Genomic DNA, 56,149 nt, shown 5'->3' with positions numbered 1-56,149 from the left:
GAGAACCGCTTCGACTTCGGCAACGGCAAGTGCCGATGTCGGCTCGTCCATGATCAGCACTTTCGGCTTGAAGGAGGCCGCTCGCGCAATGGCGATCGCCTGACGCTGTCCGCCGGATAGCTGGGCGACTTTGCCGGTCAGTCTCGGGATGCGGATTTCCAGCGAATCCAGCATCTTGCGAGCTTCGGACAGCATCGTCCTGGTATCGAGAAACGGGCCGCGGCTGAGTTCGCGGCCGAGGAAGAGATTGCCGACGACATCGATGTGGTCGCAGAGGCTGAGATCCTGGAACACCATTTCGATGTTTCTGCCGCGCGCATCCGCGGGGCCGGAGAAGCGGACCTCCTCGCCTTCCATGGTGATCGTGCCGGCATCGGGAATGTAGGTCCCCGAGATGATTTTCGTCAGTGTCGACTTGCCGGCAGCGTTATCGCCGACGAGGCCCAGGCATTCGCCGGGGAAGATGTCGAGATCGACGCCGCGCAGCGCCTGATGCGAGCCGAAGGACTTGCGGATACCGCGCAACGAGATGCGCGGATCGGATCGGGTGCCGCCGGATGTTCCGGTTCCGGAGGGTGCGAACCCTCCGGAACCGGCGGCAGCGAGATGATGCTGTCCGCTTTCGATCATTTGAAGACGGCCCGGTACGGCTCGACATTCTCCTTGGTCACGATGGTGATCGGCACCGAGATCGTCTTGGTGACGGCCTCGCCGGCCGAGGCCTTTAAGAGCGCGTCGACGGCGGCACCGCCCATCGCGGCCGGATCCTGCTGGACGACGGCGACGACGAAGCCGGCATCGATGCCGGCAATGGCTTCGGCAGTCAGATCCCAGCCGAATACCTTGATCTTATCCTGCTTTCCCTGGCTCTGGACAGCGGCGATCGCCCCCATCAGCGCCGGCTCGCCGGTGGCGTAGATCGCCGTCAGGTCGGGATTGGCGGTGATCAGGTTCTCGGCCGCCGCGAGGGCGTTGTCCTGGATATTCTGGCCGTCGACGACGCCGGCCATTTCGATGCCGTCGACGCCTTTCAAGGTCTTCTCGAAGCCGTCCTGGCGGATGTTCTGGATGAACGAGTTCAGTGCGCCGACGACGCCGAGCTTGGCCTTGCCGCCCATGTTCGCCTTGACGTAGTCGAGAAAGTACTTGCCCATGTCGGCGCCGGCTGCGGCGTTGTCGACGCCGATCTGCGCCTTCTGCGGACCATCAGGCAGGATGGCGTCGATGGCAACGACAGGAATGCCGGCGTCGGCCGCCTGCTTGACCGCCGGCATGATGCCGTTGACGTCGATCGCCACGACGGCAAGACCGGAGACCTTTTCCTGGACGTAGGTTTCGATCGCGCTGTTTTGCGCGGTCGTCTCATTGTTGGCGTTGAAGATCACCAGCTTGACGCCGGCGGCGTCGGCTGCCTTCTGGGCACCCTCATTCATCTGATTGAAGAAAAGCGCCTGCTGGTTGATCTGTACGAGTGCGACGGTCTTCTTTTCCTGGGCCTGGGCGCCGGACAGGCCGATGAAGGTCAATGCGGTGAAGCCGGCGGCTGCGATCATCGTTCGTCTAGTCAAATTCAGTGTCATGTTCTCATCCTCTTTTGGTTTTTTGACGTTGCTGTTTTTTATTTCGCGGGCGGCGCAACGGAGTTCCGCACCACGATTTCGACAGGCACCAGTTCCTCGGAAGCGGATGGTTTCCACTCGTGCCAATTGGTTTCCAGAAGCAGCTCCAGTGACCGTCGGCCGATCTGGCGGACCGGCTGGCGGATCGCTGTCAGCGGCGGTGCAAAAAGATGAAGTGGGCCGACATCGTCGAAGCCGATGATCGAGATGTCAGCCGGGATCGAGACGCCCCGGCTTCCGAAGACCTCGACCAGCCCGATGGCGATCTCGTCGGAGCTGGCGAAGATCGCCGTCGCCTTTCGGTCACCCGAGAGATATTCAAGCGCAGCTGCACGGCCGTATTCGATCGTATATTCGCCGGCATAGCGATCGGCCTGGGCCTCGCTGCCATGCCGCTCCCTGAGCGCCTTCAACAGACCGTCATAACGTCTGCGGGCGCTGATCATGCGCTCGTCACCGCCGATGAACAGGACATGGCGGTGACCCTGTGCGGCCAAGTGCTGACCAGCGAGATAACCGCCTTGCTCATTGTCGCAGAACAGCTTCGGCGCTTTCGAATCGGGAACGTCCTCATCGACGATGATGACCTTGCCGGTGCCGTTGATGAGGGCGGCAAGCGCGCCGTCGTCGGGGTGGTTGGTGACGAAGATCAGGCCGTCGACGTGATTGCGCTCGATCAGCTGCAGATATTCAATCTCGCGGCCCGGCCGGTTGAGCGTGGCATGCAGCGAGACGGCGAGCTTCTTTTCGTCGGCCGCCTGCTCGACGGCGGCGACGAGGGTCGCGAAGAAGGGGTTGGCGATATCGGGCACGACGAGGCCGATCGTGTCAGAGCGACCCCTGCTCAGGCGGCGCGCATGCGGGTTCGGCCGGTAGTTCAGCGTCTTGATCGCGTCCTCAATGCGCTTCTTGGTCTGAAACGGTAGGTCGAGGCTGCCGTTGACGAAACGGGACACGGTGGTGACCGAGACGCCGGCTGCGGCCGCAACATCCTTCAAGCTCGGTGTCGTTCCCTTGGCCATTGATTGGACCTATTGTAAAGCGGTTTAGTAAAGCGCTTTACAAGACAATATCGATTGGTCGTCATTGTCAACAGCGATGAATCTGCGGGATGTATTTTTCTATAGGCGATCGAAGCTCGATCGGACGGCTCGGGCGCTCGTCGGGACGCACTTTTGGCGCAGCCAGCCTCGGGTGGTGTGTCCGAGACTTGGCTCGACGCCGTCGCCCAGGTTCGATTTATGACAAATCCGAACCGGCAGGCTGCTTGGCTGCCTTATATGACGTGGTCCGTCGATGCATCGAAGAGATGGATCTGGGTCGGATCAATCGAAAGTCCGATCGTGTCTCCCGGTTTCACCCTGTCGCGCCGCGTCTCGACGATCGTCAGTTCCGGCTGGGTCTCCGCAACGATGAAGGTCGACGAGCCGGTCGATTCGACGAAGGCGATCGGCACATCGAAACTGCCATTCCCGGGCTCGACGACGCCGATATGTTCGGGCCGGATGCCGGCGACGAGTTTGCGCCCCGGCTCGACGGCGCGGGCGAGCGCAAGTGTCTGCTTCACGGCGCCGAAATCCAGGATCAGGCTCTTGCCGTCTTCGGCGCCGATCGCCGGAATGAAATTCATCGCCGGCGAACCGATGAAACCGGCGACGAACCGGTTCACAGGCCGGTCGTAGAGGTCCAGCGGCGCGCCCTGCTGTTCGATGATGCCGTCGCGCATCACCACCACATGATCGGCCATCGTCATCGCTTCGACCTGATCGTGCGTGACGTAGACGAAGGTTGCGTTCAGCCGGTCGTGCAGCGCCCGGATTTCCTTGCGCATGTGGACGCGCAGCGCCGCATCGAGATTGGACAGCGGCTCGTCGAACAGGAAGGCCTTCGGATGGCGGATGATGGCGCGGCTCATGGCGACGCGCTGGCGCTGGCCGCCGGAAAGTTCGCGGGGATAGCGCTTCAGCAGATGCGACAGACCTGTCGTCGCCGCCACGTCCTCGGCGGCCTTCTTGGCCTCGGCCTTGGCAATGCCGCGGATGCGCAGGCTATAGGTCAGGTTCTCTTCAACCGTCATATGCGGATAGAGCGCATAGGACTGGAACACCATGGCGACGTCTCGCTTGCGCGGAGGCACGCCGTTCATCAGCTCGCCGGCGATCCTCAAATCGCCGGTCGAGATGCTTTCGAGGCCGGCGAGCGAGCGCAGCAGCGTGGACTTGCCGCAGCCCGAAGGGCCGACGAGCGCGACGAAAGTTCCCTTGGCAATCGACAGGTCGATGTTCTTCAGGGCGTGGAAGGCGCCGTAATATTTATTGACGCCTCTGAGCTCGATCTGCGTGGTCATTTGAGGGCTCCAGAGGTGAGGCCGGATACGATGCGGCGCTGCAAGAGAACGAAGATGGCAAGGATCGGCGTCACATACATCGTGGCGTAGGCCATGATGTTGTTCCATTCGTTGGTATTCGGCCCCATGAAGGAATTGAGGCCGACGCTGGCCGGCTGAAGTTCGGCCGCCTGGATCATCGACTTCGAGTAGACGAATTCGCCGAAGGCCTGCATGAAGATCAGGATGGCGCTGACGAGAATGCCGTTGCGGGCGAGCGGCAGCACGATGTTGAAGAAGGCGCCGACGCGCGAATTGCCATCGACGAGGGCTGCCTCCTCCAGTTCCTGGGGAACGCTCATGAAGGTGGCGCGAACCAGGATGACGAAGAAGGGCATGCTCTTTGCGGCGACGGCAATAATGACGGCGAGCCGCGGATAGGACAGCATGCCGATCTGCGAGAAACCGACGAAGATCGGCGTGATCATCAGCGATGCTGGCAGGACCTGCAGCATCAGGATCAGAAACAGGCCGATATCCACCCAGACATTGCGGTACCTGGCGAGCACATAGGCGCAACCGACGCCAAGCAGCGCGATGAGCGCCATGGAGCCGAGAGCGATGACCAGCGAGTTCCAGAGATAGCGGCCCATGTCGCGGCTTTCCCAGACTGTGGCGTAGGTCCCCCATTGGGGTGCTGCCGGCCAGAAGCTGGGCGGCGTCGCAAACATCTCCGAGCCGCTTTTCAGCGCAGTGATGTACATCCAGTAAAGCGGGAAGAGATAGATTGCCGCCATGACGATCGATATCGCCAGCATCAGGCGGCCACGGTTTGTCGTCATCATCCGCGCACCTCGTGGCGTGTGGACCGGACATAAACGACGGACGCGAACATGACGAAGACGATCATGATGACGGAGATCGTCGCGCCCTTGGCGAAGTCGTATTGCCGGAAGGAGAGATCCCAGGCCCAGTATTGCGTGACGTTCGACGAATTGTTCGGCCCGCCGGAGGTGATCGCGGCGAAGAGATCGAACTGCTGCAGAGTGAAGATCAGACCGAGCGAGACGATGGCGCCGATGGTCGAGCGCATCATCGGCAGCGTGATCGTCCAGAAGCGCTGCCAGACATTGGCGCCGTCGAGTTCGGCCGCTTCGAAGAGATCGGCGGGAATGCCGGCAAGACCGACGGACAGAAGGATCATGTTGAACGAGGTGCCGAGCCAGATATTGGCGATGATCACCGCATAGAGCGAATAATGCGGGTCCGAGCGCCAGAAGATGTTGCCGGAGATGATGCCGCTTTCCCTGAGGATGAAATTCAGCACGCCGAAATCACCAGAGAGAATCCAGTTCCAGATGGCGCCGACGACGAGGCCGGGCATCACCCAGGAGACGAGGAACAGGCCGCGCATCCATGAGGCGCCGGGGAAGTTGACCCAGAAGAACAGCGCCAGGCCAAAGCCGATCAGGAACTGGCCGGCGATCGAGCCGGTGACGAAGATGACGGTGTTATAGAGGATCGGCAGCGTTTCCGGCTGCGCGAAGAGCTCGGTATAATTCTTGAAGCCGACGAAAGGACGCGAGAAGGTCCCGAGGCTGAACATGTCGACCTCCTGGAAGCTCATCACCACATTGTAGATCAGCGGCAGGCCCGCCATCAGGAACAGAAAGCCGAGCGGGAAAGCGACCAGCACGATATCGAAACCGCGGCCGTCCCTGACGCTCATCAGGATCCTCTTCATGCGTCCTCCGATGTTCCGAACGGGGCCGCCTGGCGCATGATGCGGAAGACGGCCCCTGCCGGGAGGAAAGAGTTGGATGGCATATGCCATCGGTGGATGATTTTGGTTTCCTCTTCTCCCCAGCGGAGAGAAGAGGGAGCAAGGAGCCAATCCGGCTCTTCGCTTTCGCTTCGGCTACGCCGAACCGCTCCTTAGCCCAGCACAGCCTTGATCTTGTCCGCTGCCTGGTCGAGTGCGTCCTTCGGGCTCATCTGGCCGGTCAACGCCGCCTGGATGGCGTCCTGGATCGCCTTGGAGATCTTCGGCCATTGCGGATGCGGACCGCGCGGCTTGGCATATTTCAGCTGTTCGAGGAACACCTTGAGGGCGGCATCCTTCAGCGGCTGACCGGTCTCGGGGATGGAGATGTCGGAACGGGCCGGAAGCTGGCCGAAATTCTTGAACATCTTGTCGTCCTGCGAGGCGAAATATTCGAGCGCCTTGAAGGCTTCGGCCGGATGTTTGCTGGTAGCAAAGATCGCCCAGTTGAAATCGCCCATGGCCGACGAACGTTCAGCCCCTTCCTTTGGAACCGGAAGCAGGGTGACGCCCCAGTCGAATTTCGCTTCCTGCGTCATGCGGTCGAGTTCCCAGGGACCCGAGATCGCCATTGCCGCATTGCCGGAGTTGAAGGTGCCGGTCGAATCCCACTGGCCGCGTGTCAGCGTATCGGGAGACGCGAGCTTCTCGTCCATGATCGTCTTCCAGATCCCGAGCGCCTTCACCGCGCCGTCGGCATTGATGTGCTGATAGCTGCCGCCGCCCATCTGGGCCCAGGGAAGGAACTGAAAGGTGCCTTCCTCGTTGGCCTTGGCCGAAAAAGCCAGACCGTAAACGTTCTTGGCGGGGTCGGTCAGCTTGCGCGCATCCTCGACCAGTTCGTCCCAGGTCTGCGGCGGCTTGTTCGGATCGAGGCCCTTGGCCTTGAACATATCCTTGTTGTAGTAGAGCGCGATCGTATTGGTCGCCTTCGGCACGCCAAAATACTTGCCGTCCCATTCCACTGACTTCAGCGGTCCGGGGAAATAATTATCCGGCTTGATGACGGTCGACTTGGCGATCATATCGGTCAGGTCGAGGAAGGCGCCGCGCGATGAGAACAGCGCATGCTCCGGATTGTCGACGGCGATGATATCGGGCGCCTGGCCGGTGGCGTAGGCGCGCATCGCCTCGGTGACGACGTCGTCGAACTGGATCAGCCGATACTCGATCTTGATGCCGTTGTTCTGGGCGTTGAACTCCTTGACGAGGTTCGGCGCCGGCTGGGTGTCCTTATCCAGCGACCAGAGTGTCAGCGTGACGTCCTCGGCCTTGGCCGAAAGGCCAAACAGCGAGACGCCTGCAAGCGCCAGAGCGCCGAGAATTGCATATTTACGGATAGCCATGGTTCTCCTCCTTTGTGGTTACCCCGTTTCCGGCAATTCCTCCTTGCCGGAAACGATATCATCAGACCGGGTCGACGACGAATTCGCCGCCCCGGGCATGCTTGAGGTGGTTCAGCGCATAGACCTGACCGGTCATTTCAAGCGCGTCGCGATAGACCGGGTCGTGCCAGCCTTCGATATCGATCGAGCCGGACCAGCCGGCAAGGCGCAGCTCCGAAATGATGTCGGTCCAGTTGCTGTCGCCGAAGCCCGGCGTGCGCATAAAGACGAACTTCTCCTTGCCGAAGATCCCGTGTTCCTTGATGACCTCCCAGCGGATGGTCGCGTCCTTGCCGTGGACGTGGAAGAACTTGTGCGCCCATTTGCGGATCTGCGGCAACGGATCGATCAGATAGACCATCTGATGGCACGGCTCCCATTCCAGTCCGATATTGTCGTCCGGCGTCTCGTTGAACATCAATTCCCAGGCGTCGGGGTTGTGGGCGATGTTCCAGTCGCCGCTTGCCCAGTTGCCGTCCATGGCGCAATTCTCGAAGGCGATCTTGATGCCCTTGTCGGCCGCCCGTTTGGCGAGCTCGCTCCAGATCTGCTTGTAGCGAGCCAGGCTGTCGGTCAGCGGTTTGCCGCGGATGCGGCCGGTGAAGCCGGCAACGCAAGTGGCGCCGAAATGATGGGCATTGTCGATGCAGTCTTTCCAGCCCTGCAGCGTCTCCAGGTCGATTGCGGTCTCTTCCAGCGGATTGCCGAACATGCCGAGCGTCGAGATGGTGATGTCGCGGTCGCCGATCGCGTCGAGGCAGCGCTTGCCGAGCTCGGAAAGGCCCTGACCCTTGGTCGTCTGCCAGAAGAAGGGTTCGAAGCTTTCGAAGCCCATGTCGGCGATTTCGCCGATGCGCTGGGCGGTATCGCCCTTGTTACCGCTGACCATGGTGCCGATGCGAATTGATTTTGCAGGGTTGCTCACGTCACTTGATCCTATGCTGAAATTTCGATGCGCTTGCCGGTCTTGGCGCTTTCGATCGCACCGAAGACCATGGCGAGGCTTCTGATATTGTCGGAGTTGACCGTTTCGGGCTGTTTGCCGGTGCGGATCGCCGCGATGAAGTCGGCGATGACGCTGGCGTGGCCGTGGGTTTCTTCGTCATGCTCCGGACCGGGAACGTTTACGGAAGTAGAACCACGCAACAGGCCGGGCTCCTCGCCCGCAACCGTCGCCTTGAAGCTCTCCTCGCCGTCCCAGGTGAGCATGCCCTTCGAGCCGACGAGACGCCACTGGCTTTCCCAGCTGGTGCGCTCACCCTCGGCGCACCAGGAGCCACGATAGGTAAAGACGATATCGTCTGAAAATTCGAAGATGGCATTGGCCGAGGCGCCGTGCCGGTACCACGACCCCTTCGGATTGCGCTCGACGCAATAGACGGCGAGCGGCTTCCTGTCGGCGACGTAACGGGCGGCATCGAAGGTGTGGATCGCCATGTCGAGAAGCAGGACATTATCCATCTCTTCGCGGAAGCCGCCGAAATGCGGTGCGAGGAAGAAGTCGCAATGGATGCCGGTGAGCTCGCCGATCACGCCGCTGTCGACGAAGCGGCGCAGGCGCCTGATGCCCGAGATGAAACGGCGGTTTTGGATGACCGCATGGATGCGGCCGGTTTCTGCGGCGAGATCGATCAGCGCAGCGCCCTCGGCAAGCGAGGCGGCCATCGGCTTTTCGCTGAGCACGTGGCAGCCGGCCTTGAGCGCCGCCGAAACGACATCGTACCGGGCGGACGGAATGACGATGTCGAAGACCAGATCGGCCTTGGTCGCAGCGATAACTTCGGACAGGTCCGAACCGATCACAGCGCCCTTAAGACCGAACTCGGCAGCGAGCTTTTCCGCCGTCTCCCGGTTGAGGTCGACGAGACCGACGATGGTGATGGATTCGGCCAGTTGAGGGTTGGAAGCGATGGCGCGCAACCAACCTTTGGACATAGCTCCGCACCCGCACAGAATGGCACTGAATTTCACGATTTCCTCCAGGGAATGGCGCCAACTCTCCTCGTGACACGCACTCCGTAAACGTTTACGAATGTTGGCGGAAACACTTTGCGATGTCAATAGACGCCAAATGCGAAATTTCGGACCGAGATCCGAATGGATCTAAATCAGAGAAGGAAAGCAGGATGTCATCTGGAAACCGCGCGCAGTTTTCGGCATCATGCTCCAGGGAAAATCAACAACGATGAAGGGCATTCGCCAGCTTGCCGAACACTTGGATATTTCGATCGGCACGGTCTCCCGGGCGCTGAATGGCAAGCCTGATGTCAACGAGGAAACGCGCCGCCGCGTGCTGGCAGCCGCGGAGGAACTCGGCTACGTCGCCAACCAGTCGGGGCGGAGCCTGAGACAGGGAGAGACGAAGGTCATCGGGTTGATGATCGAATCCAGCACGGAGGCGGTCGAGAATGCCGACAACTTCTTCCTCGGCGTCACCAGCGGCCTGCAAAGCGTCTTTGCCCGCCACAGCCTCGACCTCATCATGCTGCCCAGCCCGAGCGATGAGGATCCGCACGAATATCTGACGCGCATGGTGGCGCGGGGCATCGTCGATGCGATGATCATCTCGAATATGCAGCGTATCGACCGGCGCATCGATCTTCTGTCGCGGGCAAAGATCCCCTTCGTTTCGGTCGGCCGCAGCCTTTCGGCCAGCAATTCGCCCTGGATCGATCTCGATTTCGAAGGCGTGGCCGAACATGCGGTCCAGCGGCTGGTCGCACGCGGCCACCGTCGGATCGCGATCACCGCGCCGTCGAGCGAGGTCAACCTCGGCTACGTCTTTCTCGAGAGCTATCGCCGCGCGCTCGAACGCCACGATATAGCGTTCGACCGGTCGCTCGTCATCCGCGTCAAGTCGAGCGAACAAGGCGGCTATCAGGCGGCCCACGAGCTGCTGCTTCTTGAAGAGCGGCCGACGGCGGTGATCCTGATCTACGAGCTGATGGCGATCGGCCTTTACCGCCGCCTGACGGAGGCAGGCGTCATGCCCGGCCGCGACATTGCCGTGATCGGCTTCCGTGACGCGCCTCGAGCGCGGTTCCTGCAGCCCTCGCTCAGCTGCTTCCGCATGTCACTCCACGATCTCGGCATCGCGCTGGGCCAGATGCTTCTCGCCAACATGCCGGCCTATCGCAAGTTCTATCCCGATGCCGGCCGCAACGTCGTCTGGCCGCTCGAATTGGTGCCGGGAGAAAGCGATGCGTTTCAGGCGGTGGCCATGGTCTGAGCGCCGCTGGATGACTCCTCCAGGAAAGCGGGGGCTCCCTCCCCGCCGATCTTGTAAAAGTGAGTTAAATGTAGCATACTTTCTGATGAATGTAGTATGGACGAGTCGATGAAAATGTCCTTCATGACCAGCGCTTCCTTCAACCAGAATCCGAGTAAGGCAAAGAAGGAGGCGAATGAACGGCCGCTCGTGATCACCGATCGCGGCAAGGCGGCTTATGTGCTTGTCAGTTATGCGGAATTTCAGGCGAACTGGAAGGCGCCGAAGACACTCTTTGCGGCCTTGCGCGATCCGACAGCCGATGAAAGGGAGTTCGAGCCCGAGCGGCTCGGCTTTGACGACAGGACCGTCGAGTTCTGATGGTGTTCCTGCTTGACACGAATGTCGTCTCTGTTGCGCGAAGAGCCGAGCGGCAGTCGCGGGAATTCCAAGACTTCATGAAGGAGTTTTCCGTTGCCGAAGCCTATCTCTCAGCGGTTACGATCATGGAAATCCAGTTCGGCATCCAGCGCGAGCGCGGAAGGGACCCCGGCTTCGCCGAGGATCTGCGCCGCTGGATGGATGAGAGCGTGCTGACGGAATTCGCCGAGCGCATCCTGCCATTCGATGCAGCGACGGCAAGCCGGGCCGGACTGCTTCCAACCGCGGACAAGCGTCCATCCGCCGATGCAATGATCGCCGCCACTGCGTTGGAACACGGGCTGAACCTCGTGACCCGCAATGTCGCGCATTTCATCCCGCTAGGCATCGAATGCATCGACCCCTGGCGTTTTGCTGGCACACGGAGCTGAGCGGCTGGCAGCAGCGCCTCATGCGCCCGATACGAAGAACCGGTTCTCCGGCCGCGGCAAGCCGAGATGCTCGCGCAGCGTTGCGCCTTCATATTCGCTGCGGAACAGGCCGCGGCGCTGAAGCTCCGGAACCAGTCGTTCAGTGACGTCAAGGAGACCCTGCGGCAGATAGGGGAAGACGATATTGAAGCCGTCCGAGCCTTCCTCCTCCAGCCAGCATTCCATTTCGTCGGCAATGCTTGCCGGTGTACCGACGAAGGCAAGGCCGGCATAGCCACCATAGCGTTGCGCCAGCTGCCGCACGGTCAGGTTTTCTTCCGCCGCAAGCTTCAGGACCTGGGCGCGGCCGGTCTTGCTGGCATTGGTGTCGGGAATATCGGCCGGTAGCGGCGCGTCGGGATCGAAGCCGGAAGCGTCATGGCCGAGCGCGATCGAAAGCGAGGCGATTGCGCTGTCGTAATGCACCAGGCCGTCGAGGGTGGCACGTTTGGCGCGGGCCTCCTCGATGCTGTCGCCGACGATGACGAAGGCGGCGGGCAGGATCTTCAGATGGTCGCGGTTGCGGCCGATGGCTTCCATGCGACCCTTGATATCGGCAAAAAGCACCTTGCCGGCGGCAAGATCGCGCGGCGAACAGAAGACCATTTCGGCGGTCTCCGCGGCAAGCTGGCGGCCGGGATCCGACTGGCCGGCCTGGACGATGACAGGCCATCCCTGCGGCGGGCGGGCGATATTGAGCGGCCCGCGGACGCTGAGTTCCTCGCCCTTATGGTTCAGCGCATGCATTTTTTCCGGATCGAAGAACAGGCCGCTCTCCCGGTCGCGAATGAAGGCGTCGTCGGCGAAGCTGTCCCAGAGCCCGGTGACGACATCATAAAACTCCCGAGCGCGATGATAACGCTCGCCATGCTCCATATGTTCGTCGAGGCCAAAATTGAGAGCGGCGTCGGGGTTCGACGTCGTGACGATGTTCCAGCCGGCGCGGCCACCGCTGATATGGTCGAGCGAGGCGAAACGTCGGGCTATGTGATAGGGCTCGTCGAATGTGGTGGAAGCGGTAGCGACGAGACCGATACGCTCCGTCACTGCCGCCAGCGCTGAGAGCAGCGTGAAGGGCTCGAAAGAGGTCACGGTGTGGCTGCGCCTGAGTGCCTCGACCGGCATGTTGAGCACGGCAAGATGATCGGCCATGAAGAAGGCGTCGAATTTCGCCCGTTCCAGCGCCTGTGCAAAGAACTTTAGATGCGCGAAATTGAAGTTTGCGTCAGGATAGGAACCGGGATAACGCCACGCGCCGGTATGCAAGCTGACGGGACGCATGAAGGCGCCGAGGCGCAACTGCCGTGAACGGGTCATGATTTTCCTCATGGATCGGGCAAGGCGGCCGCCTGCCCCGCATTGGGCGTTCTTTCCGGAGCCGCTGCGGCGACGCATCGGATATCGGTTACGTAGGAGGTCGACGAATTCAAATCGAGGCCGGCTGCAGTAATTTCCGCCAGGAATTTCATTCCTTCTCCGGCCGCGTTTTCACGGAAACGCCGAACCGAGACACTAATCCCGGCGGCCGGAGGCCGATAAGCAAACACTTTCCATTTTACATGACATCTATAGAATTTGTGCTCTTATCTCGATGCTCGATTTCTTTCACCGATAGGATCGGTAGAATTGGAGACATCGATGAATACCGTCCTGAGGCAAGCAGACCAGATCCGGCCGGTGGCCGCCCGTATCGGCAGCGACGAGGAAGTGATCGCAACCGCCCGCAGGCTGGCGGCGCAATTTGCCGCACGCGCCGCCGAGCGCGATAGCGACCGGCTCCTGCCGTTCGCCGAACTCGATCTTCTCGCCCAATCCGGCCTTCTGGCGATCACCGTGCCCGCGCAATATGGCGGGCTCGACGTCTCGAACGCCGTGCTTGCCGAGATCACCGCGATCCTGTCGGAGGCGGACAGTTCGATCGGCCAGATCCCGCAGAACCATTTCTATATTCTCGAGGCGCTCAGAACCGACGGCGGCGAGGAGCAGCAGCGTTATTTCTTCGGCCGGGTGCTGGCCGGCGACCGTTTCGGCAATGCACTTTCCGAGCGCGGCACGAAGACGGTCGGCCACTATAACACGCGCATCACCCGCGACGGTCCGGGTTACCGGATCAACGGCCGCAAATTCTATTCGACCGGCGTCCTCTTTGCCGACTGGATCGCCGTCTTTGCGCTCGATGCGGAGGAGCGGCTGACCATGGCCTTCGTGCCGAAAGGCACCGAAGGCATCGAGATCGTCGACGACTGGGACGGTTTTGGCCAGCGCACCACCGGCAGCGGCACGACGATCCTCGACAATGTCTATGTCAGCGCCGATTCCGTCGTCTTCCATCACAAGGGCTTCGAGCGGCCGACGACGATCGGCTCGGTCGGCCAGATCATCCATGCCGGTATCGATCTCGGTATTGCGCGGGCGGCCTTTGCCGAAACGCTGGAGTTCGTCAGGACGAAATCGCGCCCCTGGATGGATAGCGGCCTCGACCGTGCCTCCGACGATCCGCTGACGATCGCCAAGGTCGGCCAGATCGCCATCCGGCTGGAAGCCGCAACGGCGCTCGTCGAGCGTGCCGGCCACAAGGTCGATGCCGCGCAGATCGAGACGACGGAGAAAAACGTTGTCGAGGCGACGCTTGCGGTTGCCGCCGCCAAGGTGCTGACGACCGAGGTGGCGATCGAGGCGGCGAATACGCTCTTCGAACTTGCCGGAACCTCGTCGGTACAGGCAGGCCTCAATCTCGACCGCCACTGGCGCAATGCCCGCACTCATACGCTGCACGATCCGGTGCGCTGGAAATATCACGTTGTCGGCAACTACCATCTGAACGGCGTGACGCCGCCGAAAAACGGCGCGCTCTGAAATTTCCGTCGCTTGCAAACGAAAGCCCCACCGCCAGCGTTGGCGGTGGGGCTTTTGCGTTCGAGGGAAGACGGCCGCCTCAGCTATAGAGGCTGACCTCCGGTATCTTGTCGTTCAGCACGAATTCACCAACTTCCTTGGCCTTGTAGAAGACCGGGTCGTGCAGCGTGTGGGTGCGGACATTGCGCCAGAACCGGTCGAAGCGATATTTGTTCGCTGTCGAGCGCGCGCCCGTCAGTTCGAAGACGCGTGAGGTGATGTCGAGCGAGACATGGGTGGCATGGACCTTGGCGGCATAGGCTTCCGCCGCCGCCTCGCCGCGCTCGCGTGCCGTCACATCTCGGCCGTGGGCTAGACCCGCCTGCACGGCGGTTGCCGCGCTGTCGGCAAGGGCTGCCGAGGCCTTCAGCGCGGCGGTGAATTCGCCGACACGTTCGAGGATATAGGGATCGTCCGCTGCCCGCTCGACGCCTGATGTGATCCACGGCCGGGTCGTGGTTCTGACGTAGTCGACGGCCGCCTGCAACGCGCCTTCGGCGGTGCCGAGATAAAAGTTGACGAAGACCAGCTGGATGAACGGCGTATTGAAGGTCGAGAGCACGGGCGGCGCCACATCGGCTGCAGCGGGCGCACCGACGAAATCCTCCTCGTAGACGGGGAAATCGTGGAATTCGACACTGCCGCTGTCGGAGAGGCGCTGGCCGATATTGTCCCAGTCGTCGCTGGCGACGTAGCCTGGGCGATTGGTCGGCACGGCGAAACCGGCGATCTTGTCATCGAGCGTGGCGTTGGCGTTGATATAGTCGGAGACCCGCGCTGCCGTGGAGAAGGACTTGCGGCCGTTCAGCACATAGCCGTTGCCGCGGCGGGTCAGCACCAGCCCGGGGTCGCGCGGGTTGACGGCCGCGCCCCAATAGAGGTTCTTCGCCACCGTCTCGCCGCCGAGCGCTTGGGCGCGCGCCGCATCGAGCGCCCAGTAGATGTACTGGCTATTGACATAATGGTAGCCGAGCAACTGGCCGATCGAGCTCTCGCCACGGGCGAGAATGCGTACCAGCCTCAGCCCGTCGACCCAATCGAGGCCGCCGCCGCCGATCTCTGACGGATGCAGCGCGTTGAGCAGGCCGGCATTCTTCAGCTTGACGATCTCGGCAAGTGGCGGACGGCCGTCGCGGTCGAGTTCGGCCGCGCGCTGGGAAAGGTCGGCCGAGATAGCCTCGGCACGGGCAAAGAGGTCTTCTCGCGTCGGGTTGCGGGGGGCCGCGAAGACGACATTGGACTGGCTCATGGGCGGAACTCCAATTCTCCAAGGGGATGTTCCGGCGGGAGCCGCACGCTCCCCGCCGGAAAGGATCAAGCCAAAAGCCTCAGAACAGTTTGTCCGGGATCCAGCTGGCGGTCGCCGCATCGCTGATGCTGAAGGCGGGGACCTTTTCGGCCAGCTCTTCGATCGTCTTGACGCCGGCGGCGCGCAGGCTCTCCTGCGTCAGAAGCGTCGGCTTCACGGTAATCTGATGGGGTACCGTCTGGCCGGCGATTTCGAGAGCGGCGGCGCGGATCGAGACGGCGCCGACCACGGCCGGATTGGTGGCGACGGTCGCGACCCAGGGACTGCCTTCCTCGGTAATTTCCTGGATATCGGCCGTGGAGACATCGGCAGAATAGATCTTGAGCTTGTTTGCAATGCCGAGATCGTTGGCAGCGAGTTTTACGCCGCGGGCGAATTCGTCATAGGGGGCGAAGACCACCGATATATCGGGATTGGCTGTGAGTACGGCCTTGGCCTGGTCGGCGGTCGAGGTTGCCGTCGTGTCGCTGACATTGCCGAAGCGGGCCTTTTCGACCACGCCTTTGTTGTCCGACTTGAACTTGTCCCAGACTTCGTTGCGGCGGTCGAGCGGCGCAAAGCCCGCGACATAGACATAACCGGCGTTGAAGCTGTTGCCGTTATCCTTCACCACCTGCGCGAGCGCCAGCGAGGCAAGCTCGTGGTCGCTCTGCTCCACCTGTGGGATTTTGGGGTTGTTGAGGTTGACGTCGAAAGCCACGACTTTGATGCCCTTGTCGAGCGCCTGCTGCACGACGTCGCCGAGCGATTCCGGCAGGCCGTGGTCGATGACGATGCCGGAGACGCCGAGGTTGATCGCCTGCAGGATCTGCTCGCGCTGCTCGGCGGCATCCTGCCGCCCGGGGAAGATGCGCAGGTCGATATCCAGTGCCTTGGCCTGGGCCTCGGCGCCCGCCTGGTAGGCCTGGAAGAAATCGCCGGCCGAGATGTAGCTGATCAACGCCACCTTGACGCCACCCTTGTCGAAGGGAGCCGGAGCACCGGACAGGCCGTCGGCCATTGCGCCTTGAATGAAAATGAACGGAATGACGGCGGCAGACAGTGCGAGCCGTGCGAGGGATTTCATCGTCGCGTTCCTTTTGGCAAAAAGAGGCGTCGTCTGACAGGCAGCACCCCGCGACGCGTCAAGTTATTAGATATAATCTCTATGTTTTTAGTAGATTAAATGATCCGATTTTGCGGGCTGCGGGAGATTCTTTGTTCCCCCGGCACTGTCCGCCGGGGAAATGCGTGCCTGGAATTCGACCGCCCAAAAGAGGCACACTCCTGATACAAATGCAGTCCCGGATCTTGTCGATGCCGCTTCTTCACATAGAAAATATCAGCCGCAGCTTCGGGTCGACGCGGGCGCTTGCCGGCGCCGATCTTTCGATCGAGCGCGGCGAGATCGTAGCGCTCATGGGCGCAAACGGCGCGGGAAAATCGACGCTGGTCAAAATCCTTTCCGGCGTGCTTCCGGCCGACGGCGGTACGATCCGTTTCGATGGCCGTCCCTTCGCGCCGCGCAGCCCGGCGGAAGCGGCAAGGGCCGGTATCGTCACCGTGCATCAGTCGACGGATCTGGTCGGTGCAGCCGGCCTGACCGTCGCCGACGCCCTGCTTCTCAACCGTTTCGCCGATCGCAGCACGCCCTTCTTCGTCACGCGCGCCGGCATTCGCCGAGCGGCGCAGGCGATGCTCGATGCTGCCGGCCTCACCTTGCCGCTCGACCGTGATTTCGGCGAACTCGCCAGCGCCGACCGGCAACTGGTGGCGATTGCACGGGCGCTAGCCAACCGCGCCGATCTCCTCATTCTCGATGAGCCGACGGCGAGCCTTTCCGGAGAGGAAAGCCGCCGTCTCTTTGACATTCTGCTGAGGCTTCGCCAGAGGGGACTGGCAATCCTTTATATATCGCATCGCACAGCCGATCTCGAAGCGATTGCCGACCGCGCGCTCGTCATGCGCGGCGGCCGCGTCGTCGGCACCTTCTCGCGGCCGATCGATTTTTCGAGCGCCATCGAGACGATGATCGGCCGCAGATTGGATGCGGCCCGGCCGGATGCGCGGCCCGCGACCGGCCCGGTGATTTTCGAGATGCGCGATGCCTGCCTGCTGCCCACAGGCGCGTCCTTCGATCTGTCGCTCCATGAGGGCGAAGTGGTGGCGGTGACCGGCGTGCTCGGCGCCGGCAAGAGCCGGCTGCTCCAGGCGATCTTCGGCGCGACGGCGCTTGAGGGTGGCACGATGTTTCTCGAGGGCCGGCCTTACCGACCGAAAAGCCCGGCCGAAGCGATTGCGTCAGGCGTTGCGATGGCGGCCGAAGACCGTCATCGTTCCTCGCTGATGCCGCCGGCATGGCCGGGCCATTCGCTCTCGGCGACGATCAGCCTGCCGCATCTTTCCAAATGGTATCCGCGCGGGTTCCTCCTCGGCAGGCGCGAACGACATGAGGCCGAGCAGGCGATCGCCCATTTCGGCATCAAGGCAGCCGGTCCGCTCGCCTCCGTCTGGTCGCTGTCCGGCGGCAACCAGCAGAAGGCGGTGATCGCCCGCTGGGAAGCGGAGCCAAGCCGCCTCCTGTTGCTCGACGAGCCCTTTCAGGGCGTCGACGTCGGCGCCCGCCGCGATATCATACAGGCAATCCGTGCCCGCACCGACCGGGCGACGCTGATCGCGACCTCCGATCCCGAGGAGGCCTATGAAGTGGCCGACCGCATCCTGGTCATCGACCGCCACGTGTTGGAACCCGCCGCGGACGGAAATGCCGCTCCTTTTGCCATTCAGGAAATATCGGCATGACGACGTTCGACGACAACACTCGGGCAGGCACTCTGCAAACGGTATCGCACGCCGAAAGCGGCCGCCTTGCAGCCTTAGGGGCGTTTCTCCGCGCAGGCGCGGTGTTTATCCTGCTTGCGCTGCTGATCGTCGGTTTTTCGATCGCCGAGCCCGCTTTCATCAACATCGCCAATCTCATGAGCATCCTGCAGGCGGTGTCGGTCGTCGCCATCCTCGGTGCCGGCGTCACTGTCACGCTTGCTGTCGGCGGTTTCGACCTGTCGATCGGCGCGGTCGCCGCATCGAGCGTGATGGCGGCGAGTTATGCGATGATCGTCTGGGGTCTCGACGCCTACGCGACGGTGCCGCTGGTGCTCGCCTTCGGCGCCCTGGTCGGCCTCGTCAACGCCTTGCTGATCGTCCGCCTGAAGGTGCCGGATCTGCTGGCGACACTGGCGATGATGTTCCTGCTCTCCGGCCTGCAGCTGATACCCACTGCCGGCCGGTCGATTTCATCAGGCCTCACCTTGCCCGACGGTTCGAAGGCGACCGGCGCCTACGACCCGGCCTTCCTGCTGATCGGCCGCTACAGCATCTTCGGCACCCTCCCCGTCTCAGTGGTGTTAATGGCGGCGGTCGCCGTCGTACTCTTCATCCTCACCGAACGCACCCGCATCGGCCGGCTGCTGTTTGCGACCGGCGGCAACGAGGTCGCCACCCGGCTCGCTGGGGCTTCGACCGTCAGGCTGAAGACGCTCGCCTATGTCCTGTCGGGCACGCTGGCCTCGCTCGGCGGCATCATCATTGCCGCCCGCGTTGGGCGTGGCGACATCTCTTCCGGCGGCTCGCTGCTGATGGATTCGGTTGCCGCCGCGCTGATCGGTTTTGCCGTTTTCAACCTGCGGCGCCCAAACGTGCTCGGCACCATCGCCGGCGCCGTCTTCGTCGGCGTGCTGCTGAACGGTCTGACCATGCTGAACGCCCCCTATTACACCCAGGATTTTGTCAAGGGCGCCGTGCTCGTCGGCGCGCTGGCGCTGACCTACGGCCTCGGCCGCAGCAATTCCTAAATTCCAAGGAAGAAAGACATGACCCGCCAAATCAGGCTGAACGCCTTCGACATGAATTGCGTCGGACACCAGTCGCCGGGGCTCTGGCGCCATCCACGCGACAAGTCGTGGACCTATAAGGATCTCGACTACTGGGTGCATCTGGCAAAGACGCTGGAGCGCGGCGGGTTCGACGGCCTGTTCATCGCCGACGTGCTCGGCGTCTACGATGTGCTGAACGGCAATGTCGATGCCGCCCTTCGACATTCGGCGCAGGTGCCGGTCAACGATCCGCTGCAGCTCATCCCGACCATGGCCTACGCCACCGAGCACCTCGGCTTCGGCCTGACGGCCTCGCTCTCTTTCGAGCATCCCTACACCTTCGCCCGCCGCATCTCGACGCTCGATCATCTGACGAAAGGCCGCGTCGGTTGGAATATCGTCACCTCCTATCTCAACAGCGGCGCGCTCAACATCGGTCAGCCGGCGCAGACGGGACACGACGATCGCTACGACCTCGCCGAAGAATATCTCGAAGTCTGCTACAAGCTCTGGGAGGGAAGCTGGGAGGACGGCGCCGTGGTCCGAGACCGCGAAACCGGCATCTTCACCCATCCAGAAAAAGTCCACCCGATCCGCCATTCCGGCCGGCATTTCAACGTGCCCGGCATTCATTTGAGCGAACCCTCGCCGCAGCGCACGCCGGTGCTCTACCAGGCCGGCGCCTCCAGCCGCGGCAAGGATTTCGCCGGCGCCCATGCCGAATGCATCTTCGTGGCGTCGCCATCGAAGGCGGTGCTGAAACGCTATGTCGCCAATGTCCGCGAGGCGGCCGAGCGTATCGGCCGCAACCCGCGCGACATTCTCGCCTTCAACCTCCAGACAGTAGTCCTCGGCGAGACCGATGCCGAGGCGCAGCGCAAATTCAACGAATACCGCAAATATGCCTCCTTCGAAGGCGCGCTGACGCTGATCTCCGGCTGGACCGGCATCGATTTCGGCCAATTCGGGCCGGACGAAGTGCTGCGCCACCGTCATACCAATGCGGTGCAATCGGCCGTCGAGACCTTCACCACCATCGATCCCACCAAGGAATGGACGGTGCGCGAAATGGCCGACTGGGTCGGCGTCGGCGGTTTTGGTCCTGTTTTCGTCGGCTCGCCGCAGACGGTTGCCGATCTGATGCAGGAATGGATCGAGGACACCGATGTCGACGGTTTCAACCTCGCCTATGCCGTGACGCCCGAGAGTTTCGAGGATGCTGTGGATTTGCTGGTGCCGGAATTGCAGAAGCGCGGCGTCTACAAGACCGAATATGCCAAGGGCACGCTGCGGGAAAAGCTTGGGGGAGCAGGACCGCGACTTGTCGCGCCGCATCCGGGTGCCGCCTACCGCGATCTCTTTAGCGAGCCAACACGCCTCGCCGCCAGCGGCTAGAGCATGATGCCGAAAAGTGTGAGCGGTTTTCGAGGAATATCCTGCTCCAAGCAAATAATGGCTGGGTGACAAAAAATGTCTCGCCCGGCCCGACCATTCGAATTTAATTATCTATGATAGTTGGCATTTCGCCCTGAATATGGGCACTTGAAATTTTATCGATCAGGAGGGGTCATGACCGTACCATCTATCTCGCGGCGCACGCTGATGAAGGGCGCCGCCCTGCTCCTCGCTTCGACGGCGCTTAGCCGCCACGCGCTGGCGCAGACGGCGCCCGCCGGTGGCCGGCTGATCGTTGCTGCGGATTCCGAGCCGAAGAACCTCAATCCTGCCATCGTTGCCTCGAACGGCGTCTTTTTCGTCGCAAGCAAGGTGATCGAACCACTGGCCGAAGCCTCGTTCGACGGCAAGGACGGGCTTTCGCCGCGCCTCGCCACGTCCTGGGAGGGCTCGGCCGACGGCCTCTCCGTCACCTTCAAGCTGCGCGACGGCGTCACCTGGCACGACGGCAAGCCGTTCACCTCGCTCGATGTCGCCTTTTCCGCGCTCAATATCTGGAAGCCGCTGCAGAATCTCGGCCGCCTGGTCTTCGCCGATCTCGAAGCCGTCGATACCCCTGATGATTACACCGCCGTCTTCCGCTTCTCCAAGCCGACGCCGTTCCAGCTGATCCGCAATGCCCTGCCCGTCGTCACCAGCGTCGTTGCCAAGCACATCTTCGACGGCAGCGATATCGCCACCAATCCGGCCAACGACGCGCTCGTCGGCACTGGTCCGTTCAAGTTCGCCGAATACAAGCCCGGCGAATATTACCGGCTGACGCGCAATGAGAATTACTGGGGCAGGGACCAGCCGAAACTCGATGAGATCGTCTTCCGCGTGCTGCCGGATCGCGCGTCGGCGGGGGCGGCGCTTGAAGCCGACGAAATCCAGCTTGCCGCCTTTTCGGCAGTGCCGCTTGCCGATCTCGGCCGCATCTCCAAGGTCGACGGTATCAAGGTGATTTCGAAGGGCTATGAGGCTTTGACCTATCAGCTGGTCGTCGAGATCAATCACCGCCGCAAGGAGTTGGCCGACCTCCGGGTCCGCCAGGCGATCGCCCAGGCGATCGACAAGAAATTTGTGGTCGACACGATCTTCCTCGGTTACGCCGCTGCCTCCACAGGCCCGGTGCCGAGGAATGCGCCGGAGTTCTACACATCAGATGTCGCGGCCTATGCATTCGACCCCGCCGCCGCCAACGATATTCTTGACAAGGCGGGTTACGCCAAAGGGGCGGACGGTAACCGCTTCAAGCTGAAGCTTCGCCCGGCGCCCTATTTCAACGAGACCCGCCAGTTCGGCGATTACCTTCGCCAGGCGCTCGCCGTGATCGGCATCGATGCCGAGATCGTCAATGCCGATGCGGCCGCCCACCAGAAAGCTGTTTATACCGACCACGATTTCGATCTTGCCGTCGGTCCGCCGGTGTTCCGCGGCGATCCGGCGATCTCCACCACCATTCTCGTCCAGTCCGGCACACCTGATGGTGTGCCCTTTTCCAACCAGGGCGGCTACGTCAATCCGGAGCTCGACAAGATCATCCATCAGGCCTCCGAAACCGTCGACACGACGGCGCGCACCGATCTCTACCGCAAGTTCCAGCAGCTCGTCGTCGCCGATCTGCCGCTGATCAACGTCGCGGAATGGGGCTTCATAACCGTTGCTCGCGATACCGTGCTCAACGTCTCGGACAATCCGCGCTGGGCCGTTTCGAACTGGGGCGATACCGCGCTGCAATCATGATAAGATTGGCGGCAATTCTCTTCCGGGGGCCCAGTCCGGCGTGAAACGTGCAATCATCCTCCTGAGGCGCAGGGCGATCAGCAGTATTCCGGTGCTGCTGATCGTGGTGATCTTCACCTTTTTGCTGCTCGAATCCGCTTCGGGCGATGCCGTCGACGCCTATCTTGGCTCGATCGGGGGCGGCGATGCGGCACTCAGGCAGTCGCTGCGCGAAAGCTATGGCCTCGACCGGTCCGTGCTCGCGCGCCTGTGGCTCTATCTTTCCTCGCTTGCCCGGCTCGATCTCGGCTGGTCGGTGGCCTTCGGGCGGCCGGTCGGCGCACTAATTGCCGAACGCCTGCCCAACACGCTGCTGTTGATGGGCAGCGCCACCGCGCTGTCTTTCGGCTTGGGCTCGGCGCTCGGTATCCTTGCCGGCGCCCGGCCGGGCACCCTTCGCGACCGATTGCTGTCGATCGGTTCGCTGATTGTCTACGCCATTCCGAGCTTCTGGCTCGGCCTGGTTCTGAGCATCGCCTTTTCGGTGACGCTGCGCTGGTTTCCGATCGCCGGCATCGAGACGATCGCTTCCGGCAAGACAGGATTGTCGCGCGCGCTCGACATTGCCGATCATCTGGTCCTGCCGGTCGGCGCGCTCGCCTTGATCTATCTCGCCCTGTTCCTGCGGGTGATGCGCGCCGGCATGGCGGAGGCCTGGAAGCTGGATTTCGTGCTCTTTGCCCGCGCCAAAGGTCTGTCGCGCAGTCGCATCGTGCTACGCCACGTGGCGCGCAATGCGCTGCTGCCGCTCGTCACCATGCTCGGGCTACAATCGGCGGCCATGCTCGGCGGCAGCGTGGTGATCGAGAGCGTCTTTGCTATTCCCGGGTTCGGGCGGCTGGCGCAGGAGGCGGTCAACGGCCGCGACGCGCCGCTGTTGATGGGTATTATCGTTACCAGTGCCGTCCTCGTTATTTCGGTCAACTTTCTCGTCGATCTCGTCTATGCCGCGCTCGATCCGCGCATCGGCGCTTCGGAGGGCAATGCATGAGCCGTCTCCGCCGCCTCCTCAGCACGCCGGAAGGCGCGGTCGGGCTTGTGATCCTTCTCGTCCTGCTTGCGGTTGGGCTGCTTGCTCCGATCATTTCGCCGGGCGATCCGCTGAGAATTGCCGGCCGGGCGCTGCTTCAGCCATTCACCGATCCAGGTTTTCCGCTTGGCACCGACCGGCTTGGCCGCGACGTGGTGGCGGGCTTACTCTATGGTGCGCGAACCTCGCTTGCCGTCGGCCTTGCGGCAGCGTTTTCGGCCATGCTGCTTGGCCTCTGCGTCGGCATGGCGGCCGGTTTTGCCGGCGGGATCGTCGACGAGGCGCTGATGCGCGTGGTCGACGCTTTCCAGATCGTGCCGGGCTTTCTGCTCGCCCTTGCCTTCGTCAGCACCATCGGGGTCTCGATGCCTGTCGTCGTCCTTGCCATCGCGCTTGGCACATGGGCCGATCCGGCGCGGCTGACGAGAGCGCAGGTGCTGGCGATCCGCGAGCAGGATTACGTCGCCTCTGCAAGGGTGATCGGCATGCATCCGGCCGAGATCGCCTTCCGGGAGATCCTGCCGAACGCTTTGCCGCCGGTGCTGGCGCTGTCGGCCACCATTGTCGCCGGCGCAATTCTCACCGAGGCAGCACTTTCCTTTCTTGGTCTTGGCAATCCCAATATCGCCACCTGGGGCTCGATGATCGCCGAGGGCCGCAGTGTGCTGCGTTCGGCCTCCTATCTCTCGGTCCTACCGGGGGCGGCACTCGCCGTCACCGTGCTCGGCGTCCATCTCTTCAGCGAAGGTATTAGCAAGGCGCTTGGCGATGACGGCGTGAGGGCGGCATGAACGGCGTTTTCTGCAGCCTGCGGCAGCTTTCGGTCACCTACGGGCGCGGCAGGAACAGTGCTGCCGCGCTCGACCATATCGATCTCGATATCGCTACAGGCGAAAGGCTTGCGATCATCGGCGAAAGCGGCTCCGGCAAGAGCACCGTCGCCCGCGCGCTCGCCGGCCTGCTGCCGGAGGGAACGAGAGTTGGCGGCGAGGTGTTTTGGCCTGGGCTTGGCCATCCGCCCCGCCCTGGTCGCGATTTCGGCTTCGTCTTCCAGGATCCGGGCGCGAGCCTCAATCCCGTGCTGACGGTCGGCGAACAGGTCGCCGAAGGCGCGAGGCGCCATCTCGGCGTCAGCTGGAAACAGGCCTATATCAGGGCCGAAGAGCTGCTTGGGCGGGTGCGGATACCGCAGCCTGACAAGGTGATGCGGGCTTTTCCGCATCAGCTTTCCGGCGGTCAGCGCCAGCGCGTGGCGATCGCCGCAGCCATTGCCGCGAAACCAGCGCTGCTGATCGCCGACGAAGCGACCAGCGCGCTCGATGTCGTCGTCCAGGCCGAGATCGTCCGCCTGCTCGACGGGCTGGTTCGCGAGGACGGCATGACGCTGCTTTTCATCACGCACGACATCGCCCTTGCCTCCGGCTTCGTCGATCGCATCGCGGTTTTCTGCGACGCGAGGCTGGTCGAGGCGGGACCGGTCCGTTCAGTGCTTTCGGCGCCGAAAAGCGTTTATACCGCCGCGCTCATCGCCAGCCACCGCGACCTCGCGACACCGCCGCTGATCGCGGAGGTGCCGTCATGAATGATACCCTGCTGTCCGTCGAAAACCTGGCGAAAGGGTTTTCTTCCGCAGGGCGTCGGGTTGCCGCCCTCGACAACGTGTCGCTGACGATTGCGGCCGGCGAAACACTCGGGCTCGTCGGCGCTTCCGGCAGCGGGAAATCGACGCTGTCGCGCATCCTGCTGCGGCTTCTTGCGGCCGATGCCGGCTCGATCCGCTTCGAGGGAGAGGATTGGCTAACGCTGAATGGCGCGACTTTGCGCCGCAAGCGGGCGCGCATGCAGATAGTGTTCCAGGATCCGCTGGCGGCCTTCAATCCGCTGGCGACTGTCGGCACTGTCCTCGATGATCCGTTGCGCATCCATGGCGTCGTCCCGAAAGACCAGCGCCCCGGCGAGATCGCCATGCTTCTCGAGCGTGTCGGTCTGGCTGCAGATTATGCCACTCGTCCCGTTCGTGCGCTCTCCGGCGGCCAGCGACAGCGTGTGGCGATCGCGCGGGCGATTGCGACACGGCCCTCGTTGCTTGTGCTCGACGAAGCGGTCTCGGCACTCGACGTCACCGTGCGCGGCAGGATCCTCGAACTTCTGGTCGATCTGCAGAAGGAACAGGGCATTGCCTGTTTGTTCATTTCGCACGATCTTGCCGTGGTCCGCGCCGTCTCCCACCGCATCGCCGTCATGGAAGGCGGGCGGATCGTCGAGATCGGCCCGGCAGCGGCGGTCGTTGCCGCGCCGCAATCCGATGCCGCCCGCGCGCTTGTTGCCGCTGTCCCCCGTCTCGTCACGGATCCATCTTGAAGGAAGTATCCATGTCCGATCTTGGTTGGAATCCCCTGCATGGCGCGCCCTCCTATCCACCAGAGCGCTATGCCGTTCTTGCCGACAGAATTGGCAGCATCTTGAGCAGCGGCAACGACATATTGCTGGTGCAGGCAGAGGCGATGGTGGCGCTGGAGGCGGCGGCGGTCAGCCTTGCCCGTCCGGGCCTTACGGCGCTCAACATCGTCACCAGCCCCTATGGCGGCTGGTTCGGGCAATGGCTGCGGCGAGGTGGTGCTGCGGTCAAGGATATCATCGCCGAACCAGGGCGGCCGACGGAGATCGAGGCGATCGCCGAGGCGCTGGACGCCGGCCCGTCTATCGATGTGCTCGCCCTGGTTCATGCGGAATCGGCAAGCGGCATTCTCAACCCCCTCCCTGAGATACTGGCGCTTGCGCGTGCCCGCGGCATCGTCACCGTCGTCGATGCGGTCGCCTCGATCGGCGGCCATCGGCTCGACGTCGACGATCTCGGCATCGACATCGCGGTGATCGGTGCGCAGAAGGCGCTTGGCGGTCCAGCGGGCGTCTCGGCGCTCTCGATCAGCCGGCGCGCCTGGGGCCTCATTCTGAGCGATGGCGCGCCGCGCGATTCGATCCTGTCGTTGGCCGATCTGAAGACCTGGGTCGACGGCGGACGGCGCGGCCTGCCGGGAACGCCGGCGCCGTTGGAATTCTTCGCGCTCGAAACCGCACTCGACCGCATCGAGGCCGAAGGCCTGGAGAATGTCGTCGCCCGCCATGCACTGGCAGCATCGGCAACACGGGCGGGGCTTGCAGCGCTCGGCGTGGGGGTCTGGGTGCCGGCAGCCAAAGCTTCGAACCTGGTGACGGCGGTGCCGATGCCGAAGGCACTGGCGCCTGATGCGCTGATCGCCGCCGCGGGGCGGCTGGGAGTGGAGCTGACCGAAGGTGTGGGAACCGCGCCGGCCCGCCTCGTCCGGCTGAACCATACAGGTCCGCGCGCCGCATTCCAGGCGGTGCTGTCGAACGTCGTGGCCTATGGCGCCGCCCTCAGGCAGGCCGGTTATCCCACGGATGTCGCCGCCGCTGCGGAGGCGATATGCGAGGCCTACTGCCGCTGAAAGCCGTATCCGGCCCTTGATAATCACGGCGCGTCAAGGCAGGAGAGTAGCATCGCGGAGATTTGTGCAGATGACGAGATTGCTGGATGCGCAGGGCCTGGAGATTTCACATGAGGGACATCGCACCCGTCTGAAATGGCACCGGCTGCGCAAACGCTTTGCCGATCCGCTGTTTTCCGCCGCGGTCATGGCGGAGGGATTTGCAGCAGGTGCCTCGATGGAACTCGATTTGCGGGTGCGCGCCGATGGCGGTTTCGTCGTGCTGCACGACGAAGATCTCGAAGGCGAAACGACAGGATATGGGCCGATCGTTGAGAAGAGCCTCGCCGACCTCCGGGATATCAGGATGCAGGAGGGCGGCCGGCCGCTCATCCTGAGCGAGGATCTCGCCGCCATGATGCAATCGACGCATCCGGCCGCACTGCTGCAATTCGACATGAAGGACGATTTCGAAGCGATCGGCGCCGGCGGCATCGAGCATCTTGCCGAGCATTTCCGGGATATCGCCGCCTCGGTGATCGTCAGCGGCGGCAGTCTCGACCTGATCGTCGCGGTCAAGGAGAAGCTTCCGCATCTCTTGCGCGGCATCGATCCGACCGACAAGCTCTACGATATCGGGAACGCCAGCGGCTGGAAGGCTGTCGAGACGGCATTGCGCGCCGATCTGCGCGGCCCGACCGAACCGGACACGGTCTATCTCCACTGGCCGCTGATCCTTGCCGCCGCCAATGGAGGTCTCGATATGATCGCGCTCTGCCAGGACGAAGGCAAACGGGTCGATGCCTGGACCTTTACCTTGAAGGATCCGGCGGCCGGTTTCAGCGAAGAGGAATGGCGGAACTTCCAGGCGCTGATGGCCCTGAAGCCGGACCAGATCACCACCGACGAGGCACCGGCGACCGAACGCGCCTGGCGCCGACGCATGGCGGATTAACCGTTGGGCGTGAGCCCCTCGATGTCGAGGATGAAGGCGAATTCGCCGGCCAGCCCCGGTGAGTGGGCGATGACCGGTCCGCCATCCGCAAGCAGCCTGTCGACCGGCGGCATCGCCACCGTGGCGCCGGCCTCTTCGGCGATCAGCGCGCCGGCGAGCATGTCCCAGGCATTGAGATGGCGTTCGTAATAGAGATCGGCAGCACCCTCGGCGACGCGAACGAGATCGATGGCGGCCGCGCCTGTGCGGCGATAGTCCATGCCGCGTTCGTGGAGCCGCTTGGAGAGCGCAAGATGGTCGTCAAAACTCGTCTTGCGGGAATGGCCGAGAATGACGAGCGCATTGGCGGGATCGGCGGTCGCCGCTGCATGGACAGGAATTCCGTCCTTGAAGGCGCCGCCGCCGCGGACGGCGTGAAAGACCTTGTCCTCGGTGGCATCGTAGACCACGCCGATTTCGACCTTGCCGGCGACGACGAAGGCGATCGAGACGCCCCAATGCCGGAAGCCCCTGATATAGTTGGTCGTGCCGTCGATCGGATCGACGACCCAGGTGCCGGCCTCGCTCGATCGCCCGCCACTCTCTTCGCCCATGAACGTATCGCCCGGAAAGCGTAAGAGCAGCCCATCGCGGATCGCCTGTTCGGCCTTCCTGTCGGCGATGGTGACGAAGTCCTGCAATCCCTTGTTCTCGACGGCCAGCGTGCCGGAGTTCGAGTCGCGCCGAAACCGGGCCGCTTCCCGTCCGACCTCGAGGGCGATGGCGATCGCGACCTCAGCACGGGCGTGGATGGCAGCGGCGTCGAATGCGGAATTCATCAGGCGGTCCTTCTTTTTACCAATGTCACTGGCGTGAATTCGACACGCGCCGTCAAATCCGGCTCGGCCATCCGGCTGATCAGCAGGTCGACCGTCTGTGCGGCCTGAATGTCGCAGGGTTGGCGGATGGTCGTGAGGTCGTAGGCGGCCCAGCTTGCCTGTGGAATGTCGTCGTGACCGATGATGGAGAGCGGCGGTGCATCATCGCGGCCGCGGCCCTGCATGACACGGTCGAGCACGCCGCAGGCCATGTAGTCATTGGCGCAGAACAAGCCGTCGATGCCGGATGCGGCGAGTTCGGCTGCGGCATCATAGCCGCTCTTGTAGTCGTTGACCCTGAGCTGCAGGAACTGCGCCTCGGTCCCGAGCTGCTTGCAGCGCGCAAGGAACGCCTCGCTGCGCCGCCGCGCCGTATAGGATATGGCAGGAGCCGCCATGACGGCGGGCCTCTGCACACCGCAGCCGATCAGATGGTTGGCGGCGAGATGGCCGGCCATGCGATCGTCGGAGATGATGCGGTCGACGAACGGGATGTCGTTGCCCTTGTTGATGAGCACGATCGGCACGCCTTCGGCCGCACATTGCTCGCAGATTTCGGTTGGCGGGGCATCCGAGGTGACGATGACGCCTGAGACGGCGTAGTGCAGCAGTTGGCCAATGACCGTCGACGTATCCGCCTCCTGCGAGGTCGGCAGCAGGATGGGGCGGAAATTGCGGGCGATCAGCACCCTTGCCAGGTTCTCGATCTGCAGCGTGCGGAACGGATTGTCGAGGCCGGCGGCGACGAGGCCGACGAGATCGGAGCGTTTGTTGGTCAGGCTCCGAGCAAGATAGTTCACCCGATAGCCGAGTTCCTTGGCGGCTTCAAACACCTTCTCGCGTGTCTTTGGCGAGACGCTGGCATCGGGCGTGAAGGCGCGCGACACCGCGGCGCGCGAGACACCGGCCACACGCGCCACGTCGAAGGAGGTTACCTTGCGCGGTCCCTTATCCCTGTCTGCCAACTGTTTTTTCCTCAACCGCCGACGGCCGCATCAGATCGGGCAGATCCGTGCAGATGCCGAGAACCGGAAGTTTCATGATGTCATTAAGAATGGTCCGCCGCTCCTCGTGCCAGAGCACGATCTCGCGGCCCGCCTCGAAAGCGCGGTGCATCAGCGCTTCGGTCACCAGATCCTGCGGCCGCTCACCTGCCCTCTCCCAGCAGAGATGCAGGATATCGGCGCCGGCCTCGTCGCCGAGCCCATGTGGATCGTGGCCGACTTGGATCAGTACCGAAAGCGGGAAGTCGCAGGCCGCGTCGCGGAGTTCGCGCACCTGCGCCGTATCGAAGGAGCCGAGGCAGGCAAAACGCTGGTTCATCTCGGCAAGATGCCGCCAGCAGAGCATGCCGGTCCTGGGCGCCTTAAGCTCGACATAGAGACCGGTTCCAGTCTCGCGGCCGAGTGCAGCCACCTCCGAAAAACTCGGCACGTCGACGCCGTCGAGGGCTGCGAGTTCGGCCGCCGTCATTTCGGAAATGCGGCGGTCGATGCCGAAGACACGCTCCAGATGGTCGTCATGCGAGACGACGACGACGCCGTCCCGGGTCAGCTGCGTGTCCAGCTCCCACATCTCAGCGCCGAGTTCGGCGGCGCGGCGGAAGGCAGCGATCGTGTTCTCGCGTTCATGGCCGCTGGCGCCGCGATGGCCAATGCAGAAGGGAAGATGGCCCTTGGCCGTCGGCCAGCCGTGACGGGTGAAAAATGCCTGGAAATCGCGGGTCATCAGAGCCTCCTGCCATGTTCGTCGAAGACGAAGACGCCGCGGCTGTCTATCGCCCAGTGGACATCGTCACCGACATGGATGTCGCTGCGCACCGGCTGGATCGAGCGCAGCAGCGGCCCGCCGGCAAGCGCCACGTCGTAGAGGTTCTCGCGACCCTGCGTTTCGGCGAAGGTGACCTTGCCGGAGACGGGGACGTCGCCCGCCGGGGTGAAGTGCTCCGGCCGGACGCCGAGCATCAGCTTCGTGCCCTCGGCGGCACCGACGGAGCCTGGCAATGGCACCCGAATCTGGCTTTCCGGGATTGCGAAGGCGCCCCTGTCCACGACGCCGCGCAGGAAGGTGATCGGCGGATTGCCGAGGAAGCCGGCGACGAAGGCGGTTTTCGGATCATTGTACATCTCGGCCGGCGTGGCGATCTGGACGATCTCGCCTTCCTTCATGATGGCGATGCGGTCGCACATGCTCATCGCTTCCACCTGATCGTGGGTAACGAGAATGGCGGTAATGCCGGTTTCGCGCTGCAGGCGGCGGATTTCCGAGCGCATTTCGAGACGCAGCTTGGCGTCGAGATTGGCAAGTGGCTCGTCGAGCAGCAGCACGTCGGGCTTGCGGATCAGCGCTCGCGCCAGCGCAACACGCTGCTGCTGGCCGCCAGAAAGCTGCGCCGGGCGGCGTTCCATAAGATTGCTGATATGGACGAGCCCGCAAATGCGCTCGACCTCCTTGCGGATTTCGGCAGCGTTGACGGCCTTCACCTTCAGGGGAAAACCGATGTTCTCGGCAACCGTCATGTGCGGATAGAGCGCATAGGACTGGAAGACGACGCCGACATTGCGGGCCTGGCTCGGCAGGTCCGTAACGTCACGGTCGCCGAAGAGGATGCGTCCGCTGGTCGGCCGGTGGATGCCGCAGACCGAAAAAAGTGTCGTCGATTTGCCGCAGCCGGAAGGGCCAAGCAGCGCCAGCATCTCGCCGTTGCCGACTTCGAGCTGCATGTTCTCGATGACCTTGGTGGAGCCGAAGCTCTTCGAAAAATTGTCGAGAAGGATGCGCATCAGCCTTTGCTCCCGCCGCCGTAGATGTTCATGAGATACTTGTTGAAGAGTGCATAAGCGATCAGCACCGGGATGAGATAGAAGAGGCCGACCGCCTTGAACATATTGAAATCGTAATTGTTGTCGTCGGCGAGGAAGCCCGCGAGATAGACCGACAGCACTTGCACCTGATTGCCCGGCGCCAGCACCTGCGGCAGGATGAACTCGCCCCAGCCGGCGAGGAAAGAGAACAGGCCGAGCGCCATGATGCCGGGTTTGACCTGCGGCAGCACGAGGCTGCGCCAGACCCGAAAACGCGAAGCGCCGTCGACGACGCCGGCCATTTCGATTTCCCACGGCACGGTGTCGTAAAAGCCCTTCATCAGCCAGATGCCGAGCGGCAGGTCGATCGCCGCCTTCACCAGGATGACGCCGATCAGTGAGTTATAGAGGCCGATCATCTGCAGCACGATGAAGATGGCGATGATCAGCGTCACCGACGGGAAGGCGTGCAGCACCATGACACCGGCGAGGAAGAAGCCGCGCGCCGGCACATTCAGCCGTGACAGCACATAACCGGCCATCGACGAGATGATGAGCACCAGGCTGGTGGTGCAGGCTGAAAACAGCAGCGTATTCAGCGTCACCTGCCAGATGTTCGCCTTGCCCGCCGTCGTCTGCCACAGGAAGCGCCAGTGATTAAGTGTCAAACCGGAGGGCAGCAAGGCATCCGGCTGTTTCACCGTCACGGTGTCGAGAAACAGATAGACATACATCAGCAGCAGCGGCAGGCTGACGATGGTCAGCGCCGTTATGACAGGCCAACTGCGGTAGTTTGCCGAGGGCTGCGAGCGTTCGGCCATGGTCAATCCTCGATCAGGGGCTTGGCGACAAGCGTGCCGTAGTTGAAGACGCGCAGATAGAGGAGCGACAGCGTCACGCCGATGACGACGAGCACCAGCGCCATGGCCGCGCCCAGCCCGTATTCGAGATTGCCGGCATAATTCCGGAGCGCGGTGTGATAGGCCGCAAGCGCCCATACCTCGGTGGCGTTGCCCGGCCCGCCATTGGTGGCAAGCAGGATTTCATTGAACGACGCCAGCAGCGACAGCGTCTGGTAGCAGGTGACGAAGAGGATCGGCCAGCGCATCTGCGGCAGGATGATGTAGCGGATCTGCTGCCAGCGCGAGGCGCCGTCGACCTCGCTCGCGTAGAACTGGCTCTTCGGAATGGCTTTCATTGCCGAGGAAAACACCAGCATTCCCATCGAAGCGCCGATGAAGCCGTTGATCAACACGACGAAGAACCAGGCATTATAGGCGGTGTCGAGCAGGTAGTTCTTCGGGAGGTAGCCGAACTTGCCCATCAAAATAGAGATGAAGCCGCTGTCCCAGGCGAGCCACTTCCACAGCAGCACGTAGATGACGACGGGCGTGATGCGCGGCAGGAGCCAGATGCCGCGAAAGATCGAGGCAGGCGCCGGCGGCATATAATGTGTCCAGATGGCAAGCAGCAGGGCATAACCGACATTGAAGAGCGTCAGCACCAGCGCGACATAGAGCACGGTATTGAAAAGCACACGCGCCATGTCGGGCGAACTGGCCATGCGTGAGAAATTCTCGGTCGTCCAGGTCCAGCCGGTATAGGTGGTCTTGGCGACGATTTCCTTCTGCTCCGGCGTCAGCTTGAAACCCAGCTTGTCCAGCGCTGAAAAGAGCTGCTCCTTGCTGTCGAAGCGGGTGTTGAGGACGGAACGGTTGAACTGTTCGGAGGTCTGCTTGACCTCACGTGTCGAAGGTCGCTCGGCGAGATCCTTGATCATGCGCTCGACATCGCGGCGTGCCGGGAAGACCTCGCCGATATGTTTGGCGCGCAGTTCCGCGACAATTCCCGGCGCCATCCCGAGGCCCTCGACGGCCGTGAGGCCCGCCTCGTCGATTGTGTAGCGCGGTTCGGCCATCTCGGCAGCGATCTCGGGCATCGCCGATTTCAGCGCTATCAGGGAGTTGGGGGCGATCTGGTAGACGCCGCCGGAAATGCCGGTCGCCGTCGTCATGTTGGTCATCGAGAAGACTGCCGTCAGAACCACCGGCATCAGGAAGAACAGGATGATCATGACCGCCGCAGGCGCGATCATCACCAGTCCGAGCGTTCTGGACGATTTCATGGAAGACCTCCTCGCGGAACCGACCGGGCGGCGGGGTTGCCGCCACCCGGAGGCATGTTTCAGCGAATGACGATCTTGTCGCCGAGCGTGCTTTTCAGCTCGCTCTCGGCATCGCCGACGGCGGCGTCGACGGTCTTGGCGCCGGTCCAGGACGCTTCGAGGTTCTTCCACATGATGTTCCAATATTTGCCGAAATCGGAATTGTTCGGCATCGCATTGGCATGCGGGAGCAGGCGCTCGGTGGCTTCGCGGGTCCAGCGGTCGGCCGAGTAGAAGTCGACGGTGGATTCCGACTTGGAGATGCCGAGATGGGCCGATTTGACCGCATGCAGCGCGTTGGTGCGCGGCTCGGAGGCGATCTTGATCAGCTGGGCGGCGATCTCCGTGTCTTCCTTGTCGTGACCTGCGGTCAAGAGGTAGACGAGCGGATGGGTCAGCGTGTTGGCCTTGCCGCCTTCGCCGGCGGGGATCAGCGTGAAGATCACATTGCCGAAGAAGTCCTTGAGGCCTTCCTGGTTGACGAGGCGGGCATAGTGCCAGGTGCCGCCGTCCCAGATGCCAGCCTTGCCGGTGGCGACTTCCTTCCACCACTGGTCGCCCGGCATGCCGATATGGTTCTTCTTGGTGACACCTGATTTCACAGCATCGGCGAAGAACTGATAGGTGCGGGTCATCGCGGCCTTGTCGAAAACGAGCTTGCCGCCTTCTTCCATCGTGCCGCCGAAGCTGGTGTAGAACTGCCAGTAGTCAGGTCCGTTGCTGGTGCGGGGATAGAAACCGTAGCCGGGCTGGACGAGGCCCTTGTCCTGCATCTTCTTGGCGTCTTCGAGCAGGTTCTTCATGGTATACTTGCCGTCCTGCACACTCTGCGGCAACGCATCCAGATCGGCGTCGCTGTAGCCGATCGCCTTCATGTAGGGCTTCCAGAAGAACATCGGACGGGACTCGGCATCCTGCGGAATGCCGTAGACGGTGCCGTTGTAAGAGGCGATCTTCAACAGGTTTTCATAGATGTCGCTGAGCGGCCAGGAGTCGAGATCGACGTAATCCTCGATTGGAACGATGAGGCCTGCCTGCGACCAGGGCGCGATGTCTTCATGGCCGCTGACGACGATGTTCGGCGCGGTCTTGGCTTCCGCGGCAAGGGTCAGCGCCTGCTTGAAGTCCTCCCAGGCGGTATAGGGCTTCTTCTCGACGGTGATCTTCAGGTCTTCGCCCTTGAGGGCGGCTTCGCGCTGCAGCTGCTGGGCTGCGATCTCGATGGCGTCCAGGCGATAGACGTCGTTAGGGCCGGTGCCGCCAGCCCAGACGCTAATGTGAACGTCCTTGGCGAGCGCAATTGCAGAGCTCGAGGCCAGGATGGCGGCCGCGACGGCAAGGGATTTCAGTGTCGGCAAGATGGTCATTTTCTTCGTCTCCCTAGAAGAGCAGTGTGAAGCCTCTTGGCGGGTCAGCACTGCTGATGATGGCCGCTCCGAAACCCCACGAAAACGTGACGATGTCCGCTCTAAGGCTTCGATGTAACGGCCGAATGACAAAATTGAGCACGTGTGCAAAATTATTATGACGATGTCTGGGCGACTTGCAAGCGGCGGTTTTCGGCCTGTGCCTTTTGCGCTGCAAATTGCGCTTTTCCTCCTGCAGCGCCGCGCTCTTCGAGACGCGCAAGGGACGCTGCAGCACTTTCGATCCGCGCATCGTGCTTTCCGAAAATCGGTTCCGATTTCCGGGCCGATGCGCTAGCATCCGGCCATGAGCATTGAATCCGTCCGCGCTTTCCTGCGTGCGCATGCACCCGATATCGACATCATCGAAACCGCCGAGAGCTCCTCGACGGTAGCGCTTGCCGCTGAAGCCCATGGCGTCGAGCCCGCCCAGATCGCCAAGACGATCTGCCTGCGCGTCGGCGAGCAGATGATGCTGGTCGTTGCCGGCGGCACGGCAAGGCTCGACAATCGCAAATTCAAGGACACGTTCGGAGCCAAGGGACGCATGCTCGACGCCGAAGAGGTGGTGGCGGTCACCAGCCATCCGGTCGGCGGCGTCTGCCCCTTCGGCCTGCCCTCGCCGCTGCCCATCTATTGCGATATCTCGCTGAAACGCTTCGATGAAGTGGTGCCCGCGGCCGGCTCGACGAATTCGGCCGTGCGCATCGAGACCGGGCGGCTGGCCGAGCTGACCGGCGCCAGCTGGGTCGATGTCTGCCAGTAAGGCGGTGAAAAAACTTCAAACCTGCGAAAGAGTACCTATATTCTATCCTGACATGCCGTGACTGCGCATGACAGGAGATCAGGAATGCCGAGTGCCATTTCGCGTTTTGCCAAGTTCGCGGCAATTGCCGCTCTGACGAGCGCAACCGTTTTTGCTTCCCTTGACGATGCAGAAGCGCGCCGGGCCGGCAGCGGCGGTTTCGGAAGCCGCGGTACCCGCACCTTCCAGGCTCCACCTGTCACCCAAACCGCGCCCGCCCCCGTCGCGCCGATCGAACGATCGATGACGCCGCGTCCGCAGACGACGGCACCTGCGACCGCGCAGCAGCCCTTCGGCGCCCAACGCCCCGGTCTCTTCGGCGGCTTTGGCCGTTCGATGATCGGCGGCCTGATTGCCGGCGGCCTCCTCGGCATGCTGCTCGGTCACGGTTTCGGCGGCGGCTTCGGCTTCCTCGGCATGCTTCTGCAGATCGCGCTGATCGGCGGCGCCATCGTGCTCGCCATGCGTTATTTCGCTAACCGCCGCCAGCCTTCCTACGGTGCCGGTGGCCAAAGCGGCTCCTTTAGCCAGTCCTATGGCATGTCGCCAGCACGCAACTCGTCCTTCCAGGTCCCGACGATTGGCTCGGCTGCCGGTTCAGGTTCGTCCTCGCGCGGCAACCGCCCGAGCGACGAGATCGGGCTCGCGCAGGCCGATCTCGACCAGTTCGAGGAATTGCTGACCGACGTTCAGACCGCTTACGGTGCCGAAGACTACGGTACGTTGCGCAAGCTGACGACGCCTGAGGCAATGTCCTATCTTGCCGAGGAGCTCGGCGAAAACGCCACCAACGGCGTGCGTAACCGGGTCTCCGACGTCAAGCTGCTGCAGGGTGATATCGCCGAGGCCTGGCGCGAAGATGGCGGGGAATATGCGACTCTCGCCATGCGTTACTCCTCGATCGATGCCATGGTCGAACGCGACAGCGGCCGCGTCGTTTCCGGCGACGATCGCCGCCCGAGCGAAAGCACTGAGGTCTGGACCTTCGTGCGCAAGCCCGGCGCAGACTGGAAGCTCGCCGCGATCCAGGGAAGTGAGCAGCGCGCCGCCTGAGGTGGCGCCTCTCCTGGCTTAATTCACCGCGACCGGTTTAGAACGCATGCGCGAAACCGTTTCGCGTTCCGCCCGCTTGCAGCGCATCGGCGGTAGGCCGCGATCCATCAGGTCCATGTCTTCGAGTACCATGTCGCCCATCTTCTTGAAGGCGCTGTCGAGCGCTCCGGCCCGGTGCGCCGAGCGGATGAAGCCTTTCAGGCTCCGCACCGGATGATCGGGCGGCAGCGGCTCTTGCGGATAGACGTCGCTTGCCGCGACGATTTGGCCTGACGAGACGGCCGCCATCAACGCTTCGAAATCGACGACGTCGGCGCGGCTGAGCAGGATGAAGGCCGCGCCCCTGCGCATGCTGGCGAAGGCCTCGGTGCCGAGAAATCCCTTGTTTTCGCTGGTGACGGCGGCGACGACGAAGACGAAATCGCTCTTTGTCAGAACATCGTCCAGGCTTGCCGGCTCGACTCCGTTTTCCTCGAGGATCGAGCGGGGCAGCCAGGGATCGAACACCCTGACGCGCGTCCTGAAGCCGGACAGCAGCCGGCGCAGCGCCTTGCCGAGATCGCCGAAGCCGACGATGCCGATCTCGGAACCGGCGATCAGCCGGGCGCTCGCATTGCCCTCCCCTCCCCAGAGTTCGAAGCCCTGGCGGAAAGCGACATCCGCATCGACGATGCCGCGCGCTAAGGCCAGCGCGAAGCCGAGACCGATTTCGGCGACCGGCTCGGCAAAAACCTGGCCTGTCGTCACGACATGAATGCCGCGCTCAAAAAGCACCTCATAGGGCATGTTGTTGAGAAGATTGCTTTCGACGTTGAGGATCGAGCGCAGGGCCGGCATTCTGGCCAGCGTTTCCGCCGAAAGCGGCGGCTGGCCGATGATATAACGTGTCCTGGCGAGGATCTCGTCACCGAGCCCGGCGATATTCTCGGGATCGGCCTCGACGATTTCGTATTTCGCATGCAGTTCGGCGCGCGCCTTGTCGTTGAAGATCAGATCGAGCGTGCGTGGCTCGGGCGCGCTGATCGCCAGCGGCCGTTCGATATTCGTCATGGGCGTCTCCTCCGTTGCGGGCCATTTGCGCCGTCTCCGCCGATGATTGATAGCCCCTGTGCGGGGCGGTTTCCAGGTGGATCTTGGGTTAACGGGAGAAGCTATCGAAAACGGCATTTGCCTATCAGATAAGCAATTGAATTGCCTTGCTATTTCATGGCATTTTCGTTGACGGCACGAATTCTTTGAACTAGCGTGATGCGCGCGACATGGAGCCGTGCCTGTGTTTGGCGGTGGCAGGATATTCGAAAACTCACGAGGGAATGAGCCATGAAATCAGCACTCAAGAGCGGCCTGCTTGCCTTGGCTGCCGCCGCGCTTCCAGCCGTCGCCTATGCACATACCGGTGTTGGTCAGACGTCCGGTTTTATCCATGGCTTCAGTCATCCGGTTTCCGGTCTCGATCATATCCTTGCCATGGTGATGGTCGGCGTTTTCGCATTTCAGCTCGGTGGTCGCGCCATCTGGCTGGTGCTGACGACCTTCGTTCTGGTGATGGCGTTCGGCGGTGCCCTCGGCGTTGCCGGCGTCAATGTTCCCTTCGTTGAGACCGGCATCGCGCTTTCCGTCGTCGTCCTCGGCGCCATCGTTGCCCTCAACGTCAAGGCTCCGACTGCGGTTGCGATGGGTGTCGTCGGTCTCTTCGCGATCTTCCACGGCCACGCCCACGGCGCGGAAATGCCGGAGAATGCCGCCGGTGCCGCTTATGCCGCCGGTTTCATGATGGCGACCGCATTGCTGCATGTCGGCGGCCTCGCCCTTGGTTACGTCATCGGCCGCGCCGGCGAACGTCAGGGCGTCTTCGTCACGCGTGCGGCTGGTGGTATTGCAGCGATATCCGGCGTCGGCATTCTGGCCGGCTTGATCTGAGCCTGACGGCACTCCAGCCGCCTCCACACGTCACCGTCCAATGAGAACGCCCGGCATGCGCAACGCAATGCCGGGCGTTTCTGCATTATTGCTGCAAAGTGCGGCGGACTTGACCCAAATCAAATCCAGCCACGCCGCGTCAGGCTATATCTGACGCACGATCAACGAACGGACGTCCAAATTGACGCAGGGCCGCCTTGCCGGTTGTCGGCGAGGTGCGAAAGTCAGTATAGTGATTTCAGAAATTTCTGAAATCACAGACGCAACGGAAACAACGATGAACCTGCCGCCTCTTGTCCAGTCCTTCGTTCTCCACTTCGGCGAAATGGGCTCCCGCTGGGGAATCAACCGCACAGTCGGCCAGATCTACGCGCTGCTCTTCGTTTCCCCCGCATCGCTCTGCGCCGAGGAGATCGCCGACTCACTCGGCATTTCGCGCTCCAACGTGTCGATGAGCCTCCGCGAACTGCAGGCCTGGAACCTCGTTATCCTCAAACACAAGCCAGACGATCGCCGCGATTTCTTCACCACGCCCGACGATGTCTGGCTCATATTGCGGACGCTCGCCGAGGAGCGAAAGAAACGCGAAGTCGATCCGACGCTGTCGGTTCTGCGGGAGATCCTGATGCAGCGGCCGGCCAGCGAGGCCGAACGGCATGCGCAGTCGCGGATGAGCGAGATGCACACGCTGATCGAGCAGCTGACGCATTGGTATGAAGATGTAAAACAACTTGAAACCGAAAGGCTCGCAACGCTACTCTCGCTGGGCGCGAAAGTGACAAAGTTTCTGGAGGCCAAGGACCGGGTCGTTTCGCTCGGCCGCAGCCGCCGGCCGAATCCTGCGAACAAGAGTTAGCGCCATGAGCACCGCTTTCTTCGACGCGACGGACAGGGGAGAGACCGAACCGGTGCCGAACGGCGATACCGTCTCGTCCATCACCGGCCCGAATGACGCGAAAAACGGGCTGCGCAGAGCAGCGATGCTGCAGGCATTGGCGGCCGCGATCTGGATTCCTCAGGCCGGGCTGCTGGCAGTCTCGGTCGGGCGCATCGCCGATGGCGGCGCATTGCAGGACGTCCTCTGGCCAGCCTTGGGTATCCTCTTGCTCGGATTTGCAAGGAGCTGCCTCGACGCGGCTGGCGGCCGCCTAGCCTTTCATGTCGCGCGCGCTGAGCTCAGCCGCAGGCGGCGGGCCGCCGCTGCGGCACTCTCGATATCATCGCCGATCGATCGCGGCAGGCCGGCGTCCGGCAAAGCCGCAAGCGTGCTTGGCGAGCAGGCCGAACTCATCGTGCCCTATCTCGCCCGGTTCCAGCCGGCGCGTATAAAGGCGAGCCTTGTGCCGCTCATAATTCTTGCCGTCCTCTTTCCGGTCTCCTGGATCGCCGCGCTGGTTTTGCTGTTTGCCGCGCCGCTGATCCCGATCTTCATGGCATTGATCGGCTGGCGCGCCCAGGCGGCCAGCGAAAGACAACTCGTTGCGACCGGTGGCCTCAACGGTTTCCTGCTCGATCGGCTGCGTGGATTGGCGACGATCCGTGGGCTCGATGCGGTTGAGGCAACGGCGCTGCGGCTGCGCCGGGAGGCGCAATCGCTGCGCGTGCGCACCATGGCGGTGCTGAAGATCGCCTTCCTCTCCTCGGCCGTGCTCGAACTTTTCGCCGCGCTCGGCGTGGCGATGATTGCCGTCTATGTCGGCTTCAGCCTGCTCGGCGAAATCCGCTTCGGCACTTGGGTCGGCCGGCTCGACCTGACCGAGGGCCTGTTCATCCTGCTGTTGGCGCCGGCCTTCTTCGAGCCGCTGCGTGAACTCTCGGCAGTCTGGCACGATCGGGCGGCCGGCGAAGCAGCGCTGAAGGCGCTGGACGGTCTGACTGCCGGCGGCCCGTCTATTCGAGGAGCAGCCGAAATCGCGTCAGCGGTACCTGTCGTCGCCGAAGCATCGGCCATTCGACTTGAAAATCTCGCCTTTCGCTATGGCGCCGACGAACCGTTGATCCTCGGCGATTTCAACCTCGATATCGCCGCCGGCGAACATCTGGCGCTTCTCGGGGCCAGCGGTTCCGGCAAATCGACGCTGCTTTCACTGATGGCGGGGCTGGCGCCCTGCACCGGCGGCCGCATCGTCATCGGCCGCCTCGAGCTTGCGGATGATACCGCCGCGCTCTTGCGCGGCGGCATGGCGTGGATCGGCCAGAAGCCGCATATCTTTGCCGGCACCATTGCGGGGAATATCGCGCTTGGCAGACCCGGCGTGCTGCGCGGCGATGTTGCCGATGCACTTGACGCCGCGAGACTCGGGAAAGTGGCCGAAGCCTATGGCAGCCGGCCGCTCGGCGAGGGCGGGATCGGGCTTTCCGGCGGCGAGGCACGGCGGCTTGCGATCGCGCGTGCGGCCTGCAATCCGCATCTGAGGATCATCCTTGCCGACGAGCCGACCGCGCATCTCGATGCCGCGACCGCCGCGGAGATCACCGAGAGCCTGCTTTCGCTCGCTAACGGTCGCACTTTGATCGTTGCCACCCATGATCCGCTGCTTGCCGCACGCATGCATCGCATCATGCGCATCGACGCCGATATCATGATGAGGGAGGCCGCCGAATGAGCACATCTGCTGCAGACCTCAAACCGGTCCTGCGTCTGTTTTTTGCCGAGCGCCGGCGCGCGCTCCTGCTCGGCGCCGCACTTTCGGCGACGACGGTCACAGCCGGCATCGGCCTGCTCGGCCTATCCGGCTGGTTCATCACCGCCACGTCGCTTGCCGGCCTTTCCGCCGCCGCCATCACCTTCGACGTCTTTGCGCCGTCGGCGGGAATCCGGCTTCTTGCCATTGTCCGCACGGCAGCACGTTACGGTGAAAGGCTTGCGACCCATGACGCGACGCTCGGCGTGCTCGCCGCTCTTCGCGAAAGGCTGTTTCGTGGCTTCGCCGAACCGGGTGCGGCGCGCTCTCTTTTGCATCGTCCTGCAAGGCTGCTCTTCCGGCTGACGGCCGATATCGATGCGCTCGACTCCCTGTATCTCCGCATTCTCGTGCCGGCCGCGGTGGCGATCGGCGCTACCCTTGCGGCAAGCCTCGTGCTGGGGCTGATGCATCCATTGTTCGGCCTGTGCTTCGGCCTTTTTCTCGCCGGTGCCGGCCTCGGCCTGCCTTTGATCGCCGGCCGCGCGGCGCGCAAACATGCCCGCCGGCGTGCCCATGGCATCGAGGCGCTGCGGTCGCGGACAATCGATCTCGTCGCCGGTCAGACCGATATCCTGATGGCCGGCCGGCTTGGCGCGCAGAGAGAGGCAATCGCTGCCGCCGACCATCACTCCGCCTGCGCCGACGACCGACTGAACCGCATCGAGACCGGCCTGACATTTGGCTTCGGCCTTGTCTCCACCCTTCTGTTGACGGGATCGCTGCTCGCCGTCGCCGCACTTGCGGAAACGAAGGTGATTACCGCGCCTGTCGCCGCACTTGGGCTGCTCGTCGCCTTCGCGGCAGTCGAACCCTTTACGGCGTTGCGCCGCGGTGCTCTGGAACTTGGGCGGACGTTGCTGGCGGCAAGGCGCATTGTGCCGCGGCTGACCGCCACGGCGGCTCCCGAACCATTGGCGCCGCCACTGCCGGGATACGCCTTTTCGCTGGCTGACGTGTCCGCCTTCCATGAAAACTCCGCCGTACCGGTTCTCGAGGGTATAGGACTTGTGCTTCGACAGGGCGAACACCTTGCCGTCGTCGGCAGCAGCGGCGCCGGCAAGTCGAGCCTGCTCGCTCTGCTCTCCGGTGAATTGCCGGCGAAGACGGGAAGCGTCGCCGCGATGACGACGACGCTGCTGACCCAACGGACGGAACTCTTCGAGGACAGCCTGCGCGGCAATCTCACCCTTGCGAACCCGGAAGCAGGCGAGGCCCGTCTTCTGGATGTGCTCGCCGCGGCCGGTCTGCTTGCCGATGTTGAGGCCATGCCGCGAGGGATCGATACGTCACTTGGCGAAGGCGGTCTCGGCCTTTCCGGCGGCCAGTCGCGTCGCTTGGCGCTTGCCCGGCTCTTCCTGCGCGACACGCCGCTGTGGCTGCTCGACGAGCCGACTGAAGGCCTCGACGGCGCCACCGCCCGAGATGTCCTCCAACGTCTCTCGGCAATGGCGGCAGGCCGCTCGCTAGTGATCGCCACGCATATCCGCCGTGAGGCTGTTATCGCGGACCGCATCGCCGTCATCGAAGGCGGCCGCATCCTAGAGGTTTCGCGCCGTGGAGAGGCGGCGTTCGAAAAGGCGCTCGACCGGCTTCGGCCGGACTGAGCAAATCGCATGCCCTCAGGCGCCGACCGGCGCTGAGGAACGCTCCGTACCCCGTGGGACCGTGGGAGAAAGACAAATGGAACTAGATATCGTTGCGCTATCGCGCTTTCAATTCGCACTGACGGCGCTTTACCACTTCCTGTTCGTGCCGCTGACGCTCGGCCTGTCCGTACTCTTGGCGATCATGGAAACCGTCTATGTCATGACCGGCCGCCAGATCTGGCGGCAGATGACGAAATTCTGGGGCACGCTGTTTGGCATCAATTTCGTGATCGGCGTCGCCACCGGCATCGTCATGGAATTCCAGTTCGGCATGAACTGGAGCTATTACAGCTATTATGTCGGCGACATCTTTGGCGCGCCGCTGGCAATCGAAGGCCTGATGGCCTTCTTTCTCGAGGCGACTTTCGTCGGCCTGTTCTTCTTCGGCTGGGACAAGCTGTCGAAGGTCGGCCATCTCGTCGCCACCTGGGCGGTGGCGCTCGGCTCGAACTTCTCGGCCCTCTGGATCCTCATTGCCAATGGCTGGATGCAGAATCCAGTGGGATCGGCGCTCAATCCGCAGACGATGCGCATGGAAATCACAAGCTTCTTCGACGTGGTCTTCAATCCGGTCGCCCAGGCGAAATTCGTCCATACGGTATCGGCAGGTTATGTCTGCGCCTCGATCTTCGTACTCGGCGTCTCGGCCTGGTATGTGCTCAAGGGCCGGCATATCGAACTTGCCAAGCGCTCGATGACGGTCGCCGCCTCCTTCGGCCTCGCCTCGGCGCTCTCCGTCGTCGTGCTCGGCGACGAGAGCGGTTATCTTGCCACCGAAAACCAGAAGATGAAGCTTGCCGCGATCGAGGGCATGTGGAAGACGGAGCCCGCTCCGGCTGCCTTCACCGCCTTCGGCTTCCCGGATCAGGAAGCGCGCGAGACGCATTTCGCCGTGCACATCCCCTGGGTCATGGGGCTGATCGGCACACGGTCGTTGACAACAGAGATCCCGGGCATCGACAAGCTCGAACAGCAGGCCGAAACTCGCATCCGCGATGGCATCAAAGCTTACGATGCACTGACGCAGATCCGTGCCGCGCCAGCGCAGGATCAGGTGGCGCAGGAGGTGCGTAGTTCCTTCGAGGATCTCGGCCATGATCTCGGTTACGGGCTTCTTTTGAAGCGCTATGTCGACGATCCGCGCCAGGCGACCGACGAGCAGATCGCTCAGGCCGCGCGGGACACGATCCCGCACGTGCCGACGCTCTTCTGGTCCTTCCGTATCATGGTCGGCCTCGGCATGTTCTTCATCCTCTTGACCGCCACCTTCTTCTGGCTGTCGGCGCGCCGCCATCTCGACAAATATCCACTGCTTCTGCGGATTGCCGTGCTGGCGATCCCCCTGCCCTTTGTCGCTATCGAACTCGGCTGGGTCGTCGCCGAATTCGGCCGTCAGCCATGGGTGATCGAAGGCGTGCTGCCGACGGCTGCCGCCGTCTCCAGCCTTGGTGCCGGCACCGTGCTTCTGACCATTATCGGTTTTGGCGCACTTTATACGGTGCTGATCGTCATCGAGATGAGCCTGATGATCAAGGCGATCAAGCAAGGGCCGGAGCCGGACGACGAGCCGGAAGCCGTGCTGATTTCCGAAACCCTCGTCCCGGCCGCGGAGTGACCGCCATGATCCTTCACGAACTCCTCGATTACGACACCCTGCGTCTCATCTGGTGGGTGCTGCTCGGCGTGCTGCTGATCGCCTTTGCGACGACGGGCGGCTTCGATCTCGGCGTCGGCACGCTTCTGCCTTTCGTCGCCCGGACCGATACGGAACGGCGCGTGGCGATCAACACCATCGGCGCCACCTGGGAAGGCAATCAGGTCTGGCTGATCCTCGCCGGCGGCGCCATCTTCGCCGCCTGGCCGCCGCTTTATGCGGTTTCCTTCTCGGGCTTTTATCTGGCGATGTTCGCGATCCTCTTCGCGCTCATCCTACGCCCCGTCGGATTCAAATACCGGTCGAAGCGCGAAAGCGCCAATTGGCGCACCGGCTGGGACTGGGCGCTCTTCATCGGAGGCTTCGTGCCGTCGCTGATCTTCGGCGTTGCTGTCGGCAATGTGCTGCAGGGCGTGCCCTTCCGCTTTGCCGACGACATGCGAATCTTCTACGAAGGCTCGTTCTTTGCTCTGCTCAACCCCTATGCGCTGCTCTGCGGCCTGCTTTCCCTAGCCATGCTGACGATGCATGGCGCAGCTTGGCTGGTACTGAAGGCAAGTGGCCCGGTTGCCGAGCGTGCCAGAGGTTATGGCAGCATCGCCGCCCTTGCCGCCATCGTGCTTTTCGCGCTTGGCGGCCTCTTCCTGTGGATCGGCGTTGGCGGTTACCGCATCACCAGCGATATCAGCACCATCGGGCCTTCCAATCCGCTCTTGAAGACCGTGTCGCTGGAGAAAGGCGCGTGGCTTGCCAATTACAGCGCCCATTCGTGGATGATCGCGGCACCCGTCCTCGGCTTTGCGGGCGCGGCTCTGGCCTTCATTGCCATGCGGGCAAGGCGCGAGGTAATGACGCTGCTCTTCAGCAAGGTGGCGATCTTCGGCATCATCTCGACGGTTGGCCTCTCGATGTTCCCGTTCATCCTGCCCTCCTCGCTCGATCCGCGATCGAGCCTGACGGTCTGGGATGCATCCTCCAGCCATATGACGCTGTTCATAATGCTGGTGGTGTCGGCGATCTTCCTGCCGATCATTTTTGCCTACACGGCCTGGGTCTACAAAGTTCTATGGGGCAAGGTCGACGAGAAATCCGTCACCGACAAAAACAGCCACGCTTACTAAGGGAGACGAAACGATGTGGTATTTTGCATGGATCCTCGGCCTGCCGCTGGCAGCCGCTTTCGCCGTCCTCAACGCCATGTGGTATGAGCTGATGGACGACGCAGCCAGAAAGAGGGCGTCCGAGACGCTGAAGTAGATATGGAAAGGGCGCGGCTTGAACCGCGCCCTTTTCTCTTCATCAGCCTTCCAGCCACTTCACCTCTTCGGGTGTCAGCTTGATGTCGAGCGCCGAGAGACTGTCTTCCAGCTCGGCGACGGTGCGCGGCCCGATCAGCGGAATGACCGGGAAGGGCTGAGCGATCACATAGGCGAGCGCGATGTGGATCGGATTGCGGCCGAGCTTGTTCGCCAGTTCGATGGCGCGGTCGCGGCGTCCGAAATTGCGCTCGGAATACCAGACCCGTACGATCTCCTCATCGTCTCGCTTGTCGCGGCCGGCGCGGTCGGTAAAGAAGCCGCGGCCCTGGCTCGACCAGGCAAAGTTCGGTATCTGCTTCTCGTTCAGCCATTTTTTCCAATCGTCATCGGAGGCGGCGACGCAGCCGGCCCAGATCGGATCCAGCATCTCGGCGAGCGAGAAGTTGTTGGAGAGTGTGGCCGGCGCCGCCTTGCCGGTCATTTTGGCATAGGCGATCGCCTCGTCGAAACGCGCGCGCGTCCAGTTCGATCCGCCGAAGATGCCGCGGATGCGGCCGCGCTTGACCTCGGCATCCATCGCATCGACGAACTCGCCGACGGGCACGTCGGTATTGTCGCGATGCATGAAATAGATATCGACATAGTCGGTCTTGAGCCGGGCGAGCGACTGGTCGAGCTGCTTGGCGATCATATCGGGATAGCAGAGCGGCGAATGGGCGCCCTTGCCGATCAACACGATCTCTTCCCGCGGCACCTTGCGGCTCGTATGCCAGTCGCCGAAGATCGCTTCCGTCTTACCGGCTCCATAGACATAGGCCGTGTCGAAGGCATTGCCGCCGGCTTCGTAGAAGGCATCAAGCGTCAGCGAGGCGGCGGCGAAATTCGGGAAGAATTCGAAGCCGAGGGTGACGACCGAGGCTGGCTTGGAAATGCCGGGAATCTGGCGTTGCGGAATGCTGCTGCCGCGCGCGACCGTGCTGCCTGATATGTTTGCCGTGCGCTTGCTTGCTTTCTCCACGCCATATTCGAGACCGACCGAGGCGCGCCACTGGTCGAGCACGCGCAGGTTTCCGATCGAATCCGCCCAGCTCATGCCGGGAGAGCTGAATTCCGTCTTACCGGCGCGGATGGCATCGCCCGCCGCATCGGCCTCGAAGGAATAGAGCCAGCGGTCTTCCCGGACCTCGATTGTATCCTGCTTCCCGCCCTTGAAGATCTCGATCTTGCCGACGCCGCCCTTGTGGCCGGAGGCGAACCAGAAGTCGGCGACTTCGATCCGACCTTCGGAGCCGATGATGCGCAGCACGTTGTCCTGATGCGCCATGATCGAGCAGGAGACTTCGGCGATGATCTCGTTCGGGAATTTGAGCACAGCGGACGCCCATTCGTCGACGCCGCTCTGTCCAAGATGAGCGACGCCCGAAACCTTCTCCGGTTCGAGGAAGGCCTTGCCTTCCGCGGCGCCGGCGATCAACCTTGCCATCGACACCGGGTAGCCACCGACGTCCAGAATGCCGCCGCCGGCGGTATCGTTGGCGAACAGCCGGTGTTCCGGCCTGTAGCTGCCCATATTGAAGCCGAAGCTCGAGCGGATGATGCGGACGGTGCCGATGACGCCGCTCTTGATGAGTTCGACCAGTTTTTCCGTCTGCGGATGCACGCGGTACATGAAGGCTTCGCCGGCAAAGACGCCGGCCTTCTTCGCCTCGTAATAAACGGCTTCGGCATCATAGGCCGAAAGCGCGATCGGCTTTTCCACAAGGATATGCTTGCCGGCGCGCGCGGCCTTGATCGCCCATTCGGCGTGGCCGGTATGGGGAACGGAGATATAGACCGCATCGACCTCGGGGTCGGAAAGCAGCGCCTCGTAACCCTCGACGATGCGGGCGCCGGGGAAGTTTTCGGCAAGTCCAGGCTTGGAAGGATTGCGTGTGGCGATCGCCACCAGTTTGCCGGTGCGCGAATGGGCGACGCCGTCTGCAAAGGTGCGGGCGATGGTGCCGGGGCCGATGATGCCCCAGCGGATCGGTTGATCGGAAGTCATAGAAACCTCTTTCGTCTTTCTGCCTTGGGATTGCGATTTAGCGAAGCCGTTTGCCGGCGCCGTCGAAAAGGAATGTGTGGCTTGCGGGAAGGCCGACGGTCAGCGTCTCGCGGTTGCCGGCGGTGCGCGATTCCGGCCGCTCGATGATCAGCTGCTCGCCGCCGATGGCGGCGTAGATGTAGCTGGTGTTGCCGAGATGCTCGGCGACGTCGATGGCGACGGTGAGATCGGCATCGCCCATGCCGGCATCGACGAAATGTTCGGGACGGATGCCGAGTGTCACCTTCGTGCCGGCTTCGATGGGTTCGGTGACTGGCAGCGGCAGGCGCATATTGGCATCGCTTTCCAGCGCGATCACCACCCTGCCCTGCTGCGTCTCAACCACCATCGCTTTGAGGAAATTCATCTTCGGCGAGCCGACGAAGCCGGCGACGAACTGGTTGGCGGGATCGTCGTAAAGGTCGAGCGGCGCGCCGATCTGCTCGATATTGCCGGCGCGCAGCACGACGATCCTGTCGGCGAGCGTCATCGCTTCCGTCTGGTCGTGGGTGACGTAGATCATCGTCGTGCCGAGCTGCTTGTGCAGCCTGGATATTTCGACGCGCATCTGCACGCGCAGTTCGGCGTCGAGATTCGACAAAGGCTCGTCGAACAGGAAAACCTCCGGTTCGCGGACGATGGCGCGGCCGATTGCGACGCGCTGGCGCTGGCCGCCGGAAAGCTGCTTCGGCCGCCGCTTCATCAGCTCGGTGATCTGCAGGATTTCTGCGACATGGCGTACGCGCCGCTCGGTATCGGCCTTCGGGTTGCCGTTCATCCGCAGGCCGAAGCTCAAATTTTCCTCGACCGTCAGGTGCGGATAGAGCGCATAGGACTGAAAGACCATGGCGATGCCGCGATCGGCCGGCTCGACGTCGTTGACGACCCTGCCGCCGATCCTGAGCTCTCCCGAGGTAATGTCCTCGAGACCGGCGATCATCCTGAGCAGCGTGGACTTGCCGCAGCCGGACGGGCCGACGAAAACGACGAATTCGCCGTCCTTCACCTCCAGATTGGCGCCGTGAATGATCTCAAAGCCGCCAAAGCGCTTGACGATATTGCTGAGTGAAAGCTCTGCCATGCGGCTCTCCGGTTCCTTGCCCGTTTACTTGATTGCGCCGGCGGCGATGCCGGCGATGAAATGGCGCTGGAGAGCCACAAAAATGACGAGAATCGGCGCCGTCAGCAGCATCGCGCCGGCCATGATGCCGCCCCAGGAAACCTTGGTGAGGCCGATCAGCGTTCCCAATGCCACCGGCGCTGTCATCATTCCCGGTTTGGAATTGATGAGCAGCGGCCAGAGATAGTTGTTCCAAGAGACGAGGAAGAGGATGATCGCCAGTGCCGCCATGGTCGGGCGCGCCAGCGGCAGTGCGATGCGCAGGAAGATCTGCCACTCCTTGACGCCTTCGACACGGGCCGCATCGAAAAGTTCGCCCGGCATCATCGAGAAAGATTGGCGCATGAACAGCACGCCGAGCGAATTGAACAGCGGCGGCACGATCAGCGCCACCCATGTATTCGCCAGCCGGAACTCGCGGGCCACCATGATGAATTGCGGGATGACGACGACGGAGAAGGGCAGCGTGATCGTGCCGAGGATGATGGCGATGACGATGGAGCGGCCGACGAAACGGTAACGCGCCAGCGCCCAGCCCGCCATCGAGGTCAGCATCACCGACAGGAAAGTATAGATGATCGCGACGCCGATGGAGATCGCCATGGCGCCGATGAAATCGGTGTCCGCCTGCAGATTCTTGAAATTCTCGACGAAGTTGGTCGATGGCCAGAGCACGATCTCGGGACTGAAGATGCCGTTGTCGGGCATTGTCGAGAAGACGAACATCATCCAGAGCGGAAACAGCCAGATCAGCGCGAGCGGCGCCAGCGCGGCGTGCAGCGCAATCTGGCGCAAGAGAAGGGATTGCGACCTGGATCTCATTTCGGATCCCTCCCGAGCCAGAGATTGAGAAGCGAAATGGCCACGGCTAGGGCCGCCATCGTGTAGGCGATTGCCGAGGCATAGCCGAAGTTCAGCGACGTGAAGCCTTGGCGGTAGAGCAACAGGCCGAGCGTCTCGGTGCCGCCGCCGGGGCCGCCGCGATAGGTAATGAGGTAGGGCTCGGTGAAGAGCTGCATGGTGCCGATCACCGAGAGCACCACGCAGAAGAGGATGATCGGCTTCAGAAGCGGCAGGGTGATGTGAAAGAACTGCTGTACCTTGCTCACCCGGTCGAGTGTGGCAGCCTCGTAGACATCGTCCGGAATCGACTGCAGGCCGGACAGGATGATAATGGCGTTATAACCGGCCCAGCGCCAGGTGACGGCGATAATGATCAGCGCCATGGCGGCATTGGCATTGTCGAACCAGGAAACCGGGCTGAGGCCGACGGCGGAGATCAGCTTGTTGATGATGCCGAAATCGAGGCTGAACATCAGCCGGAACACGGCGGCATAGGCGACCTCGCCGACGACGACGGGCGCAAAGAAGGCGAAACGGAAGAGCGGGCGCGCTTTCAAGAGCGGCGAATTGAGCAGCACGGCCATGACGGTCGCAAAAGCGATCATCACCGGCACCTGGATCACCAGGATGATCAGCGTGTTATAAAGAGCGTTGTAAAAGGCCGGGTCGTAGAAGAGCCGGCCCCAATTGGCCTGGAAACTGTATTTCCACGGATTGATGCGGGTGTTCTGAAAGGAAATCAGGAACGAATTGATGATGGGCCAGACCCAGAAAGTGGCAAAGACCAGCAAATAGGGCGCAAGGAACGCATAGGCGCTCCGGGTTCTGAACGGCATCGAGCCTCCTCCTCCTCACGAACGAATGACCGGCCGCCTTGCAAACCGGGGGAAAGCCGGGCGCCTGAAGCACCCGGCGTCGTCATTCATTGCGCCACTGGAAGCCCGGTCGCCGAAGCGATCTGCTTGGCGGCATCGTCGAGAGCCGCCTTCGCATCGGGATAGCCGCCGGAGAAGAACTTCGTCTGCGTTGCCTTGAAGATGGCGTCGGCATCGCTCTGGAAGGCGGTGCCGCGGCTGGGTACGATCTTCGGCAGCGTCGCCAGGATATCGGCCCAGACCTTCTGGCCACCCCAATAGGGCTGCGGCTCGCTGATGAAGGGATCCTTCTCGGCCGAAAGCAGCGACGGCACCAGGCCGAATTCCTTCAGCATGGTGATCTGACCCTCATTGGTGCCGAGGGCGTAGTTGACGAATTTCCAGGCGGCTTCCTTGTTTGCCGAGGTCGCCGAAATGGCGAGCGACGAACCACCGAGATTGGCAGCATGCGGGCCGTCGGCCGTCAGGCTCGGCATCTTGTAGACGCCCCATTTGCCCTTGAGATCGGGAGAGGTCGAGCGCACTGTGCCTTCATACCAGCCGCCATACAGCTGGCTTGCCGCCTTGCCGGCGGTGTTGGCCTGGATCTTTTCGTCCCAGTTGGCCGCCGTCAGCGTGCCGGCGTCCTTCATTTCCTTCACCTTTTGCAGCGAGGCGACGCAGGCCGGTTGGTTGATGGTGATATTCTGGCCATCGGTCGAATAATAGCCGCAGCCCTGTTCATTGGCGAGCATGCGGAACCATTCGCTGTCGCCGTTGAAATCGGCCTGAGCCATCACGACGCCGGGATTGGCGGCTGATATCTTCTTGCCGGCGGCGATGAAATCGTCCCAGGTGTTGATCGTGCTCGGGTCGACGCCGGCCTTTTCGTAGAGATCGCGGCGATAGAAGACGGCAACAGGACCGGAATCCCACGGCATGGCATAGGCGACATCGCCGACCTCAAGCTCTGTGCGCTTGAAGTCAGGGAATTTCGCCTGGATCTCGGGTGTGTAGCCGAGCTCCTTCAGATTGGCGAAACAATCCGGGAAACGGCTCCAGAAGATTTCAGCCTCGAAATTCTCGACGCTGACGATGTCGGGCAGGCCGTCGCCGCCGGCAGCGCAGGCGGCCAGCATCTTGTCGAACACCTGGCCGTTTCCAAGGTCCTCGACGGTGACCTTGATATCGGGAAACTGTTTGTTGAAGCCTGGAAGCGTGGACTTCAATGCCGATGCGGCGACATTCCAGCTCCAGATGGTGAGATTGGCCGACTGCGCGAATGCGGAGCCGGAAGCAAGCAGTGCAACAGCTGCAGTTGCAGCGAGAAGTTTGAAGCGCATTGAAAATCCTCCCTTTTCAATTGCCGATCTTTCACGAACGCGCTTAGACTATCTGCAAGGGAGCGGCTGTCTCCTAAAAAGGGAATATGGATTTGGCGGAAAGTAAGGTCGGCACACGTGCAATCTATCAGCCCGGCGCAAGCAGCATCGAGGGCCTGCCGACAGCGCTGCAAATATTTCACGACCATCCAGCTGTCATGGCCATGCCGCACTGGCATGCGCAGGTCGAAGTCAATTATGTGATTCGCGGCACCGTGCATTACCGCATGAGCGACCACGAATTCCGGCTGAACGCCGGCGAAATGTGCCTCTTCTGGGGTGGTCAGCCGCATCAGATGGATGAATCCTCAGATGATTCGCTCTATGCGGGGGCTCATCTGCCGCTCGTCTATTTCTTCCGGCTGCGCCTGCCGATCAGCATTTCCAGTCGGCTGATGAAGGGCGAGACATTGCTGACTTCGGCAACGGATACCGCAGACGTCGACAACTTCGCCCGCTGGTTCCGCTACGCCAACTCAGGCAATCCCGCCAAGGCCCAGCATGCCGTCGACGAACTGCTGCTGCGCATCGAGCGCATCGCGCTCGAACCCTATTCGATGACCTCGCAGGCGGCCATCAATCTCGATGGCGATCACCCGCATTCGCATTCTTCGCGCAGCGTCGCCCGCATGTGCGATTTCATCGCCGCCAATTTTCTGCACGACATCGATTCGGTCGATATCGCCCGCGCCGCCGACCTGCATCCGAAATATGCGATGAACCTGTTCAAGCGATCCACCGGCATGACGCTCAGCAAATATGTGACGCTGCTGCGGCTGTCGCGCGCGCAGGCGATGTTGATGAGCGAAGGCGCCAACGTGCTGCAGGTGGCGATGGACAGCGGCTTCGGCTCGATCAGCGCCTTCAACAAATCCTTCCGTCACATCGCCGGCATGTCGCCATCGGACTTCCGCCGCGATATCCGGCTGGTGACGACGATCCCCGCCGACGCCTTCCGCAACTAAACACTCTGGCTGACGGTAGGTCGCAATTCGGCGTTCTGCGTGTTCTGCCTGCCACTTGTTCTCGCTAGACAAAAAAGGAACAGCGCCTAAGACGGCGGCAGATGCGCGTATTTTCTGTGCAAGTGCATGCACTATGCATCTGCCAGATAATCGATGCCATCGCCGTTCTCAATGAAATCAATGATTTATAATTTGGCACACACTTTGCTTCGATAGTTGCAGAGTTGGTGGCTAGGGTTCCGGCGTCGTAAGACGTGCTGGTCCGAGAGCTGCCACCGGCGAGGGAAACATCCCGCCGGGTGCACGGCGGGACAAAAGCCCGGGAGACCTCGTAACCCAAGGGATTGGCGGCACGATGGTCATTGCCGATCCCTTTTGAAGAAAAGCAAAAGGGGAATTTCAATGCAGACTTTTTCGAAGATCCTATCGATTGCCGCGCTGACGGCGTCCCTGGCGCTCGGGCTCGGCTCCGTCGCGAAGGCCGAGCAGAAGACCGATTTCAAGGTCGCCTGGTCGATCTATGTCGGCTGGATGCCCTGGGGTTACGCCGCCGATCACGGCATCGTCAAGAAATGGGCCGACAAATACGGCATCAAGATCGAGGTGACCCAGTTCAACGACTACGTCGAATCGATGAACCAGTATACGGCCGGCGCCTTCGATGCCGTGACACTGACCAATATGGACGGCCTGTCGATCCCGGCCGCCGGCGGCGTCGATACGACGGCCGTGATCGTCGGTGACTTCTCGAACGGCAATGACGCGGTCATCCTGAAGGACAAGGCGAGCCTTGCCGACATCAAGGGCCAGAACGTCAATCTCGTCGAATTTTCCGTCTCGCATTACCTGCTGGCCCGTGCGCTTGAAAGCATCAAGATGACCGAGCGCGACGTGAAAGTGGTCAACACCTCCGATGCCGACATGGTCGCCGCCTACAAGACGGCAGACGTGACCGCGGTCGTCACCTGGAACCCGCTGGTCTCGACCATCCTCGAGGATCCCACGGCCAAGAAGGTCTTTGACAGCTCGCAGGTGCCGGGCGAGATCATCGACCTGATGGTCGCCAACACAGCCGTGCTGAAGGACAATCCGAATTTCGGCAAGGCGCTCGCCGGCATCTGGTATGAGACCGCAGCACTGCTGACCGCCGACAGTGCCGACGGCAAGGCCGCGCGCGAGGCGATGGGCCAGGCATCCGGCACCGATCTCAAGGGCTTCGAATCCCAGCTTGCAGCCACCAAGCTGTTTGCCAAGCCGGCCGATGCCGTTGCCTTCACCGCCTCGGGCGGCCTTCCGAAGACGATGGATCTCGTCCGCGCCTTCCTGTTCGAGAAGGGCCTGCTCGGCAACGGCGCGCCGTCTGCCGACGTCATCGGCATCGAAATGCCCGATGGCAAGGTTCTCGGCGACGGCGGCAACGTCAAGCTGCGCTTCACCGAGACCTACATGAAGGCGGCCGCCGACGGTTCGCTCTAAGCGATGTCCAAGCTGCGGCGCGGCTTTGCCCGCGCCGCCCAACCTCCATCAGCGGAGCTTTCCTCATGCGCTGGATCAACACGAGGCCGAGCCGGGGCGCGCAGCTTGCCTTGACGCTGCTGCCCTTCGTGCTGCTGATCGTTGCCTACACTTTCGGCTCGGCAGCACGGCTGGCGGAAAACGCCAACGACAAGCTGTTGCCCGGTCTTGCCGGTCTTGCCGATGCGATCGATCGAATGGCCTTCATTGCGGATCCGCGCACCGGCGAATACCTGCTCTGGTCCGATACGGGAGCGAGCGTGGTTCGTCTGTTTGCCGGCCTCGGCATCTCCACGATCGCTGCGCTTGTCATCGGCATGCTGATCGGCATGCTGCCTTATCTCCGGGCGCTGCTCTCGCCCTTCGTCGCCGTCATCTCGATGGTGCCGCCGCTGGCGCTGTTGCCGATTCTCTTCATCGCCATGGGGCTTGGCGAAGCTTCGAAGATCGCGCTCATCGTCATCGGGGTCGCGCCGACGATGATCCGTGATCTTGCGCTAAAGGCGCTGGAGTTGCCACGCGAACAGATCGTCAAGGCCGAAACGCTCGGCGGCTCTTCCTGGCAGATCGGCCTTCGCGTCGTGCTGCCGCAAATCCTGCCCCGGCTGATCACCTGCCTCAGGCTTCAGCTCGGTCCCGCCTGGCTGTTTCTGATCGCCGCCGAGGCAATCTCCTCGGATTCCGGCCTCGGCTATCGCATCTTCCTCGTGCGCCGCTATCTTTCGATGGACATCATCTTTCCCTATGTCGTCTGGATCACGCTGCTCGCCGTGGTCATGAACTACATCCTCGACCGCATCCGCATCGCCGTCTTCCCCTGGTCGGAACTGGAGAAGCAGGCATGAGCGAATTGGTGATCGAAAAGGTCTGGAAGGAATATGGCGACCAGATCGTGCTCGAGGATGTGTCGCTAAATGTCGCCTCGCGCGCCTTCGTCGCCCTTGTCGGCCCTTCCGGCTGCGGCAAGACGACATTTCTGCGCATGCTCCTCGGCCAGGAACGGCCGACACGCGGCGCGATCCGGCTCGACGGCGAACCGCTGCCGCAGGAGCCGGGGCCGGATCGCGGCGTCGTCTTCCAGCGTTATTCGGTATTCCCGCATCTGACTGTCCTCGGCAATGTGCTGCTCGGGCGGGAATTTTCTGCCTCCCGCCACAAGGCCAAGCTTTTTGGCGCGGCCCGCAACAGAGCGGTCAACGAGGCCCGGCGGTTGATC

Annotated in this window: 53 protein-coding genes and 1 riboswitch (2 of these 54 only partly in view); of the genes, 27 read left to right on the top strand and 26 right to left on the bottom strand. The window is 62.4% G+C overall.

Annotated features, from left to right (window positions below; translation table 11 throughout):
- The 9 genes from HJB83_RS01325 to HJB83_RS01285 all read right to left on the bottom strand — a co-directional run.
- On the bottom strand, positions 1-630 hold the 5' portion of the coding sequence (locus HJB83_RS01325) for an ATP-binding cassette domain-containing protein (protein ID WP_221116185.1). It extends 192 nt beyond the left edge of the window; the window shows 630 of its 822 coding nt (coding positions 1-630); its start codon is at positions 628-630; its stop codon lies off the left edge, out of view.
- The gene (locus HJB83_RS01320; protein ID WP_221116186.1) at positions 627-1,580 is read right to left on the bottom strand and encodes a substrate-binding domain-containing protein; all 954 of its coding nucleotides are present in this window, start codon (positions 1,578-1,580) and stop codon (positions 627-629) included. Before HJB83_RS01320 ends, HJB83_RS01325 begins: the two co-directional genes overlap by 4 nt.
- A 38-nt stretch (positions 1,581-1,618) precedes the next feature.
- Complete coding sequence (locus HJB83_RS01315) at positions 1,619-2,641, bottom strand: LacI family DNA-binding transcriptional regulator (RefSeq protein ID WP_221116187.1); 1,023 nt, start codon at positions 2,639-2,641, stop codon at positions 1,619-1,621.
- A 254-nt stretch (positions 2,642-2,895) separates the two neighbouring features.
- A complete protein-coding gene (locus tag HJB83_RS01310) occupies positions 2,896-3,966 on the bottom strand; it encodes an ABC transporter ATP-binding protein (RefSeq protein WP_221131198.1) in 1,071 nt (356 codons plus the stop codon).
- Positions 3,963-4,790, bottom strand: a complete 828-nt coding sequence (locus HJB83_RS01305; RefSeq protein WP_221116189.1) for a carbohydrate ABC transporter permease — start codon at positions 4,788-4,790, stop codon at positions 3,963-3,965. The genes HJB83_RS01310 and HJB83_RS01305 overlap by 4 nt, the downstream gene beginning before the upstream one ends.
- Positions 4,787-5,689 (bottom strand): carbohydrate ABC transporter permease, encoded by a 903-nt coding sequence (locus HJB83_RS01300; RefSeq protein ID WP_221116190.1) that lies wholly within the window; start codon positions 5,687-5,689, stop codon positions 4,787-4,789. The genes HJB83_RS01305 and HJB83_RS01300 overlap by 4 nt, the downstream gene beginning before the upstream one ends.
- A 191-nt stretch (positions 5,690-5,880) precedes the next feature.
- Positions 5,881-7,113 (bottom strand): sugar ABC transporter substrate-binding protein, encoded by a 1,233-nt coding sequence (locus HJB83_RS01295; protein WP_221116191.1) that lies wholly within the window; start codon positions 7,111-7,113, stop codon positions 5,881-5,883.
- A 61-nt stretch (positions 7,114-7,174) separates the two neighbouring features.
- Entirely contained in the window at positions 7,175-8,077 is a 903-nt protein-coding gene (locus HJB83_RS01290; RefSeq protein ID WP_221131197.1) for a sugar phosphate isomerase/epimerase, read from the bottom strand.
- A gap of 11 nt (positions 8,078-8,088) precedes the next feature.
- Positions 8,089-9,123: a Gfo/Idh/MocA family protein gene (locus tag HJB83_RS01285; RefSeq protein WP_207585907.1), complete on the bottom strand. Its 1,035-nt coding sequence runs from the start codon at positions 9,121-9,123 to the stop codon at positions 8,089-8,091.
- A 214-nt stretch (positions 9,124-9,337) separates the two neighbouring features.
- Here HJB83_RS01285 and HJB83_RS01280 point away from each other — a divergent pair, with 214 nt between their 5' ends.
- The 3 genes from HJB83_RS01280 (at position 9,338) to HJB83_RS01270 (ending at position 11,172) form a co-directional block, all read left to right on the top strand.
- The gene (locus HJB83_RS01280) at positions 9,338-10,381 is read left to right on the top strand and encodes a LacI family DNA-binding transcriptional regulator (RefSeq protein ID WP_221131196.1); all 1,044 of its coding nucleotides are present in this window, start codon (positions 9,338-9,340) and stop codon (positions 10,379-10,381) included.
- Between the two features lie 108 nt (positions 10,382-10,489).
- Positions 10,490-10,741: a type II toxin-antitoxin system Phd/YefM family antitoxin gene (locus HJB83_RS01275; RefSeq protein ID WP_221131195.1), complete on the top strand. Its 252-nt coding sequence runs from the start codon at positions 10,490-10,492 to the stop codon at positions 10,739-10,741.
- Complete coding sequence (locus HJB83_RS01270; RefSeq protein ID WP_221131194.1) at positions 10,741-11,172, top strand: type II toxin-antitoxin system VapC family toxin; 432 nt, start codon at positions 10,741-10,743, stop codon at positions 11,170-11,172. The genes HJB83_RS01275 and HJB83_RS01270 overlap by 1 nt, the downstream gene beginning before the upstream one ends.
- An 18-nt stretch (positions 11,173-11,190) precedes the next feature.
- On the opposite strand, the gene HJB83_RS01265 is transcribed toward HJB83_RS01270, so the two are convergent.
- On the bottom strand, positions 11,191-12,528 hold the full coding sequence (locus tag HJB83_RS01265; protein WP_207585903.1) for an LLM class flavin-dependent oxidoreductase: 1,338 nt from the start codon (positions 12,526-12,528) through the stop codon (positions 11,191-11,193).
- A gap of 8 nt (positions 12,529-12,536) precedes the next feature.
- Positions 12,537-12,680 carry a hypothetical protein gene (locus tag HJB83_RS01260; protein WP_221116194.1) on the bottom strand — a complete coding sequence of 48 codons (144 nt, stop codon included), beginning with the start codon at positions 12,678-12,680 and terminating at the stop codon, positions 12,537-12,539.
- Positions 12,681-12,849: 169 nt separating this feature from the next.
- On the opposite strand from HJB83_RS01260, the gene HJB83_RS01255 reads away from it, so the two are divergent.
- On the top strand, positions 12,850-14,067 hold the full coding sequence (locus tag HJB83_RS01255) for an SfnB family sulfur acquisition oxidoreductase (RefSeq protein WP_221131193.1): 1,218 nt from the start codon (positions 12,850-12,852) through the stop codon (positions 14,065-14,067).
- A 79-nt stretch (positions 14,068-14,146) separates the two neighbouring features.
- Here HJB83_RS01255 and HJB83_RS01250 read toward each other — a convergent pair whose 3' ends face one another.
- Positions 14,147-15,355: an acyl-CoA dehydrogenase family protein gene (locus tag HJB83_RS01250; protein WP_207585901.1), complete on the bottom strand. Its 1,209-nt coding sequence runs from the start codon at positions 15,353-15,355 to the stop codon at positions 14,147-14,149.
- A gap of 79 nt (positions 15,356-15,434) precedes the next feature.
- Positions 15,435-16,481: a substrate-binding domain-containing protein gene (locus HJB83_RS01245; protein ID WP_221131192.1), complete on the bottom strand. Its 1,047-nt coding sequence runs from the start codon at positions 16,479-16,481 to the stop codon at positions 15,435-15,437.
- A 230-nt stretch (positions 16,482-16,711) separates the two neighbouring features.
- On the opposite strand from HJB83_RS01245, the gene HJB83_RS01240 reads away from it, so the two are divergent.
- The 10 genes from HJB83_RS01240 to HJB83_RS01195 all read left to right on the top strand — a co-directional run bounded on the left by HJB83_RS01240 (position 16,712) and on the right by HJB83_RS01195 (position 27,916).
- Positions 16,712-18,196 carry a sugar ABC transporter ATP-binding protein gene (locus HJB83_RS01240; protein ID WP_207585899.1) on the top strand — a complete coding sequence of 495 codons (1,485 nt, stop codon included), beginning with the start codon at positions 16,712-16,714 and terminating at the stop codon, positions 18,194-18,196.
- A complete protein-coding gene (locus tag HJB83_RS01235; RefSeq protein ID WP_221131191.1) occupies positions 18,193-19,245 on the top strand; it encodes an ABC transporter permease in 1,053 nt (350 codons plus the stop codon). Before HJB83_RS01240 ends, HJB83_RS01235 begins: the two co-directional genes overlap by 4 nt.
- 18 nt (positions 19,246-19,263) lie before the next feature.
- The gene (locus tag HJB83_RS01230) at positions 19,264-20,661 is read left to right on the top strand and encodes an LLM class flavin-dependent oxidoreductase (RefSeq protein WP_207585897.1); all 1,398 of its coding nucleotides are present in this window, start codon (positions 19,264-19,266) and stop codon (positions 20,659-20,661) included.
- Positions 20,662-20,835: 174 nt separating this feature from the next.
- Positions 20,836-22,446: an ABC transporter substrate-binding protein gene (locus HJB83_RS01225; RefSeq protein WP_221131190.1), complete on the top strand. Its 1,611-nt coding sequence runs from the start codon at positions 20,836-20,838 to the stop codon at positions 22,444-22,446.
- Between the two features lie 40 nt (positions 22,447-22,486).
- A complete protein-coding gene (locus HJB83_RS01220) occupies positions 22,487-23,476 on the top strand; it encodes an ABC transporter permease (RefSeq protein ID WP_207585895.1) in 990 nt (329 codons plus the stop codon).
- Positions 23,473-24,306, top strand: a complete 834-nt coding sequence (locus HJB83_RS01215; protein WP_207585894.1) for an ABC transporter permease — start codon at positions 23,473-23,475, stop codon at positions 24,304-24,306. The genes HJB83_RS01220 and HJB83_RS01215 overlap by 4 nt, the downstream gene beginning before the upstream one ends.
- Positions 24,303-25,097: an ABC transporter ATP-binding protein gene (locus tag HJB83_RS01210; RefSeq protein ID WP_207585893.1), complete on the top strand. Its 795-nt coding sequence runs from the start codon at positions 24,303-24,305 to the stop codon at positions 25,095-25,097. The genes HJB83_RS01215 and HJB83_RS01210 overlap by 4 nt, the downstream gene beginning before the upstream one ends.
- Positions 25,094-25,876, top strand: coding sequence for an ABC transporter ATP-binding protein (locus HJB83_RS01205; RefSeq protein WP_207585892.1), 783 nt, complete (start codon positions 25,094-25,096; stop codon positions 25,874-25,876). Before HJB83_RS01210 ends, HJB83_RS01205 begins: the two co-directional genes overlap by 4 nt.
- Before the next feature lie 11 nt (positions 25,877-25,887).
- Positions 25,888-26,982 (top strand): alanine--glyoxylate aminotransferase family protein, encoded by a 1,095-nt coding sequence (locus tag HJB83_RS01200; protein WP_221131189.1) that lies wholly within the window; start codon positions 25,888-25,890, stop codon positions 26,980-26,982.
- Positions 26,983-27,052: 70 nt separating this feature from the next.
- Positions 27,053-27,916, top strand: a complete 864-nt coding sequence (locus HJB83_RS01195) for a glycerophosphodiester phosphodiesterase family protein (protein ID WP_221131188.1) — start codon at positions 27,053-27,055, stop codon at positions 27,914-27,916.
- Here the strand turns inward: HJB83_RS01195 and HJB83_RS01190 are convergent.
- From HJB83_RS01190 to HJB83_RS01160, 7 genes are read right to left on the bottom strand one after another with little or no spacing between them, the layout of a single operon-like run.
- Complete coding sequence (locus HJB83_RS01190) at positions 27,913-28,734, bottom strand: inositol monophosphatase family protein (protein WP_207585889.1); 822 nt, start codon at positions 28,732-28,734, stop codon at positions 27,913-27,915. The genes HJB83_RS01195 and HJB83_RS01190 overlap by 4 nt on opposite strands.
- Positions 28,734-29,738, bottom strand: coding sequence for a LacI family DNA-binding transcriptional regulator (locus HJB83_RS01185; protein ID WP_221131187.1), 1,005 nt, complete (start codon positions 29,736-29,738; stop codon positions 28,734-28,736). The genes HJB83_RS01190 and HJB83_RS01185 overlap by 1 nt, the downstream gene beginning before the upstream one ends.
- Positions 29,722-30,501 (bottom strand): glycerophosphodiester phosphodiesterase, encoded by a 780-nt coding sequence (locus HJB83_RS01180; RefSeq protein ID WP_221131186.1) that lies wholly within the window; start codon positions 30,499-30,501, stop codon positions 29,722-29,724. The genes HJB83_RS01185 and HJB83_RS01180 overlap by 17 nt, the downstream gene beginning before the upstream one ends.
- Positions 30,501-31,556 (bottom strand): ABC transporter ATP-binding protein, encoded by a 1,056-nt coding sequence (locus tag HJB83_RS01175; protein WP_207585886.1) that lies wholly within the window; start codon positions 31,554-31,556, stop codon positions 30,501-30,503. Before HJB83_RS01175 ends, HJB83_RS01180 begins: the two co-directional genes overlap by 1 nt.
- Positions 31,556-32,398, bottom strand: coding sequence for a carbohydrate ABC transporter permease (locus tag HJB83_RS01170; RefSeq protein ID WP_207585885.1), 843 nt, complete (start codon positions 32,396-32,398; stop codon positions 31,556-31,558). The genes HJB83_RS01175 and HJB83_RS01170 overlap by 1 nt, the downstream gene beginning before the upstream one ends.
- A 2-nt stretch (positions 32,399-32,400) precedes the next feature.
- The gene (locus tag HJB83_RS01165) at positions 32,401-33,702 is read right to left on the bottom strand and encodes a carbohydrate ABC transporter permease (RefSeq protein ID WP_221131185.1); all 1,302 of its coding nucleotides are present in this window, start codon (positions 33,700-33,702) and stop codon (positions 32,401-32,403) included.
- A gap of 59 nt (positions 33,703-33,761) precedes the next feature.
- Entirely contained in the window at positions 33,762-35,108 is a 1,347-nt protein-coding gene (locus HJB83_RS01160; protein WP_221131184.1) for an extracellular solute-binding protein, read from the bottom strand.
- A 346-nt stretch (positions 35,109-35,454) separates the two neighbouring features.
- Here HJB83_RS01160 and HJB83_RS01155 point away from each other — a divergent pair, with 346 nt between their 5' ends.
- Together HJB83_RS01155 and HJB83_RS01150 are read left to right on the top strand one after the other, a co-directional pair.
- Positions 35,455-35,913, top strand: coding sequence for a YbaK/EbsC family protein (locus HJB83_RS01155; RefSeq protein WP_221131183.1), 459 nt, complete (start codon positions 35,455-35,457; stop codon positions 35,911-35,913).
- An 84-nt stretch (positions 35,914-35,997) separates the two neighbouring features.
- On the top strand, positions 35,998-37,005 hold the full coding sequence (locus HJB83_RS01150) for a Tim44 domain-containing protein (RefSeq protein WP_207585881.1): 1,008 nt from the start codon (positions 35,998-36,000) through the stop codon (positions 37,003-37,005).
- A gap of 18 nt (positions 37,006-37,023) precedes the next feature.
- Here HJB83_RS01150 and HJB83_RS01145 read toward each other — a convergent pair whose 3' ends face one another.
- Complete coding sequence (locus HJB83_RS01145; protein WP_221116207.1) at positions 37,024-38,055, bottom strand: hydroxyacid dehydrogenase; 1,032 nt, start codon at positions 38,053-38,055, stop codon at positions 37,024-37,026.
- A gap of 270 nt (positions 38,056-38,325) precedes the next feature.
- Between HJB83_RS01145 and HJB83_RS01140 the strand changes: the two genes are divergently transcribed.
- The 7 genes from HJB83_RS01140 (at position 38,326) to cydX (ending at position 46,169) form a co-directional block, all read left to right on the top strand.
- Complete coding sequence (locus tag HJB83_RS01140) at positions 38,326-38,925, top strand: HupE/UreJ family protein (protein WP_221131182.1); 600 nt, start codon at positions 38,326-38,328, stop codon at positions 38,923-38,925.
- 277 nt (positions 38,926-39,202) lie between these two features.
- Positions 39,203-39,781: a GbsR/MarR family transcriptional regulator gene (locus HJB83_RS01135; RefSeq protein WP_207585878.1), complete on the top strand. Its 579-nt coding sequence runs from the start codon at positions 39,203-39,205 to the stop codon at positions 39,779-39,781.
- A 4-nt stretch (positions 39,782-39,785) separates the two neighbouring features.
- Positions 39,786-41,531 carry a thiol reductant ABC exporter subunit CydD gene (gene cydD, locus HJB83_RS01130; RefSeq protein ID WP_221131181.1) on the top strand — a complete coding sequence of 582 codons (1,746 nt, stop codon included), beginning with the start codon at positions 39,786-39,788 and terminating at the stop codon, positions 41,529-41,531.
- Positions 41,528-43,216, top strand: coding sequence for an amino acid ABC transporter ATP-binding/permease protein (locus tag HJB83_RS01125; RefSeq protein ID WP_221116210.1), 1,689 nt, complete (start codon positions 41,528-41,530; stop codon positions 43,214-43,216). The genes cydD and HJB83_RS01125 overlap by 4 nt, the downstream gene beginning before the upstream one ends.
- 76 nt (positions 43,217-43,292) lie before the next feature.
- On the top strand, positions 43,293-44,873 hold the full coding sequence (locus HJB83_RS01120; protein WP_207585875.1) for a cytochrome ubiquinol oxidase subunit I: 1,581 nt from the start codon (positions 43,293-43,295) through the stop codon (positions 44,871-44,873).
- Positions 44,874-44,878: 5 nt separating this feature from the next.
- The gene (gene cydB / locus HJB83_RS01115; protein WP_207585874.1) at positions 44,879-46,033 is read left to right on the top strand and encodes a cytochrome d ubiquinol oxidase subunit II; all 1,155 of its coding nucleotides are present in this window, start codon (positions 44,879-44,881) and stop codon (positions 46,031-46,033) included.
- 13 nt (positions 46,034-46,046) lie between these two features.
- Positions 46,047-46,169, top strand: a complete 123-nt coding sequence (cydX, locus tag HJB83_RS01110; RefSeq protein WP_207585873.1) for a cytochrome bd-I oxidase subunit CydX — start codon at positions 46,047-46,049, stop codon at positions 46,167-46,169.
- A gap of 42 nt (positions 46,170-46,211) precedes the next feature.
- Here the strand turns inward: cydX and HJB83_RS01105 are convergent, their stop codons facing one another.
- The 5 genes from HJB83_RS01105 to HJB83_RS01085 all read right to left on the bottom strand — a co-directional run bounded on the left by HJB83_RS01105 (position 46,212) and on the right by HJB83_RS01085 (position 52,414).
- A complete protein-coding gene (locus tag HJB83_RS01105) occupies positions 46,212-48,215 on the bottom strand; it encodes an aldo/keto reductase (RefSeq protein WP_221131180.1) in 2,004 nt (667 codons plus the stop codon).
- A gap of 37 nt (positions 48,216-48,252) precedes the next feature.
- On the bottom strand, positions 48,253-49,335 hold the full coding sequence (locus tag HJB83_RS01100) for an ABC transporter ATP-binding protein (protein WP_221131179.1): 1,083 nt from the start codon (positions 49,333-49,335) through the stop codon (positions 48,253-48,255).
- 24 nt (positions 49,336-49,359) lie between these two features.
- Positions 49,360-50,196, bottom strand: coding sequence for a carbohydrate ABC transporter permease (locus HJB83_RS01095; RefSeq protein WP_221131178.1), 837 nt, complete (start codon positions 50,194-50,196; stop codon positions 49,360-49,362).
- Entirely contained in the window at positions 50,193-51,053 is an 861-nt protein-coding gene (locus tag HJB83_RS01090; protein ID WP_221131177.1) for a carbohydrate ABC transporter permease, read from the bottom strand. Before HJB83_RS01090 ends, HJB83_RS01095 begins: the two co-directional genes overlap by 4 nt.
- 86 nt (positions 51,054-51,139) lie before the next feature.
- Positions 51,140-52,414, bottom strand: coding sequence for an extracellular solute-binding protein (locus tag HJB83_RS01085; protein ID WP_221131176.1), 1,275 nt, complete (start codon positions 52,412-52,414; stop codon positions 51,140-51,142).
- Between the two features lie 86 nt (positions 52,415-52,500).
- On the opposite strand from HJB83_RS01085, the gene HJB83_RS01080 reads away from it, so the two are divergent.
- The 4 genes from HJB83_RS01080 to HJB83_RS01065 all read left to right on the top strand — a co-directional run.
- The gene (locus tag HJB83_RS01080; protein ID WP_221131175.1) at positions 52,501-53,418 is read left to right on the top strand and encodes a helix-turn-helix domain-containing protein; all 918 of its coding nucleotides are present in this window, start codon (positions 52,501-52,503) and stop codon (positions 53,416-53,418) included.
- Positions 53,419-53,638: 220 nt separating this feature from the next.
- Positions 53,639-53,746, top strand: a riboswitch (guanidine-I (ykkC/yxkD leader).
- Between the two features lie 74 nt (positions 53,747-53,820).
- Positions 53,821-54,894 (top strand): putative urea ABC transporter substrate-binding protein, encoded by a 1,074-nt coding sequence (locus HJB83_RS01075; RefSeq protein WP_221131174.1) that lies wholly within the window; start codon positions 53,821-53,823, stop codon positions 54,892-54,894.
- Between the two features lie 65 nt (positions 54,895-54,959).
- Positions 54,960-55,778 (top strand): ABC transporter permease, encoded by an 819-nt coding sequence (locus HJB83_RS01070; RefSeq protein WP_221131173.1) that lies wholly within the window; start codon positions 54,960-54,962, stop codon positions 55,776-55,778.
- A protein-coding gene (locus HJB83_RS01065) for an ABC transporter ATP-binding protein (protein WP_221131172.1) crosses the window boundary here: on the top strand, positions 55,775-56,149 show its beginning. 456 nt of this gene lie beyond the right edge of the window; 375 of the gene's 831 nt are visible here — the first part of the coding sequence; the start codon lies at positions 55,775-55,777; the stop codon falls past the right edge of the window. The genes HJB83_RS01070 and HJB83_RS01065 overlap by 4 nt, the downstream gene beginning before the upstream one ends.

It is taken from the genome of Rhizobium sp. NZLR11, assembly GCF_019685115.1.
Classification (GTDB): Bacteria; Pseudomonadota; Alphaproteobacteria; order Rhizobiales; family Rhizobiaceae; genus Rhizobium.
The sequence above is the reverse complement of the archived record's forward strand: the minus strand, read 5'-3'. Positions and strand labels throughout refer to the sequence as shown.

Excerpts from the sequence above, each read along its gene's own strand:
- HJB83_RS01190 (WP_207585889.1), bottom strand. The coding sequence starts at position 28,734 with ATGAATTCCGCATTCGACGCCGCTGCCATCCACGCCCGTGCTGAGGTC.
- HJB83_RS01165 (WP_221131185.1), bottom strand. The coding sequence starts at position 33,702 with ATGAAATCGTCCAGAACGCTCGGACTGGTGATGATCGCGCCTGCGGCG.
- HJB83_RS01135 (WP_207585878.1), top strand. The coding sequence starts at position 39,203 with ATGAACCTGCCGCCTCTTGTCCAGTCCTTCGTTCTCCACTTCGGCGAA.
- cydX (WP_207585873.1), top strand. The coding sequence starts at position 46,047 with ATGTGGTATTTTGCATGGATCCTCGGCCTGCCGCTGGCAGCCGCTTTC.
- HJB83_RS01180 (WP_221131186.1), bottom strand. The coding sequence starts at position 30,501 with ATGACCCGCGATTTCCAGGCATTTTTCACCCGTCACGGCTGGCCGACG.
- HJB83_RS01075 (WP_221131174.1), top strand. The coding sequence starts at position 53,821 with ATGCAGACTTTTTCGAAGATCCTATCGATTGCCGCGCTGACGGCGTCC.
- HJB83_RS01265 (WP_207585903.1), bottom strand. The coding sequence starts at position 12,528 with ATGACCCGTTCACGGCAGTTGCGCCTCGGCGCCTTCATGCGTCCCGTC.
- HJB83_RS01070 (WP_221131173.1), top strand. The coding sequence starts at position 54,960 with ATGCGCTGGATCAACACGAGGCCGAGCCGGGGCGCGCAGCTTGCCTTG.
- HJB83_RS01255 (WP_221131193.1), top strand. The coding sequence starts at position 12,850 with ATGAATACCGTCCTGAGGCAAGCAGACCAGATCCGGCCGGTGGCCGCC.
- HJB83_RS01150 (WP_207585881.1), top strand. The coding sequence starts at position 35,998 with ATGCCGAGTGCCATTTCGCGTTTTGCCAAGTTCGCGGCAATTGCCGCT.
- HJB83_RS01310 (WP_221131198.1), bottom strand. The coding sequence starts at position 3,966 with ATGACCACGCAGATCGAGCTCAGAGGCGTCAATAAATATTACGGCGCC.
- HJB83_RS01225 (WP_221131190.1), top strand. The coding sequence starts at position 20,836 with ATGACCGTACCATCTATCTCGCGGCGCACGCTGATGAAGGGCGCCGCC.
- HJB83_RS01245 (WP_221131192.1), bottom strand. The coding sequence starts at position 16,481 with ATGAAATCCCTCGCACGGCTCGCACTGTCTGCCGCCGTCATTCCGTTC.
- HJB83_RS01140 (WP_221131182.1), top strand. The coding sequence starts at position 38,326 with ATGAAATCAGCACTCAAGAGCGGCCTGCTTGCCTTGGCTGCCGCCGCG.
- HJB83_RS01210 (WP_207585893.1), top strand. The coding sequence starts at position 24,303 with ATGAACGGCGTTTTCTGCAGCCTGCGGCAGCTTTCGGTCACCTACGGG.
- HJB83_RS01260 (WP_221116194.1), bottom strand. The coding sequence starts at position 12,680 with ATGAAATTCCTGGCGGAAATTACTGCAGCCGGCCTCGATTTGAATTCG.
- HJB83_RS01120 (WP_207585875.1), top strand. The coding sequence starts at position 43,293 with ATGGAACTAGATATCGTTGCGCTATCGCGCTTTCAATTCGCACTGACG.
- HJB83_RS01085 (WP_221131176.1), bottom strand. The coding sequence starts at position 52,414 with ATGCGCTTCAAACTTCTCGCTGCAACTGCAGCTGTTGCACTGCTTGCT.
- HJB83_RS01170 (WP_207585885.1), bottom strand. The coding sequence starts at position 32,398 with ATGGCCGAACGCTCGCAGCCCTCGGCAAACTACCGCAGTTGGCCTGTC.
- HJB83_RS01300 (WP_221116190.1), bottom strand. The coding sequence starts at position 5,689 with ATGAAGAGGATCCTGATGAGCGTCAGGGACGGCCGCGGTTTCGATATC.
- HJB83_RS01160 (WP_221131184.1), bottom strand. The coding sequence starts at position 35,108 with ATGACCATCTTGCCGACACTGAAATCCCTTGCCGTCGCGGCCGCCATC.
- HJB83_RS01320 (WP_221116186.1), bottom strand. The coding sequence starts at position 1,580 with ATGACACTGAATTTGACTAGACGAACGATGATCGCAGCCGCCGGCTTC.
- HJB83_RS01280 (WP_221131196.1), top strand. The coding sequence starts at position 9,338 with ATGAAGGGCATTCGCCAGCTTGCCGAACACTTGGATATTTCGATCGGC.
- HJB83_RS01200 (WP_221131189.1), top strand. The coding sequence starts at position 25,888 with ATGTCCGATCTTGGTTGGAATCCCCTGCATGGCGCGCCCTCCTATCCA.
- HJB83_RS01095 (WP_221131178.1), bottom strand. The coding sequence starts at position 50,196 with ATGAGATCCAGGTCGCAATCCCTTCTCTTGCGCCAGATTGCGCTGCAC.
- HJB83_RS01250 (WP_207585901.1), bottom strand. The coding sequence starts at position 15,355 with ATGAGCCAGTCCAATGTCGTCTTCGCGGCCCCCCGCAACCCGACGCGA.
- HJB83_RS01315 (WP_221116187.1), bottom strand. The coding sequence starts at position 2,641 with ATGGCCAAGGGAACGACACCGAGCTTGAAGGATGTTGCGGCCGCAGCC.
- HJB83_RS01195 (WP_221131188.1), top strand. The coding sequence starts at position 27,053 with ATGACGAGATTGCTGGATGCGCAGGGCCTGGAGATTTCACATGAGGGA.
- HJB83_RS01145 (WP_221116207.1), bottom strand. The coding sequence starts at position 38,055 with ATGACGAATATCGAACGGCCGCTGGCGATCAGCGCGCCCGAGCCACGC.
- cydB (WP_207585874.1), top strand. The coding sequence starts at position 44,879 with ATGATCCTTCACGAACTCCTCGATTACGACACCCTGCGTCTCATCTGG.
- HJB83_RS01235 (WP_221131191.1), top strand. The coding sequence starts at position 18,193 with ATGACGACGTTCGACGACAACACTCGGGCAGGCACTCTGCAAACGGTA.
- HJB83_RS01175 (WP_207585886.1), bottom strand. The coding sequence starts at position 31,556 with ATGCGCATCCTTCTCGACAATTTTTCGAAGAGCTTCGGCTCCACCAAG.
- HJB83_RS01215 (WP_207585894.1), top strand. The coding sequence starts at position 23,473 with ATGAGCCGTCTCCGCCGCCTCCTCAGCACGCCGGAAGGCGCGGTCGGG.
- HJB83_RS01275 (WP_221131195.1), top strand. The coding sequence starts at position 10,490 with ATGAAAATGTCCTTCATGACCAGCGCTTCCTTCAACCAGAATCCGAGT.
- HJB83_RS01155 (WP_221131183.1), top strand. The coding sequence starts at position 35,455 with ATGAGCATTGAATCCGTCCGCGCTTTCCTGCGTGCGCATGCACCCGAT.
- HJB83_RS01100 (WP_221131179.1), bottom strand. The coding sequence starts at position 49,335 with ATGGCAGAGCTTTCACTCAGCAATATCGTCAAGCGCTTTGGCGGCTTT.
- HJB83_RS01080 (WP_221131175.1), top strand. The coding sequence starts at position 52,501 with ATGGATTTGGCGGAAAGTAAGGTCGGCACACGTGCAATCTATCAGCCC.
- HJB83_RS01295 (WP_221116191.1), bottom strand. The coding sequence starts at position 7,113 with ATGGCTATCCGTAAATATGCAATTCTCGGCGCTCTGGCGCTTGCAGGC.
- HJB83_RS01090 (WP_221131177.1), bottom strand. The coding sequence starts at position 51,053 with ATGCCGTTCAGAACCCGGAGCGCCTATGCGTTCCTTGCGCCCTATTTG.
- cydD (WP_221131181.1), top strand. The coding sequence starts at position 39,786 with ATGAGCACCGCTTTCTTCGACGCGACGGACAGGGGAGAGACCGAACCG.
- HJB83_RS01105 (WP_221131180.1), bottom strand. The coding sequence starts at position 48,215 with ATGACTTCCGATCAACCGATCCGCTGGGGCATCATCGGCCCCGGCACC.
- HJB83_RS01270 (WP_221131194.1), top strand. The coding sequence starts at position 10,741 with ATGGTGTTCCTGCTTGACACGAATGTCGTCTCTGTTGCGCGAAGAGCC.
- HJB83_RS01230 (WP_207585897.1), top strand. The coding sequence starts at position 19,264 with ATGACCCGCCAAATCAGGCTGAACGCCTTCGACATGAATTGCGTCGGA.
- HJB83_RS01205 (WP_207585892.1), top strand. The coding sequence starts at position 25,094 with ATGAATGATACCCTGCTGTCCGTCGAAAACCTGGCGAAAGGGTTTTCT.
- HJB83_RS01240 (WP_207585899.1), top strand. The coding sequence starts at position 16,712 with ATGCCGCTTCTTCACATAGAAAATATCAGCCGCAGCTTCGGGTCGACG.
- HJB83_RS01305 (WP_221116189.1), bottom strand. The coding sequence starts at position 4,790 with ATGATGACGACAAACCGTGGCCGCCTGATGCTGGCGATATCGATCGTC.
- HJB83_RS01125 (WP_221116210.1), top strand. The coding sequence starts at position 41,528 with ATGAGCACATCTGCTGCAGACCTCAAACCGGTCCTGCGTCTGTTTTTT.